The sequence below is a fragment of the Zavarzinia sp. genome (assembly GCF_049306435.1).
Classification (GTDB): domain Bacteria; phylum Pseudomonadota; class Alphaproteobacteria; order Zavarziniales; family Zavarziniaceae; genus Zavarzinia.
The window spans coordinates 1-46640 of the sequence record NZ_JBAQRT010000295.1 but is presented as its reverse complement, the minus strand read 5'-3'; the positions used below and the strand labels follow the sequence as shown (position 1 = coordinate 46640).

Genomic DNA, 46640 nt, shown 5'->3' with positions numbered 1-46640 from the left:
TGCGGGAAACAACCAACGGCCAATCGTGATCGTCGACGCTGATGTCCATTCAAAGCTTGAATCACAATCAGCCAGAAAGGGGAATCCATTATCTTAGCGCCTATGGGCGAAGGCCGGGATCTCGATCAGGACAGGGCGCCGGTCAGATCAGGCTTTTGGTCGCGGGCGGCAGGGCTTCGAATTCGGGCTTCCGCTTCTGCATCCGGGCGGCCAGGGCTTCCGGCATGTCGTTGCCCATGAGCATCCCGGCGTTCCAGGTCGCGATATAGTTCAGCCCATCGGCGACCGAATGGTCGCGGGTGAAATTCAGCATCTCCTTGGTGCCGGCGACGGCGAGCGGACTGTGCCCGGCGATTTCGCCCGCGATCTTGAACACGCCGGCCAGCAGCGCCTCGTGATCCTCGAACACCTCGTTCACAAGGCCGAGGGCCAGCGCCCGCTCCGCACCCAAGCGGCGCCCGGTATAGGCCAGTTCGCGCACCACGCCTTCCGGGATCAGACGCGGCAGGCGCTGCAGGGTGCCGACGTCGGCAGTCATGCCGATGTTAATTTCGGCGATCTGGATGAAGCCGTCCCGGGTCATGTAGCGCGCATCGCAAGCGGTAACGAGATCGACGCCGCCGCCGATGCAGCCGCCCTGGATCGCCACCAGCACCGGAAAGCGCATCCGCTCGATGATCGAGAAGCAATCCTGCAGCTTCAGGATCTTGCGGCGCAGCTCCTCGCGCTTGCGGGCTTCGTCGGCGATCGTGGGGGCGAGGCTGGCGAAGACCGACAGGTCCATGCCGGCGGTGAAATGCTTGCCGGTCGAGGACAGCACGGCGACGCGCACCGCCGGATCCTGCTCCAGCGTCTCGAAGATCGACTTGATCTCGCTCCAGAAGGCCGGGGTCATCGTGTTCAATTCGCCCGGGCGGTTCAGTTGCAGGTGGGCGATATGGTCTTTTACCGACAGGTCGAAGGTCTGATAGGCCATGGTTTTTCTCTCCTCGTTTTGTTTCTGGCCTAGCACGGCGGCGCGCCGATCAGAAGCCCCCCGCGAAGGGGCCTGCCGGACGCGACGTCGCCGCCACCCGGCTTGACAGCGCCAAGCGAGCGTTGCACGAAAGCGGACCGGATGAAGGAGCAAGGCGTCGTGAAGCAGCAGCGGCAGACAGAAACGATCGCGCTTCTATCGTCGAGCCCGGGCACCCGCCGGACCCTGACCGTGCACCGCTGGGGCACCCCCGGCCGCGGCCCCAAGGCCTATATCCAGACCGGGCTTCATGCCGATGAGCTGCCCGGCCTTCTCGTCGTCCAACATCTGCTGCCCCTCATCGACGCGGCGGGCGAATCCGGCGCGATTCTGGGCGAGATTCAGGTGGTGCCGACGGCCAATCCCATCGGCCTGTCGCAATATCTGTTCGGCAAGCACGCCGGCCGCTTCGAATTCGACAGTCTCGGCAATTTCAACCGCCATTACCCGGACCTCGCGACAAGCGTCGGCGATGCGGTCGCCGAGCGTCTGTCGGACGATGCCGCCGGCAATATCGACCTGATCCGCGCCGAATGCCGCCGCCAGCTCGAAGCCCGGGTGCCGAAGACCGAGGTCGAGCAGTTGCGCCTCGAATTGATGAGGCGCGCGGTCGACGCGGATATCGCCCTCGACCTGCACTGCGACGATGTCGCGGTGATGCATGTCTATCTCGGCACGCCGCTGTGGCCTTCGGCCGCCGACCTCGCCTTCGAGCTGGACGCCAGGGCCGCCCTCACCGCCGAGGTATCGGGCGGCGAGCCCTTCGACGAGGCGGTGGGCGGCATCTGGTGGCAACTCGCCCAGCGTTTCCCCGATTGCCCGATCCCGCCCGCCTGTCTGTCGGCGACGGTGGAGTTGCGCGGCGACCGCGATGTGTCCGACAGCCTCGCCACGCAAGATGCCGCCGCCCTGTTCCGCCTGTTGCAGCGGCGGGGCGTGATCGCGGGCGATCCCGGCCCCCTGCCCGCCGCCAGTTGCGACGGCACGCCCCTGTCGGGCACCGATATCCTGGAATGCCCGGTGGGCGGCGTCCTCGTTTTCCACCATGAGGCGGGCGACAGGGTCGAGGCCGGCGAGCTGATCGCCGAGATCGTCGATCCCGTCACGGGCACGCGCACGCCGCTCATCACCCGGGCGTCGGGCGTGCTCTTCGCCCGCACCGGCCATCCGCTGGCGCGGCCCGGCCTGCCGGCGGCCAAGATCGCGGGGCCGGTGCCCCTCGCCCATCGCACCGGCGCCCTGCTGACCCAATAAATCACCATAAAAACCCGAGGAGAGAGACTGTGGCGATCGACTACGACAAGATCATGAAGCTGACCTCCGGCCCCTGGACCGTCAGTTATACCGACCGCGAAACCATGCTTTATGCCCTGGGCCTCGGCATGGGGATCGACCCCTTGAATGCCAACGAGCTGCCCTTCGTCTACGAGAACGGCCTGAAGGTCCTGCCGACGCAGGCGACCGTCGTCGCCTGGGACAATACGCTGCTGGGCGATGCCGGCATCAACTTCATCATGGTCGTCCATGGCGAGGAACGCCTGAAGGTTCATGCCCCGCTGCCGGCCGAAGGCATCATCGAATGCACCGGCAAGGTCATCGGTTGCTATGACAAGGGCGCGGGCAAGGGCGCGATCGTCCTCGCGGAGAACGAGATCCGCGACAAGGCGACCGGCAAGCTGCTGATCACCCTCGGCATGACCATTTTCGCGCGCGGCGATGGCGGCTTCGGCGGCCCGGCCGGCGGTGGGCCGGAGCCCCACAAGCTGCCCGAGCGCGCCTTCGAGAAGGCGGTGGCCTACAAGACGCTGGAGTCCCAGGCCCTGATCTACCGCCTGTCGGGCGACCGCAACCCGCTGCACGCCGATCCGAATTTCGCGGCCATGGCGGGCTTCCCCCGGCCGATCCTTCACGGCCTGTGCTCTTACGGCAATGCCTGCCGGGCCGTCGTCGAAGCCTATTGCGATTTCGACCCGACCCGCGTCATCGAGTTCAACGCCCGCTTCTCCGCCCCCGTGTTCCCGGGCGAGACGCTGGAAACCCAGATGTGGCAGGACGGCGACGTCATCTCGTTCCGCACACGCATCGTCGAACGCGACGTTATCGCCATCAACAACGGCAAAGCCGTCATCAAGGCCTGATCACCATGACGCAAGCCCGCCTGCTGCCCGCCGCCACGGTCCTTCTGCTGCGCGACGGCGTGGGCGGGCTTGAAGTCTTCATGGTCCAGCGCCACCACCAGATCGATTTCGCCGGGGGCGCCCTGGTCTTCCCCGGCGGCAAGCTGGACGCGAGGGATCACGCGCCGGAGCTTCTGCCCCGCCTCGCCCCCAACCCCCTGATCGGGGCCGACCTCACGCCCTTCGCCATCGCCGCCATTCGCGAATCCTTCGAGGAATGCGGCGTGTTGCTGGCGCGGCCCGTGGGCAGCGATGCCCTCGTGGACGCAACGCGCCTGGCCGCGCTGGAAACGCGCTGGCGGGCGCCCATGGCGAAAGGCGAGATCGGCATTCTGGACATGATCGAGGCGGAGGACCTGCACCTCGCCCTCGACCGGCTGACCCGTTTTTCCCATTGGGTCACGCCCGATTTCATGCCGAAACGCTTCGATACCCATTTCTTCCTGGCGACGGCGCCGGCCGATCAGCTCGCCCTGCACGACGGCGGCGAAACCGTGGACAGCATCTGGATCAACCCGCTGGCGGCCATCGAGGACGCGGTGGCCGGCAAGCGTTCGGTGATCTTTCCGACCCGGATGAACTTGTCGGTGCTCGCCCGCGACATCACCACGGCCGGCGCCATCGCACGGGCCGCGACGAGTTCCATCGTCACGGTCAAACCCTGGCTGGAGGAGCGGCCGTCCGGTCAGGTTCTCGTGGTGCCCGCCGAAGCCGGCTACGACCGGACCGAAGCGCCGATTTCCGAATTGCGCTGAACCAACAACAACAAAGATAACGAGGGGAGTTGCTTATGTCCGAGGAATTGACGCCTGTCCTGATCGGTGTCGGCCAGATCACCCAGAAGGATGTCGAGCCGCGCGAGGCCAAGGGCCCGATCGAGATGATGGCCGCCGCCGCCCGTCTCGCCGCCGACGACGCGGGGCTCACGCCGGAACAGCTCGCCGCCATCGACCGGCTGGCGGTCGTCCGCTTCATGTCGGGCAATTACGCCGACCCGGTCGGCAATCTGGCCGACCTTCTGGGCGCCCATCCCGCCGACCGCCAGCACACGGCGGTGGGCGGCAACTCGCCCCAGATGCTGGTGAACGAGACCGCCGAGAAGATCGCCAAGGGCACCTGCAAGCTCGCCCTGCTGTCGGGCGTCGAGGTGCTGTCAACCATCACCAGGGCGCAGCGGATGGGCATCGACCTGCCCTATGGCCAGATCACCCTGACCGAGGAAGACCGCAACGGCTCCCTCCCCACCGAGCTGGCCCATGGCATGTTCCCGCCGGTCAACGTCTATCCGATGTTCGAGAATGCGCTGCGCGCCAAGCGCGGCCGCAGCCTGAAGGCCCATCTCCTGAAGATCGGCGAATTATTCGCGCCCTTCACCAAGGTCGCGGCGCAGAACCCCCTCGCCTGGTTCCCGATCGAGCGCAGCGCCGAGGAACTGGCGACGCCGACCGCCAAGAACCGCTTCGTCGGCTATCCCTACACCAAGCTGGTCAATGCGATCATGGAGGTCGACCAGTCGGCCGCCGTCATCATGACCTCGGTCGCGGAGGCGAAGCGCCTGGGCGTGCCCAAGGACAAATGGGTCTATCTGCACGGCTGCGCCGACGCCAAGGACCATTGGTTCGTGCTGGAGCGGGTGAATTACCACTCCAGCCCGGCGATTTCCCGTGTCGGCCGCGAAGCCTTCGCCATGGCCGGCAAGACCGTCGCGGACATGCGCCACTTCGACATCTATTCCTGCTTCCCCTCGGCGGTGCAGATCGCCAAGCAGGAACTGGCCCTGCCGGAAGTCGACGACATTCCCCTGACGGTGACCGGCGGCCTGCCCTATTTCGGCGGGCCGGGGAACAACTACGTCATGCATTCCATCGCCGAGATGGCCCAGCGCCTGCGGGCGCACCCGGGCGACTACGGCCTCGTCACCGCCAATGGCTGGTATGTGACCAAACATTCCGCCGGCATCTATTCGACGGAAGCGCCCTCGAAGCCCTTCGCCCGCAAGGATCCCGCCCTCTATCAGGCCGAGATCGACACCGAGCCGAAGCCCGCCATCGCGCTGGAGCCGCAAGGCAGTGCGAAGATCGAGACCTATACCGTCGTCCATGGCCGCGACGGCGCGCCCTATATGGCGATCGTCATCGGCCGGCTGGACGACGGCAGCCGCTTCGTCGCCAACACGCCGTCGGATGCCGACGTCTTCGACCTGCTGCTCGACGGCGAAGCCATCGGCCGCAAGGGCAAGGTCACCACGTCGGGCGGGCAGAACAGCTTCGATCCGCGATAGGCCGGGCCGTCACGAGACCCCGGCCTTCGCCGGGGTGACGAAATTTCAGCGGCGTCGTCCCGGCGAAGGCCGGGACCTCGAAACGGAAGAGGCTCTACTGCGCGACCATGCCCGGCATCCCGCCCATGCCCTGCAGCATCATCTGCATCGGCATGACCTGGGTGCCCGGCGGCACGCGGAACCGGGACGGGTCCTGCGGACCGAGGGCGACATGGGTCGCGGTCAGGATGTAGGTCTTGCCCTGATCAACCGCCTCGGAATAGAGGAGGACATTGTCCGGGGTCAGGCAGACCTTGGATTCCGCCCGGTCCTTGCCCAGGGTGCCGACCGCGTCGTAATAGGTGCAATTGTGCCCCGCGATGGTCTTGCTGCCGATCGGGGTCAGGGTGACGTCGCCTTCGGTCATCATCTGCTGCGGGCTCATACCGGCGGCGGGGCCAGCCATGCCGGGCAGCGGGTCGTTCATGTCCATCTCGAACGCCATCTTCATCGGCGCCGTCATCAGGACCGTCGTCTTGTTGGTATGCAGGTTCATCAGGCCGATCATGGCCTGGCCCTGTTCATTCATCTCGACCCGCATGATGCCGGCGTGATGGGCCATGTTCATGACCTGGCCGCCCGGCTGCACCTGATAAGTGACGGCGTAATCGACCTTGGGCAGGGGCAGCGGATCGGCAAACGCGGGCGCGGCACCAAGGGCGGCAAGCGCGGCGGCGATAAGAATAGGGCGTCGCATGGTATCTCCTCCATCCGGGCCGCCAGGCTTGGGCGCCCTTATGTAGATCAAAGCCGCCAGCGCCCGCTTGTTCCCGGTCACTGGCCCGGGATCGCCCCCATGCCGCCCATCATCCGCGACATGTCCATGACCTGCGTGCCCGGCGGCGCGGCGAACAGCGCCGGATCCTGCGGCCCGATCTCGACCGCGGTCGCCGTCAGGGTGATCGTGCGTCCCTGATCCTTCGAGACGGATTCCAGCATGACATTGTCCGGCGTCAGGCACACCAGCGAATGCACTGGCTCGCCGGTGCCGGCGCCGCAGATGGCGTCATAGACAGTGCAGGTCAGGCCGGCGATCACCTTGGTGCCGAGGGCTTGCGGCTTCACGCTGATATCGGTGGCGAGGCTGGCGCCGCTGTCCTTGAAGGACATGCCGGGCATCCGCTCGCGCATGTCCATCCGCATGGCCATGCCCTGGGTCAGCATCAGCATGGCCTGCGCGGCGGGATCGATGATGATCGTCGCCGCCTCGCCCTCGCTCGACGTATCGATGCGGATCCTCGAGGCGTGATGCGCCATGCGCATGGTCTCGCCATCCGGCTGCAGGATATAGGTCGCGACGTAATCGACCCGGGGGGCGAGAAGATCCCGCGCCGCCGCCCCCGCGACGGGCGGGAACAGGGCAAGGGCGGCAAGAAGAAGGGAGGCGGAGCGACGCATGAATCACCTGCGCGAATCGGACCCAGTCAGCCTGTCACATCGCCCCCGCCCGGTCGGTGACGGCCGTCACGTCCACGGCCGCGACGTCATTGCCTTGTCCTTGCGCGGGCCTTACGCGCGGGGCAGTCTTGGCGACAAAATGACAAATCGTCGGCCCGGCCGGCGAGCGGAGGAGAGACAAGTGACCGATCAGCCCCTGTTCGATACCCTGCTGCGCGAAGTGCCCAGCCCCTATTACCGGCCGGAGCATCGCAGCTTCCGCGAGACCCTGCGCAAATGGGTCGAGGCGGAAATCGCGCCCCATGTCGATGAATGGGACGAGGCCGGCGGCTTCCCGCGCGCGCTTTACGCCAAGGCATCCGAGATCGGCCTGCTCCGCCTCGGCTTTCCCGAGGCTTACGGCGGGATCGAGGATACCGACCTGTTCCACATGATCATCGCGACCGAGGAACTGGCGAGGGCCGGCAGCGGCGGCCTGATCGCCAGCCTGATGAGCCATGGCATCGGCGCGCCGCCCATTGCCGCCCTCGGCAGCGACGAGATGAAGGCGCGGGTGCTGCCCGCCATCCTGAACGGCGAGAAGATTTCGGCCCTCGCCATCACCGAACCCTCCGGCGGCTCCGATGTCGCCAACCTGAAAACGACGGCAAGGCGCGAGGGCGACGATTACATCGTCAATGGCGAGAAGGTCTTCATCACATCCGGCATCAGGGCCGATTACATCACGACGGCGGTGCGGACCGGCGGCAAGGGCTTCGGCGGCATTTCGCTTCTCCTCATTGACACCAGCCTGCCGGGCATCACCCGCACGCCCCTGAAGAAAATGGGCTGGTGGATGTCCGATACCGCCGCCATCCATTTCGACGATGTGCGCGTGCCGGCGGAAAACCTGATCGGCCCGGAGAATGCCGGCTTCCTCGGCATCGTGCGCAATTTCAACGGCGAGCGTATCGCCCTCGCCGCCGGGGCCAATGCCTTCGCCCGCGTCGCCCTTGAAGAATCCCTGGCCTGGGCCCGGCAGCGCATGACCTTCGGCAAGCGCCTCGCCGATCATCAGGTGATCCGCCACAAGATCGTCGACATGGCCCAGCGCGTCCACGCCACCCAATGCATGCTGGAAAATCTCGCCTGGCGCATCGAACAGGGCGATGCCCCCGTCGCCGAGATCTGCATGTTGAAGAACCAGGCCACCACCACCATGGAATTCTGCGCCCGCGAGGCGATGCAGATCCTGGGCGGCGCCGGTTACATGCGCGGCGTGAAGACCGAACGCATCTACCGCGAGGTGCGGGTGAATGCCATCGGCGGCGGCTCGGAAGAAATCATGCGCGACCTCGCCGCGCGGCAGCTGGGGCTGTAGACTGGTTCAACTCTCGTCGTCCCGGCGCAGGCCGGGACCTTTGGACGAGAAGGCGCCCTTACTTGCGCCAGATCCCGGCCTGCGCCGGGATGACGACTATTGAGGTTGGTCAGGGGAATGTGGTCTTGCGTCCATCACTGGTGATTTTCGACTGCGACGGCGTCCTCGTCGATTCCGAGGGCATCGCCAACCAGGTCCTGGCCGAGGCGGTGACCCGTCTCGGGCACGACATGGACGAAGCCGGTAGCCGGCGCGAATTCGTCGGCCTGTCGATGACATCGGTGATGGCCCGGATCGAGGCGATGACCGGCGCCGCCCTCACCCCCCGATGGCTGCCCGAAGTGCAGGCGATCACCCATGCCCGTTTCCGGGAAACCCTTGCCGCCGTGCCCCATGTCGGGCCGGCGGTCGAGGCGGTGCAGGCGGCCGGCATCGCCACCTGCGTCGCCTCCTCGGGCACGCCGGACAAGATGGCGCTGACCCTCGGCCTGACCGGCCTTGCCCCCCTCTTCGCCGGCCGGCTGTTTTCCGCCGTCGAGGTGACGCGGGGCAAACCGGCGCCCGACCTGTTCCTTCACGCCGCCGCGCGCATGGGCCATGACCCGCATGCTTGCGTCGTCGTCGAGGACAGCGTGCCGGGCGTCACCGGCGCGGTCGCCGCCGGGATGCGCGCCCTCGGCTTTTCGCGCGAGACCGATGCCGCCCTGCTGCGCGCGGCCGGTGCCGAGGTTTTCGACGACATGCGGCAATTGCCCGCCCTGATCGGACTGACATCATGAGCAAGAACGAGAACATCAAGGTCACCTGGCGCGGCGGCACCGACGCCTGGGAATGCGACCAGATGGGCCATATGAACGTGCAGTTCTACGGTGCCAAATTCGACGAGGCGGAAGCGGTGCTGCTCGCCCGCCTCGGCCTTGGCGAGGGCGAGCCGCACACGCGGGCGGAACAGATCGTCTTTCGCAAGGAGTCCCGCGTCGGCGCCGCGCTCTGGATCGAAAGCGCGGTCATCGGCGTCGACCATGCGGGCGATGCCCTGCGCCTGCGCCATGTCATGTATCATTCGCCCAGCGCCGCCGTCGCCGCCACCATCGATGTCACCATCGGCCATCTGCCCCCCGCCGTCATGCGGGCGGGCGAAGCGGCCCTGGTCGCGCCGGCCGAGCTGGGCGCCCCCGACCTGCCCGAGCCCGTGGCGGCGCTCGACGGCGTCTCGCTGGAGCGCGCCCGCGCCCTCGGCCTCATCGAGACCGGGGTCAGCATAGTAAAGCCCGACGAATTGCGCGCCGGCGCCATGTTCGGACGCCGCGCCTTCATCGGCCGCCTGTCCGAGGCCGTCGGCCATCTGATCGCGTCGGAGGACACCGCGGCCGAGGCCCTGCGCGCGCGCCACATCGGCTCCGCCGCCCTCGACTATCGCATCCGCTGGTCGGGGCCGCTGGCGGCCAGTGATGTCGTCGTGCTGCGCTCCGGCGCTTCGGGCACCGTCGGGCGCACTTTACGCTTCTTCCACTGGATGCTGAACGAGCGGACCGGCGAGCCGGTCGCCACCGTCGAGATCATCGCCGTCTATTTCGACATGAAGGCGCGAAAGGCGATCCCGGTACCCGACATCATCCTGAAACTGTTCGAGGGCCGCACCGTCGCCTGGCCGGGCTGACGCGAATCTAGTCTCGTCGGCGTCGGGGATCGAGCGCGCCGGCGAATGTGTTCAGGGCGGAGGTCGCCGCCGCGGTCAGCGGATTGTCGGCGGCGTTCTGCGCCAGGGTCTGGAGCTGGGCCTCGGTCGCGGCCATGGCCTTCGCCGCCGTCGCCGCGACGGGGGCCGGCTTTCGCTCCCGAAGGCCGAGGACGATGGCCGGGGCGACGAACAACGCGCCCGTGATCGCGGCGGCGAGACCGTCGCCGATCAGCGGCCGAAGCGCCTGGAACAGGGCGAAGCCGAGAAAGCCCGCCCCGATCAGGGTCAGTCCGGCCAGCAGCATCGCCCGGGCATAGGTCCTCTCCATGGCCTCCATCCTCGTCATCCACCGCGCCATTTCGCCCGAAACCGGGCGCGGCGCCAAGGGGGATCAGGATGTCGCCGCGACCTCGCGCCGACGGCGGCGCAGCGTCACCCGCCCTTTCCGCTTGTAGCCCCAGAGGATGATGCCGGTCACCGACAGGGTGGCCACCACCAGCCCCATGACGGCGATCAGGATCCGCCCGGGGAGGCCGATGATCTGGCCCGAGTGCAGTGGGAATTGCAGTTGCAGGAAGATGTCGCCCGCCGTGCCCCGGCCGGGCAATTCGGTCAGCAGCGGGTCCCCCGTCGCATCGTCGAGATAGATCCTGGCGGCGCCGAGGCCGGGGCCATGTTCTTCCTCGCCGACGACGATCAGCCAGGCGCGGAACTGGCCGAAGTGATAGGCGCCGAGCGCCCGGCCCGGCTCGCCTTGCGCCGCCGCGACCTCCACGCCCCGGGCCATGGCTTCGTCGAAGCCGAGCGCGGGCGGCGAGACTTTCTCGGTGAAGCGCGGCATCCCGATCTCGAGGGGCGATGGCGACAGAGGTGTCACCAGCGACAGCAGGGGCCGGAACACCTCGTACTGAAGATTCATGGCGATGCCGCTGAGCGCCAGCATGGCCAGCAGCAGCCAGGACCACAGCCCGCCCGCCCGGTGCAGATCGAGATTTCGGCGATAGGAACCCGCGCCCCTCTTGAGACCGAAGGCCGGCCGCCAGTTGGCGAAGAACGGCCGCCCCTTGGGAAAGGTCAGAACAGCGCCGACGAAACAGTCGAAGAACCAGAAGATCGCGATCAGGCCCATCAGCCAGACGCCCCAGCGCTCGGGCAGCGACAGGGAATAGTGGAAAACATAGAGGAAGGGGATCAGGTTTTCCGCCGAGAAGCAGCAGGCGCCGAAATTCCGCGCGCCCAGGATCTCGCCGGTCGCGGGATCGACGAAGATCTGGTTGATCGTCTCGTCCTTGCCCTCGCGCGGCTCGGCCCACAGCGAGACCGGCGCGCCAGCATGGTCGGGCAGACTGGCACCGTCGATGAAAATGTCGGGATAGACCGTCTCGACCCGGGCGACCAGATCCCGCAAGGGCAGGGCCGGTCCTTCAGTGCTGGCGGCGTAGAAGCCAGGGTTCAGTCCTTCGTCGATTTCATGATTGAAGGCGATGACGCTGCCGGTGATGCCCGACAGCGCCAGGAAGGCCGCGATGCCGAGGCCGACATAGCGATGAAGGAGAAGAAGCGCCTTCCGCATGGCCGTCAGAACGTGTAGCCGACGGTCAGTCGCGCCTCGGTCGGCGCGCCGGGCAGGACATAGAAGTCGCTGTAGGAGCCGACATAATACTCCTCGTCGAACAGATTCATCACGTTGAGACGGGCATGGAAGGGCCCTTCCTCGTAGGACAGGGCGGCATCGACCAGCGTGTAGGCCGGCAGCTTGAAACTGTTGGACAGCGTGCCTTCCTGTTCCGTGTAATGCCGAACGCCGAGACCGAAGCCGAGGCCTTCGAGCGGCCCCTCCTGCAGCCTGTAATGCGCCCAGCCGCTGACCATATGGGGCGGCACGTTGCGCATCGCGTCGCCGACCTTGGTCGGGTCCTCGTCGTCGGTCACTTCCGTGTCGGTGTAGGAATAGGAACCGATCAGATCCAGCCCGTCGAGCGGCGACCAGCGCAGGTCGAGTTCGACGCCCCGGCTGCGCTCCTCGCCGGTGACGGCGTAGAAGCCGAGGCCGGTGTCGGAAGCGACATTCTGCCGGGTGAGCTGATAGACGGCGAAAGTGCCGCCCAACGTGCCATCTGTGCTATCGGCCTTCAGGCCGATTTCGTAGTTGGTGCCGGTCTCGGGCTCGGCATTGGGGCCACCAATCGAGCCGACCGGGGTGCTCGGTTGCGGGCGGAAGGATTCGGCGTAATTGGCATAGACGGCGAAGCCCGGCGTGAATTCCCAGGTGGCGCCGACTTTCGGGCTGAACTTGTCATCGTCGGATTTGTCGCCGCTCTCGTCGGCCTTGGCCCGGTCGAAGCGCCCGCCGAGGGTGAGCGTCACCGTGTTCCAGCGGATCTGGTCCTGCAGATAGACGCCGAGGGCATCGAGCTCGGAACTCGAGGGCGAGGTCAGCGGCTGCGCCGGCAATGTACCGTTATAGACCGGGTCATAGGCATCGATGAAGGACATCGCCGAGAAGTCGGAGCCGATCGAGTCTTCCTGATAGCGTGTATAGTCGACGCCGAGGGCGATGAAATGGCCGAGCGGTCCGGTGGCGAAACGCGCCTCGGCGGCGGTGTCCGTGTTGAAGATCGTCCATTCCGCGTCGCGGGCGTAAACGAAGCGCAGGATCGTGCGGTCATCCGGATAATACATCCAGGGATAGAGGATGTTGCGCCACCGAGACTCGAACCAGTTCATGCGCAGGGACTGGCGGACGGCGAAAGTCTCGTCGAATTCGTGACGGAATTCATAGCCGATGCGCTTCGTCTCGGTAACCACGGACTCGGGCACATCCGGCTCGCCCAGATTGCGGTCGAGCGGGATCTGGCCATAAGGACTGGGCAGCACCGTGCCGATGGCGGGCAGGGTCGGCGCCCCCTCGTCCCACGACTTGCTGTAGGTCGCGAGCAGGGTGAGCGAGGTGCGGTCGTTCGGCTTCCAGGTCAGCGATGGCGCGACCAGCACCCGTTCGGACGGATCGACATCCTCGATGAAGCTGGCGTCCGAGCCGCCAAGGAACAGAAACCGGCCATAGAGCGTGCCATCGGCGCTGAGCAGCGCGCCCGCGTCGATGCTGGCCTGATGGTCGCCCTGGCTGCCCACCGTCGTCTCGATGGTGGCGAAAGTGTCGGGCACCGGCCGCTTGCTGGTGAGATTGACCATGCCGCCGAGCGAACTCGCGCCATAAAGCGTGGACGCCGGACCGCGCACCACCTCGACCCGGTCGAACAGGAACAGGTCGAGCGCGCCACCAACGCCATAGCCGTTGGTCAGCCCGTCGATATAGATCGAGTCGTCGGCGTCGAAGCCCCGGATTCGGACATATTCCCAGCCATAGTAATAACCGCCGGGCATGACGCCGGCGGCATTGCGCAGCACATCGGTCAGGCTGCGGCTGCCCTGATCGTCCATCAGCTGGCGCGTCAGCACCAGGGTCGACTGCGGCGTCTGCAAGGTGCCGGCCGGGCTCTTGGCCGCCGTCGCGGCCAGGGGCGCGCGATAGCCCTGGCCGCCGTCCGTCGCCTCCGGCGCCACGGTCTCACCTTCGACCGTCACCGTGGGCAGGATCGCCGTCTCGCCCTGCCCCTCACCCGTGGTCTGGCCGAAAGCGGCCCCTGCCACCGCCAGCGCCGACAACGCCACCATCGGGCCGAACAGACCCACACCCCGAACCGAAGACATGCAACCCCCGACAGAAGGAATGACCCCGCGCCCCAGCGGGTCCTGGTCAGGAGATTATGCTATTGCGTCTGATTCTCATTATTGAATAATGCGATTGCCCGCGATGGCTCGTAAGGCCTCCCCCTTCCCTCTTTTCAGGGCGGGAAACACATCCAATATCAGGGGAAGTCCCCTTCTCTCCGGCCCCCGCGGCCGCCGCCGAAAGCCGATCCATGATGTCCGCCCCTGCCAGCACCGAACGGCTGACCGTCTGTCCGCATTGCGCCGCCGTCAACCGCCTGCCCAAGGACAAGCCCGCCACCGAGGGTCGCTGCGGCCAGTGCCATCAGGCCCTGTTCGACGGCCACCCGGCCGAAGCCACCACCGCCGCCTTCGAGCGCCAGATCGCCCGCAGCAGCCAGCCGGTTCTCGTCGATGTCTGGGCGCCCTGGTGCGGCCCCTGCCGCATGATGGGTCCCGCCTTCGCCGCCGCCGCCCCGCGCCTGGAGCCCGCCATCCGCCTTCTCAAGCTGAACAGCGACGCCGAGCCCGAACTCTCCACCCGCCTCGGCATCCGCAGCATCCCCACGATGCTGCTCTTCGTCGGCGGCAAGCGCGTGGCGCAGGTCTCGGGCGCCATGCGCACGGAACAGATCGTGAGCTGGGTGCGGCAGGAGATGGCGGGGGCGTGAGGGTTTCTAGAGAACGCCCTCGATATCGGTACGCGAGAAATCATCCCCAACGAAGAGCAGGCGGCAGGACTGCTCCCTTGCCAACTCATAGGCGAAACAGTCGCCAAAGTTGAGCCCGGCTGGATGCACCCCTTTGCCCCAGCGCTCATAGGCTTCGGCAACCCGCAATGCCGAGGCTTTCGTCACGCTGATGACGTCGAAGCCCAGGCCGTCGATCAGCCGAAACATCTCGTCCCCTATATGGCGCCTCCCGGCGACGATCAAAGCCTCGACGACCGTGCCGGCCGAGATCAGGAGGCGATCCTCACTTTCGAGGGCTGAGATGCAGCCCTCCGATTCCGATTCAGCCAGCAACACCGCCATGAGAGCCGACGTATCGACCACGATCATCGCGGCAAACCGTCGTCGCCATAGAGGTCGTCCTGACTACGCGCGGCACTCGCCCCGAGCAGAGCCTTGCCCGCCGCTGCATCACGCGCGGCCTCCATCAACACCCGGCGCGTAGCCCGGTCAGGCACCGCCATCACGGGCACGAGCCGAACGGCGGCGTGGCCGTGACGGGTCAGGACAATATCCTCTCCCGCCTCCGCCCTGCGGACGAGTTCGGTCAATTGCCCTTTGGCTTCAGTCACGGACACACGCATGGGCATTCTTTCCGGCTGCGTATCAACGAATACTCGCTATCCATTATGGACCAATCACTGGTCCATTTCAACAGAGAGCGCCACTTTCGACGAGGTTTCGCGCATCCTGTGCTTTCCGTTGCCCAGCAGTACCTATCAATACCCCGCGTGGTGGGCGAACCAGGCCGGCATGGGGCATACGCAGAGCTCAGCCTGGTAAAGCGCAGGGTGGAAAGCCACGGAACTCGACCTCAAGGGGCCGACGGGTGACATTCCGATATTTCGGCAGCGAAACCGCCGGCCTCGACGAGGGGCCGGAAAAAGCCAGTGGCTACCGTATGAAAGCCTGTTTGCGGAATTCCATGGAATGCCTCGTGACCAGCGAGCGATGGCGTCACTTGTTCTCGGAAAACGAACTGGTTACGGCGAGAAAGAGATTGGCGAAATTGGGCCTGCAGGTGCCCGGGTGACATCCACAACCAAGCCCCCCAAAACGAAAAAGGCCGGCGGGTCGCCCCGCCGGCCTTTCCGTTTCTACCCCCGAGGTTACTCGGCGGCGGCGGCGAGTTTCGCCGTCTGGTAGAAGGTCTCGCCCTTGGCCGCCATGTCGCGGAGGAGCTGGGGCGGGGTGTAGCGCTTGCCGTATTTGGCCGCGAAGGTGTCACACTGTTTGACGAACTCGGCAACGCCGACGCGGTCGATCAGCGACAGCGGGCCGCCGGTCCAGGGCGCGAAGCCCCAGGCCAGGATCGAGCCGACGTCGGAATCGCGGACGTCGGTGGTCACACCTTCCTCGACGCAGCGCGCCGCTTCCACCGCCTGCCGGAACAGGAGACGGGTGCGGATTTCCTTGATCAGCTCGGGCGTGCCTTCGGTGATCTTCACCGGGGCGAGCTCGGCGAGGCCGGACCACAGGTACTTCTTGCCGTCGGCCGGGTATTCGTAGAAGCCCTTGCCGTTCTTGCGGCCATAGCGGCCGAGCTTCACCACCATGGTCTCGACGATGTCGTCGGCCGGGGTGGCTTCATAGGCATCGCCCAGGTCCTTCCGGGTCTGGGTACGCACCTTGTGGCCAAGGTCGAGAGCGACGTCGTCGTTCATCTCGAGCGGGCCGCGCGGCATGCCCGTGGCGCGGCCGACATTGTCGATGATGGCGGGGGCGATGCCTTCCGCCAGCATCTCGATGCCTTCGTTGACATAGGTGCCGAAGCAGCGGCTGGTGTAGAAGCCGCGGCTGTCGTTGACGACGATCGGGGTCTTGCGGATCTTCTTGACGTAATCCATCGCGACCGCGAGGGCGCGCTGGTCCGTCTTCTTGCCCATGATGATCTCGACCAGCATCATCTTGTCGACGGGCGAGAAGAAGTGGATGCCGATGAAGCTCTCCGGCCGGACCGAGGCCTCGGCGAGGCCCGAGATCGGCAAGGTGGAGGTGTTGGAGGCATAGATCGAGGTCGCGGGGATCACGGCCTCGGTCTTCTTCGTCGCTTCCGCCTTCACGTCGCGGTTCTCGAACACCGCCTCGATCACCAGGTCGCAGCCGGCGAGGTCGGCGTGATCGGCGGTCGGCGTGATCAGGGCGAGGTGCTTTTCCTTCTTTTCCGGCGTCGACTTGCCACGGGAAATGGCCTTGTCGAGCAGGTTGGTCGAATAGGCCTTGCCCTTTTCGGCGGCTTCGATGGTCTGGTCGAGCAGCACGCATTCGATGCCGACGGCGGCCGAGACATAGGCGATGCCCGCGCCCATCATGCCGGCGCCGAGAATGCCGAGCTTTTTCACCTCGGTCGCGGGCTGGCCCTGCGGCCGGCGCACGCCCTTGTTCAGCTCCTGCATGGAGATGAACAGGGTACGGATCATGTTACCCGCGGTCGGATCGAGCAGCAGCGAGACGAAGTAACGGGTCTCGATGCGAAGGCCCGCCTCGAAAGGCACCTGCAGGCCCTCGTAGACGCAGGACAGGATCGCCTTGATCGCCGGATAATTGCCGTAGCTTTCCTTGTGCGACATGGCGATGCCGCCCATCATGGTCTGGGCGCCGCCGGGCGAATAGACCGCGCCGCCGGGGACCTTGAACTTCTTGTCGTCCCACGGCTGGGCGTTCAGCGGCGTGCCGAGGAGATATGCCTTGGCCCGGGCCAGCAGCTGATCGGCCGGCACGACCTCGTTGACGATGCCTTCCGCCAGCGCCTTTTTCGGGTCGAGTTCCTTGCCCTGCAGGAGCAGCGGCAGGGCCTTGGCGAGGCCGATGATGCGCGGCAGGCGCTGGGTGCCGCCGGCGCCCGGCAGCAGGCCGACCTTCACTTCCGGAAGGCCCAGCTTGGTCTTCGGATTGTCGGCGGCGATGCGGTAGTGGCAGGCCAGGGTGATTTCCAGACCACCGCCCAGCGCGGTGCCGTTGATCGCGGCGACGAAGGGCTTGCCGGCCGTTTCGTAACGCCGGAAGATCTTCTGCAGCGCGCCCGAATTCTCGGTCAGGGCCTTGGCGTCCTTGGGGCCGAAGGCGGTCTTCACCAGCATGTCGAGATCGGCGCCGGCCAGGAAGGCATCCTTGGCCGAGGTGATGATCACGCCCTTGACGGCGGGATCGTTGATCGCCTTCTCGGTCGCCTCGGCGAAGTCCTTGATCGAGGACTCGTTCAGCACGTTCATCGAACGGCCGGCCATGTCCCAGGTGATGGTGGCGATGCCGTCGGCGTCGACGTTGTAATTGATGTTGTTGCTCATGGCTTCAATCCCGACGATCAGACGCGCTCGATGATGGTGGCGATGCCCATGCCGGCACCGACGCAAAGGGTGATCAGGGCGGTGTTGAGATCGCGGCGCTCCAGCTCGTCGAGCACGGTGCCGAGGATCATGCCGCCGGTCGCGCCGAGGGGGTGGCCCATGGCGATGGCGCCGCCGTTCACGTTCATCTTGTCGTGCGGAACATCCAGCGCCTGCATGAAGCGCAGCACGACGGCGGCGAAGGCTTCGTTCAGCTCGTAGAGATCGATATCGGTCGGCTTCATGCCGGCGCGCTTCAGGGCACGTTCGGCGGCGGCCGAAGGACCGGTCAGCATGATCGAGGGTTCGGAGCCGATCGAGGTGAAGCTGCGGATCTTGGCGCGCGGGCGGATGCCGGCATCGGCGGCGGCTTCCCTGGTGCCGACCAGAACGGCGGAAGCGCCATCGACGATACCCGAGGAGTTACCGGCGTGATGAACGTGGTTCACCTTCTCGACTTCCGGGTAACGCAGCTGGACGACGCCGTCGAAAGCCATCTCGCCGAACATGGCGAAGGACGGCTGCAGCGAGGCGAGCGACTGCATGGTCGCGTCCGGGCGCATGTGCTCGTCATGGTCGAGGATGGTCAGGCCGTTGATGTCCTTCACCGGCACGACCGAATTCTTGAAATAGCCGTTCTTCCAGGCGTGCGCGGCGCGCTTCTGGCTTTCGATGGCATAGCCATCGACGTCATCGCGCGAGAAGCCGTATTTCGTCGCGATCAGGTCGGCCGAAATGCCCTGCGGCGCGAAATAGGACTTGAAGGCGATCTGCGGATCCATCGGCCAGGCGCCGCCCGAGGTGCCCATGGGCACGCGGCTCATGGATTCGACGCCGCCACCGATCGACATCGGGCTCTGGCCCGACATGACCTGCGCCGCCGCCATGTTGGTGGCTTCGAGGCCGGAGGCGCAGAAGCGGTTGACCTGCACGCCGGCGGTGGTTTCCGCGTAATCGGCGTTGAGGACGGCGATGCGGGCGATGTCCGCGCCCTGCTCGCCCACCGGCTCGACGCAGCCGAGCACCACGTCCTCGACCATCGAGGTATCGAGGTTGTTACGGTCGCGCACCGCCTTCAGGACGGTGGTGGCGAGGTGCAGGGCGGTCACCTCGTGCAGCGAGCCGTCCTTCTTGCCCTTGCCGCGCGGCGTGCGCACCGCGTCGAGGATATATGCGTCGGCCATTGTGTCTCTCCTCAATTGAGTTTCTGCTGTCTCTGTTGTTTGCTCGTCATCCCGGCGAAGGCCGGGATCTTCCGCGGGTGGAGGTCCCCTTGTCGAGAGGTCCCGGCCTTCGCCGGGACGACGCGGCAATGTTTGCGGCAGCCGGTCACAGCATCCGGCTGATCAGTTCCTTCATGATTTCGTTGGTGCCGCCGTAGATCTTCTGGATGCGGCCGTTCACGAACATCTGCGCGATCGGATATTCCATCATGTAACCATAGCCGCCATGCAGCTGCAGGCACTCGTCGACGATCTTGCACTGCAACTCCGAGCACCACCACTTGGCCATGGCGGCGGTCTGGACATCGAGTTTTTCCTCGACCAGCAGTTCGATGCAATGGTCGACGAAGACGCGGGCGATGCGAGCTTCGGTCGCCGCCTCGGCCAGCTTGAAGCGGGTGTTCTGGAAGCTGAACACCGGCTTGCCGAACGCCTGGCGTTCCTTGGTGTATTTGATCGTCAGCTCGATCGCCTTTTCCACCGTCTTGATCGCGGTGACAGCGATCTGCAGACGCTCGGCCGGCAGTTGCTGCATCAGCTGGATGAAGCCCTGGCCTTCCTCGCTGCCGAGAAGATTGGTCATCGGCACGCGGACTTCATCGAAGAACAGCTCCGACGTGTCCTGCGCCGCCATGCCCACCTTGTCGAGGTTGCGGCCGCGGCGGAAGCCTTCGGCCTCGTCGGTCTCGACGATGACCAGCGAGGTGCCATGGGCACCCTTGCTCGGATCGGTCTTGGCGACGACGATGATCAGATTGGCCAGCTGGCCATTGGTGATGAAGGTCTTCTGGCCGTTGACGACATAGTGGTTGCCGTCCTTCTTGGCGGTCGTCCGCACGCCCTGCAGGTCGGAGCCGGCGCCCGGCTCGGTCATGGCGATGGCGCCGATCAGCTCGCCGGTGGCGAGGCGCGGCAGCCAGCGCTGGCGCTGCTCCTCGGTGCCATAGGTGTAGATATAGGGGGCGACGATGTCGGAATGGAGCGAGAAGCCGGGGCCCGAGGTGCCCGCTTCGATCTGGGCTTCCATCAGCATGGCGGAAGCGCGGAAATTGAGGCCCGAACCGCCGTATTCCGGCGGCATGGTGGCGCAGAGGAGACCGGCTTCACCCGCCTTTTCCCATGCTTCCCTGTCGATGACGCCCTGTTCGGCCCAGCGTGCGTTGTGGGGTACGCATTCGCGCTCGAAGAACTTCAGCGCGTTGTCATACACCATCCGGTCTTCTTCACTGAGCTTCAGTGCACGTTCGAACATGACGTCTCTCTCCTCTGCCAGGTTGTTTTCATTTCGTTGAAGCCGGGCATTCCGCCCGGCTCCCCGTTCCCTTGTTCCTGTCGGGGAAGACGGCGCTGGCCACACCGCCTCCCCCTCCTCTCCTCCGCTTGAGCGGTGATCAGAAGTTGGCCGCGTCGAGGGCCATGATCGTGTCGGCGCCGGTCGACAGCTTCGCCAGCAGCGAGGCGGTGTCGGGCACGATGCGGGCGATGAAGAAACGCCCGACGATCAACTTGTTGTCGTGGAATTCGGTCGCCGTGCCGGCGGCCTTGGCCTCGATCGCCACCTTGGCCATCAGCGACCACATGTAGGCGAGGACCTGGATGCCGAAGAGATGCATGTAGTCGACCGAGCCCGCGCCGGCATTATCCGGGTTGGCGAGCGCGTTCTGCATGAACCACATGGCGCCGTCGCGCAGGTCGTTGGTGGCCGCGCGCAGACCGTCGACGAAGGGCTTCAGCTCGGCGCTGCCTTCGTTGTCGGCGAGGAACTTCTCGACTTCGCCGATATAGGCCATCAGGCCGCGGCCGCCGTTCTGGCCGAGCTTGCGGCCGACGAGGTCGAGCGCCTGCACGCCGTTGGCGCCTTCGTAGATCTGGGTGATGCGGGCGTCGCGAACGAACTGCTCCATCCCCCATTCCTTGATGTAGCCATGGCCGCCGAAGACCTGCTGGGCATTGACCGCGGACTCGAAGCCCTTGTCGGTCAGGTAACCCTTCACGACCGGCGTCACCAGGGCGACGATGTCGTCATTGGCTTCGCGCACCGAAGCATCGGGATCGCGGTGGGCGAGATCGATCTTCAGGCCGGTCCACAGGTAGAAGGCGCGGGCGCCCTCGACGAAGGCACGGATCGACAGCAGCATCCGGCGCACGTCCGGGTGGACAATGATCGGATCGGCCGGCTTCTCGGGGAACTTGGTGCCCGAGATCGAGCGCATCTGCAGGCGCTCCTTGGCATAGGCCGCCGCGTTCTGATAGGCCACTTCGGCCTGGGACAGGCCCTGCACGCCGACGCCGAGACGGGCCGCGTTCATCATGGTGAACATGGCGCGCAGACCCTTGTGGGCCTCGCCGATCAGGAAGCCGGTCGCGCCGTCGTAATTCATCACGCAGGTCGCGTTGGCGCAGATGCCCATCTTGTGTTCGATGTTGCCGGCCTTCACGCCATTGCGCGCGCCGAGCGAGCCGTCGGCATTGACCATGAACTTCGGCACGATGAAGAGCGAGATGCCCTTCACGCCTTCCGGCCCGCCGGGGATCTTGGCGAGGACGAGATGGATGATGTTGTCCGACAGATCCTGCTCGCCGGCCGAGATGAAGATCTTGGTGCCGGTGATCTTGTAGGAACCGTCACCTTGCGGCTCGGCGCGGGTGCGCAGCAGGCCGAGGTCCGTGCCGCAATGCGGCTCGGTCAGGTTCATGGTGCCGGTCCATTCGCCGGTCACCAGCTTCGGCAGATAGGTCTGGCGCTGCTCGTCGGTGCCCCAGACATGGATCGCCTCATAGGCGCCGTGGGACAGGCCCGGATACATGCCGAAAGCCATGTTGGACGAAGAGACGAACTCATTCAGCGCGAAGCCGAGGACATAGGGCATCCCCTGACCGCCATAGGCGGGGTCGGAGGTGATACCGGGCCAGCCACCGTCGACGAAGGTCTTGTAGGCTTCCTTGAAGCCCTTGGGCGTCGTGACCACGCCGCCCTCGATCTTGCAGCCTTCCTGGTCGCCGGACAGGTTCAGCGGCGCGAGGACGCGCTCGCACAGCTTGGCGCCCTCTTCCAGGATGGCGTCCACGACGTCCTTGGGGGCGTCGGCGAAGCCCGGGAGGTTGGAATATTTCTCGATGTTGAGCACGTCGTGCAGGACGAAGCGGATGTCGTCGACGGGCGCCTTATAGGTGGGCATGGGTCTCTCCTCGGACTGCCAGGGTCCGGCGACAGCGGGCGGCGGCCGAGAAGGCCTGCCGCCGACAGCGGGTCGTCGGGCTGCCATCGCCATAACGGGAAGACGATGACACTTCAAGAGGCTTTGCAGACATTTTTGTCAGTATTTTGGGCGAGGCGTCGCGGAACGCCGCCAGGTTGGCGGAATGGCCGATCGAGCGGCCACCCGAAGGCTGTCGGCGCGACGGGCGAAGCCGTCGGGCGCCAGGGTATCGCGGCCGGAAACCGGCCATGGTCAGGCCGCCCCGGCCCGGCGGCGGCGCGGCACCGGCAGCGGCAGATGGGGATCGATGCCGCGCTCGAGCAACTGGCTTTCAAGATGGGTACAGGCGGTCTTCAGCTCGGCGATGGTCTGGTCGATGTCCTGGCGCTGCCGCTCCAGGCTGACCATCTTGCCGCGCGCCGTTTCCAGCGTGCGGCGGATCTGTTCGGTCTGACCGTCGCCGAGGTCGTAAAGGTCAAGGATTTCGCGCAGCTCGGCGAGCGAGAAGCCGACCCGCTTGCCGCGCAGGATCAGCAGCAGGCGCACCCAGTCGCGCTGGGAATAGATCCGGGTCTGGCCGTCCCGGCGGGGGTGCAACAATCCCCGGTCCTCGTAGAAGCGGATGGCGCGGGGCGTGATGCTGAATTCTTCTGACAGCTGGGTGATCGAATAGGTCTTCGATCCCGCGGGTTCAGCCCCTGCCTTCATTCGATCGTCTCCTCCGAACGTGGGCGCATTCATAGGTGACGTTGACGTTAACGTCAACTGGTAATTTGTCAGCTGCGCAAGATTATGCTGCGGCGCACTGCGGAAACGAGCGGGAATTGCGGTTACCGGCAAATGCTTGAAACATGGCGGAAGTGGGCCGCACACTGTCGAATATGCCATGCAAAAAACGAAGGAGAGAGAAATGGCCAGCAACCGGCCGGCGCGGATCGAAACCTACGGTGATTTCTTTCCCTACTATCTGCAGGAACACGCAAGGCCGGCGACCCGGACGATGCACTACATCGGCACCGGCCTGACCTTCGGTTTCCTGGCCGGGGCCCTGGTCTCGGGCAATTTCTGGTGGCTGCTGGGGATGCCGCTGGCGGGCTATTTCTTCGCCTGGGTCGCGCATTTCGGCATCGAGAAGAACCGCCCGGCGACCTTCACCTATCCCGTCTGGTCGCTGATTTCGGATTACCGGATGTTCTTTCTGTGGCTGACCGGCCGCCTGCCCCGCCACCTGCGCGCGGCCGGCGTGACCGACTGAACCGGACATGAACAAGGGGCGCGCCCGGAAGCGCGCCCCTTGCCGGGATGCCCTCGATATTGGGGATCAGAAGGTCAGGCCAAGGCCCGCGGTGATCCCGGTCTGGGCGCCGTCGTCATGACCGATGCGGGTGCCAAGCTCGACATAGGTCCCGACCCCCTCGCCAAGGCCGAGCGAGGCGCCAAGGCGCGCGCGGCCATAGGATTCGTCCGCTTCGGCGAATTTCACCACGTGGGCGGCACCATCGCCGGCCGTGTGGACCACGACATCCCCTGGACGGCCATCGGCCAGTTCCTGGACATAGACGAGCGAGCCGTAAGGCGACAACGCGAGGTCACCGAAGGCGATGGTGCCACGCAGACGGACACCCGCCGTCGCCTCCGCGGAATCGAAGCTCTGCGCCTCGAAGCCGAGGGCGGTGCGCAGGCTCTGATCTTCCGAATAACCACCGACGCGGTAATGGGCATAGTCGATGCCGGCGACCGGGCCGAGGGCGAAGCCGCCGAGGTCGAAATCATGCCCGCCCTGCAGGCAGGCGCCATAAGTCACGGCATCGGTATCATAGGTGAAACGCTGATCGAGCAGGGTCGCCCCGAGGCCCGAGGTCATGTGAAAGGCCCGGGTGCCCGACAGGTCGCCATAACCCGCCGACAGAGCCGCCAGAACCCAGGGAGACACGCCCGAGCCGTAAAGCGCGCTGACGCCGCCGGTCACGGAAGTGGACGACAGGCTGCCGCCCGCCGCCACGTCGTCGCGATTGCGCGCGACCTGCAGATCGGCGGCCAGATTGAACAGCGGCCCGACCTGATAGTCGCCATGGACGAAAGCGCGGCCGGAATTGGCCTTGTCGAGGTCCAGACTGTCGTCGAAGCCACCCGACGGCATGATCGTGCCTTCGACCCCGACCGACAGGGTGAAGGCGCCGACATCGCGCGGATGATCGAGGATCGACAGGGCCAGCCGATCGACGGAAGCGTCGAAGGCATCGCCGTAGCGGACGACATGATCCGCCGTCAGATAGGCCGTCGTCCCGCCCGAAGCCGCGGAGGCGAGGAGATCGGCGCCGGTCAGCTCGACCAACAGCCGGGTCAGCAGCAGCGAATAGGCTTCCAGCCGGTCGGGAATGCGGTCCTCGCCAAAGGCGGCGGTCAGCACCTCCCAATTGTCGAGGGCGGGATTGTGCCAGGTCGCGCCGCCCGGGATCGCCGGATTGGTGGTCTGCTCGTAACCATCGAGATCACCGATGTCCCAATTGGTCGCCTCGAGCCAGAGGATCGGAATATCCAGATCCTCGAACACGCCGGCATCGGAGCAGCAGCCGGTGTCGATCGGATAGTCGGGATTGAGGCCCGGGTTGCTGCGCAGGTCGATGCCCATCTCGTCCGCGATCGCGTGGATGCGGGTCCAGTAGGATTTCAGCGCCGGATCGGCCAGGTAATTGGTGCCGGCATGGGCATACATGAAATCGCCGGTGATCAGACTGTCGAGGTTGATCATGCCCTTCAGGCTGGCCAGCTGCTCGGGCGTCAGGGAATCCCGGTAAGCCTGGGAGCCTTCGAGCCCCGTTTCCTCGGCGCCAAAGGCATTGAAGACGAGACCCGTCTCCAGCGACAGACCGGACATATGGGCGGCAAGCTCGGTCAGGACCGAAGCGCCCGAGCCATTGTCGTCCACCCCCTGAAGCGCGGGGCCGGTATAGCCCGCGCGCTGGGGCGCCGAATCGAAATGCGCCCCGACCAGGATGAAATCGCTGCTCGTGCCCGCGATGCTGGTGATCACATTCTGCGAGGTCAGGCCGCGCCGCGTGGTGAAGAGCTGGCGGCTGACGCTCAGGCCCGCCGCCTCGAAACGCCCGGCCATCCAGTCGGACGCCCCCTCGAAAGCGGCGGTTCCCGTGTGACGGCCGGCATAGGTCGTCGTCAGGGTCCGCAGCGTGGTCAGGGAAAAATCGCCGAACTCCTCGGCCTGAACAGCCGGCACGGCGATGAAGGGCAGGAGCGCGGCCGCGAGGCCGAGCTTGAGTGACTTGCGCATGGACACCCCCAGATAACCCCGGCATTCCCGACCGCGGAAACCCCTCTCCGGGCCGAGCCAAGCCGATCGTGAACAAAACCAAGGCAACAAGCTACGCCTGCCCAAGAGGCAGGCAATTCATTGGATTGCGTCTTGCGATCGATTCCAAGCGCTAATTTTCAATCCAGGGGCGGATGCCGGGCCAGTCTTGCCGATGACGCTGGTCACCGGCTCGCCACCTGCTCATAATCCGCAAGACCGAGATGCTCACACGGCCCGAGTCCAGGAATGCAGATCTACCTGCCCATCGCCGAGTTGTCGGTCGACGTCTTCTTGCTCCTCGGTCTCGGTGGCGCGGTCGGCTTCCTTTCGGGTCTGTTCGGCGTCGGCGGCGGTTTCCTGATCACGCCGCTGCTGATCTTCATCGGCGTGCCGGCACCGGTCGCCGTCGGCACCGGCGCGCAGCAGGTGGTCGCCACGTCGGTCTCGGGCGTGATCGCCCATTGGCGACGCGGCACGGTCGACGTGCCCATGGGCATCGTGCTCACCCTTGGCGGCCTTGTCGGCTCCGGCCTCGGCTCCTGGGCCTTCGCCGCCTTGCGCAAGGCCGGCACGGTCGATGTCGTCGTCGCCATCTTCTATGTGATCTTCCTCGGCACCATCGGCAGCCTGATGTTCGTCGAGAGCGCGAGCGCGCTGTGGAAGCAGCGACGCGGCACCGCGCGGCGCCGCAAGCTGCACCAGCACAGCTGGCTTCACGGGTTGCCCTTCAAGCTGCGCTTCCGCAAGTCGCGCCTTTACATCAGTGCTCTGGTCCCCCTCAGCGTCGGCTTCTTCATCGGCATCCTGTCGGCCATCATGGGCGTCGGCGGCGGCTTCATCCTGGTGCCGGCGATGATTTACATCCTCGGCATGTCGACCCAGGTCGTCATCGGCACATCGCTGTTCCAGGTGATCTTCGTGACCTCCTCGGTCACCTTCCTGCAGGCCTGGGCCAACCAGTCGGTCGACATCCTGCTGGCGATGATCCTTCTGGTCGGCTCGGTCGTCGGCGCCCAGTTCGGCACGCGGGTCTCCGTCCGCCTGAAGGGCGAGCAACTGCGCGTGCTGCTCAGTCTTCTCGTGCTCGCGGTCGGCATCCGCCTGTCCGTCGACCTGCTGGCGCGCCCGGCGGAGCTGTTTTCCCTCAGCCTGATCGGGCTGCGGCCATGACGCGGCGCGCCCTCCTCCTGCTCTGCGCCCTGGCGCTGGCTTCCGTTACGGCCCGGGCCGACAGTCTGATGACCGATCTGTCGCAGCGCCTGATCGCCATCACCTCCAGCTTCACCGGCTCCTCCATCCTGGTCTTCGGCGCCGTGGTGCCGGACGGGCCGGGCAAGCGCGATGTCGTCGTCGTGCTGCGGGGGCCGGACCAGTCGATCCGGGTCCGGAAGAAGGAGCGGGTCTTCGGCATCTGGGTGAACAACGAGGCCCAGGCGTTCGAAGGCGTGCCCGCTTTCTACGCCGTCGCCTCGACCCGGCCGCTGCCCGAGATCGGCGCGATCGGCCACCTGCAGCGCCACCAGATCGGCATCGCGGACCTGAAGCTGCGCGAACGCGGTGGCAATGGCGCCGAGGAAGATCGGCCCGAGACGCCGGATTTCCGCGAAGCGCTGCTGCGCCTGAAGCAGCGCCAGGGCCTTTATGTCGGCGGGCTGACGCCGGTCACCTTCGTCGGCCCCAACCTGTTCCGGGCGGAGTTCCAGTTCCCCTCCAATGTACCCGTCGGCAGCTACAAGGCTGAAATCTACCTGTTCAGCGACGGCGACCTCGTGGGCGCCAATTCCTCGGCCCTCTTCGTCGACAAGACCGGGCTGGAGCGCTGGATCTACAAGGCGGCGATGAACTATCCCGCCCTTTATGGTCTCGTCGCCATCGCCATCGCGGTCGGCATCGGCTGGGCCGCCGCCATCATCTTCCGCAAGGCCTGATCCCATGTTCTTCATCGCCGCCAAGATCTTCTGGCTGCTCGCCGCGCCGCTCAACCTCGCCTGTCTGCTGGCGCTCCTGGCCCTCGCCTTTCGCCTGCTGCGCTGGCGCCGGCTGGCCGGCGCGTCGCTCTGGACCGGGGCCGTCGTGCTCCTGATCGCCGCCGCGACACCGGCCGGCCCCTATGCCGCCTTCGCCCTCGAGACGCGGTTTCCGCCCCGGCCCGAGCTGCCGGCGGAGATCGGCGGCATCATCGTGCTGGGCGGCTCCCTCGATACCGACCGCTCGGTGGCCTGGAACATGCCGATCGTCAGCGACGATCCCGATCGCATCACGGCCCTCGTCAGCCTCGCCCATCGCTACCCTCGGGCGCCGATCATTTTCGCTGGTGGCTATGGCGGCCTTGGCACGGTCGAGAAGACCGAAGCCCCCTTCGTCGCCGAATTGCTGACCGGCATGGGGTTCGATACCGCCCGCATCCGTTTCGACCCCAATTCGCGCAATACCCGCGAAAACGAGATCGAGGCGCGAAAGCTGGCCGGTGCCGACCATGGACAAAAACCCTGGGTGCTGGTGACCGGGGCCATGCACATGCCGCGCGCCGTCGGCATCTTCCGCCTCGGCGGCTGGACGGTCCTGCCCTGGCCGGTCGATCCCGTCACCTACGGAACCGACAGCCCCTGGCAACCGCTGAACTTCGGCCAGACCCTGGTGCAATCCACCCGCGCCCTGCGCGAGTGGATCGGCCTCGTCACCTATTACGCCGCCGGCTATACCGCCAGCCTTCTGCCGGAATAGGCAGGGAGGGTACGACCCCTCCCTGCCCCGTTACGCGGCGAGGCCCTTGCGGATCTCGGCGCAGATGTCCCGCAGGGCCCTGTCCGCCGCCTCGACGACGCCGGGCATCGAGATGAAGCCATGGGTCAGGCTGTCGCAGGACAGCAGCGTCACCGGAACGCCCGCCGCCTTCAGCGCCTCGGCATATTCCCGGCCCTCGTCCTGCAGCGGATCGAAGCCGGCGACGATCACCGTCGCCGGTGACAGGCCGGACTTGTCCTGCCACAGGAGAGGCGAGACCCGGGGATCGGTCCGATCCACCCACTCGGGCAGGAATTTCGCCATGAACCAGTGCATGAGGTCGCGGGTCAGCAGGAGCCCTTCGCCATAGGTCTGATGCGACGGCCGCTCGCGCGAGACGTCGACCACCGGATAGATCAGCACCTGATGGCGCGGCAGCGGCAGGCCGAACCATTTGGCCTGCTGGCACACGACAGCCGACAGATGACCACCGGCACTGTCGCCGGCAACCCCGATCCGCGCCGGGTCGGCCCCGAAATCGCCGGGATTCGCCGAAATATGGCGCCAGGCCGCGACGCAATCGTCGATCGCCGCCGGATAGACATGCTCGGGCCCCAGCCGGTATTCGACCGACAGCACCTGGCAGCGCGCGACCTCGGCGATATAGCGGCAGGTCAGGTCGTAGGACGGGATGTCGCCGATGACGAAGCCGCCGCCATGAAAGAAGACCAGCATGGGCGCGGGCCCGGCCGGCAGACCTTCGGGAACATAGAGGCGCATCGGGACATCGCCGCCCGGCCCCGGTGCCCGCCGCTCCTCGACCCGCGACATCTGGCGCTTGCGGCCACCGAAACTATAGGTCATGTCGCGATACATCTGCCGCCCGGCCTCGAGCGGCAGTTTGTCGATGGTCGGCCGCTTGGCCGCGAGGGCCAGCAGGAACTGGACCTGAGGATCCAGCGTCTTGCCCTCGACCTGACGGGGTTTGCCCCCGGCCATCAGCACCAGCCAGCGGCGCGGCAGATGCACCAGCAAGGTGACCAGCCATTTCTCGATGATACGACGGATACCCACGTCCCGGCTCCCCTCTTGATGTTCTGAACGATCGCGGCGCGTCAGCCGCGTTTCACGGTCGCGGCGGCGCCGCCAACCAGAAGATCGGTGGCGAAGCGCGCCGCATGTTCGACGTCGCCGCCATTGGTCTCGATCAGGCGGGCGGCCAGATTGACCGCCATGCCATGCACGGTCAGGGTCAGGAGATCGACGTCGGTGCCGACCGGCAACAGACCACGCTCGACCGCGTCCGCGATATCCTCGCGCAATTCGTCCCGCCCTTCGGCCAGTTCGGGGCTCTCGAACACGGTCGCGATCGCCGCGACATTGCGCCGGATCAGATCGTAGGTCGGCCTGTCCTCCACCACATAGCGGAAATAGGTGGTGAAGGCGCCGTGACAGAAGCCTTCGAAACTCTGGGCGGAGCGGCGGTCGGCGCGCAGACGCAGGCGCACGCGCCGGGCGCTGTCCTCGACCACGGCGCGGAACACCGCCTCCTTGGTCGGAAAATAATTATAGAACGTGCCCGAGGCGAGCGAGGTGCGGCGGATGATGTCGCGCACCGTCGTGCCCTCGTAGCCGAGTTCGGCGAAGACTTCCCGCGCCGCCGCCAGGATCTGCGAGCGGTTCAGCGCCTTGGTCGCGGCCCGCTTGCCGGCCAGCAGCGCATCCTCGCCCTCGTCGCCCGGATCGTCCTCGGCCAGATCGAGTTCCCTCATCGCCCCCCCGGCGCCACGCCTGTTCAACACAATGCCCCCTGGCCCGTTTGCCGGGCGCCGTTGTTCGAAAAATGATACCGAAGCCATTGGCGCCCGCGTGATCGCACCAAACGGCCCGGCATCATGTTCCCGAAAATGACGCCGCCGTCAAACGGTTACGCATCCGCTTCAGTGGCCGGTGAAGCGTGGCGGCCGCTTCTCGACAAAGGACAGAACCCCTTCACGGGCATCGGCGCTGGCCGCGAGACCCTTCTGGATCACGCCAAATTCGGCGATCGCCGCATCCTGGCCCCTTGTCGCATAGGTCAGCGCGCTCGACCTTGTCGCCCGGACGGCCAGCGGTGCCTTGTCGGTGATTTCGGCGGCGATCGCCTGCGCCCGGTCCAGCACCTCGGCCGGGGCCACGATTTCCTGCACGAAGCCGATACGGCGGGCCTCCTCGGCATCGAATTCGCCGCCCGTCAGCAGCCAGCGCATGGCATTGCCCCAGCCCGCCCGCTCGACGAAGCGAAAGGTGGCGCCGCCCGTCGCCATGATGCCACGCTTCGGCTCGATCTGGGCGAAACGGCAATCGCTGCCGGCGACGACGATATCGGCCGCCAGCATCAGCTCGATCCCGGCGGTGAAGCAGATGCCCTTGACAGCGGCGATCACCGGCTTGGTGCGAGGCCGGCCGCGCAGGGCGAAGGCATCGACCTTGTCCGGGGCATGAGGCAGGTCGCTGCCCTCGGCCATGGCGGCGGCGAAGCGTGGCAGGTCGATGCCGCCGGTGAAATGGTCGCCATGGGCATGGAGAATGCCGACCAGCAACGCCCCGTCATCCTCGAGCAGCGTATAGGCGTCGTTCAGGGCGACGAACATCTCGGGGGTCAGACCGTTGCGCTTTTCGGGCCGGTCAAGACCGATCAGCAGCACGGCGCCCCGCCGCTCGACACTGATCCGTCCGCTTTGAGCCATGTTTTCGCCCATGTTTCCTCTCCCTTTTCGCCTTGTCGTTCTCGATGCTCATGCGGCTCCTCCCGATAGCGCATTCGCATGGACGGCGAAACGCGCAAAATCAGCCATCGCTTGTCGCCTCGCCATCGCCTCGCTAGTGTCGCGCCGAAGTCCCGCCGAAAGTCGTCCATGTCCCGTCCGACGTCCCGCGCCCTCCTCCTCGTCCTTGCCCTTCTGGCCGCCCTTGGCGCCCTGACGCCGCTTCGGGCCCAGGACAGCGCGGACAAGCCCATCGCCGGCGCCCCGATCCCCACCGACGGGCGCCAGGTCACCACCCAGATCGCCACCTGGACCAGCCAGCTCGACGCCATCGAGAAGCAGATCGGCGCCGGCACCCTCGCGGAAGAGGATCTGCCGGAGCTTCGCCGCGAGATCGACGCGACCTTGAGCGCGGCGCGGGCCCTTGCCGACCTCGCCAACGCCGCCCTCGCCGACAAGCGCCAGCTGCTCGACGCCCTCGGCCCGCCGCCGGCCGACGATTCGACCAAGGAAGCGCCGGAGGTGGCCCGCCAGCGGGCGAGCCTGAACAGCGATATCGCCGATCTCGACGGCAGGGCCAAGCGCGCGCAAGTGATCGCGACCAGGGCGGAATCCATGCTGGGCATCGTCGTCGAGACGTCGCGTCAGCAGCTCGCCGCCCGCATCCTCGGCCGTGAGACCTCGCCCTTCGCGATCGACCTGTGGCGGGAAGGCCTGCCGCAGACGATCGAGGCCCTGAGCGCCCTCGCCGACACGCCCCGGCAGTGGTGGGAAAGCGACGGCACGCCCGACAAGGTGGCGGCCGCCTGGCCGACCGTGTTGCTCGTCATCGCCTTCGCCACCGTCATGGGCTGGCCGATCCGGCGCTGGTTGCTGCGCAGGGGCGGACCGCGCATGGATATCCCGGCGCCGCCCTATGGCCGCAGGGTTCTGGCGGCATGTGCCGCGGGGCTTGCCTCCTGCGCCATTCCGGTGCTTGCCATCGCGTCCATCTACGGCTCGCTGGAGGCTCACGGCCTGCTGTTCGGCGGGATCGAGGAACTGGCGCGGGGCCTCGCCGTCGGCCTGTCGCTCTATTTCGTCATCGCCGGCTTTTCCCATGTCGCCCTGCAGCCGCATCTGCCGCAATGGCGTGTCGCCCGCCTGTCCGAGGACAGCGCCGACACGCTGGATGCCCGGCTGAAGTTCCTCGCGGTCATTCTGGGCCTCAACAGTTTCATCTGGATCGGCTTTCGCCTCGACGGCTCGGGCGATGCCTTCCGCACCATCGTCAATGTCTTCATGAACGCGACCCTCGCCTTTGGCCTGTGGCCCATGCTGGGCGACCGCGCCTGGCGCCGCAGCGAGGCGGCGGTCTCGCTCGAGGCGACGGGCGGCGAGGCTGTCGATCCCCGCAAATACGCGACGGCGCGGCGCCTGCTGCGTCTCTTCGTCCTGGCGATCCCGCTGACGGCGGCCGCCGGCTATTACAATTTGTCGGATTATATCGCCCGCAACATCATCCTGGCCGGCCTGCTGTTCGGCATGTTCTCTGCCCTGTCGACCATCGTAGGCGAGCTCGCGGCCGCCATGTTGAACGCCCCTGACGGCTCGCTGCGCAAGGTCCGGACCGCCCTCGGCTTTTCCGACGAAGCGGGCGGCATGGCCCATTTCTGGATCACGGGCTTCTTCAATGTCGTGTTGGCCGGCGTGCTGTTCACCCTGTTCCTGCCGAGCGCGGGCGTGCCCTGGGATGATATCGCCGCCTTCTTCGAGACCGGTATCTCGGGCGTCCACATCGGCAATTTCACCATATCCTTCACCGACATCCTGCTCGGCATCGTCATCTTCGTGGTCGCCCTGCGGCTGACCCGGATGGTCCAGCGCCTTCTGGAGCGCCGCCTGCTGCCGCAGACCCGGCTCGACACCGGGGTGCAGAATTCGATCAAGTCGGCGGCGGGCTATGTCGGCACCACCATCGGCATCGTCATCGCGATCTCGGTCGCCGGCATCGACTTCTCGAACATCGCGATCATCGCCGGCGCCCTGTCGGTCGGCATCGGTTTCGGCCTGCAGAATATCGTCAACAATTTCATCTCCGGCCTCATCGTCCTCGTCGAGCGGCCGGTGAAGGTGGGCGACTGGGTGATCATCGGCGGCAATGAAGGCATCGTGAAGCGCATCAACGTGCGCGCCACCGAAATCGAGACGTTCAAGCGCGCGACCGTGATCGTGCCCAACGGCGAACTGATCTCGCAGTCCCTGGTCAATTACACGCTGCACAACAAGATGGGCCGGGTCGATATCCCGGTCGGCGTCGCCTATGGCACCGATCCCGGCCAGGTCGAAAAGGTCCTGTTCGAGGTCGCGGCCAACCACAAGGCCGTGCTTTCCTTCCCCAAGCCCCGGGTGCTGTTCCAGAATTTCGGCGCCAGCACGCTCGATTTCGAACTGCGCTGCTTCGTCGCCAATGTCGAGGAAAGCCTTGTCGTGCGTACCGAGCTGATGTTCGCTGTCGAGCGGATTTTCCGCGAGCGCGAAATCGAGATCCCCTTCCCGCAGTCTGACATCAACATCCGGGACCGCGACATCGAGAAACTGGCCGCCCTGCTCGACCGCGTGTTCGCGCGGAATGCGGCGGAAGGCAACAGGACCGCGGCCCCGACGGGCCAGAATCAGGACAGGCGTGATGAGTGACGACGGCGAGAAGCCCAAGCTGATCGGCGAGTTGATCGGCGACAACCGGCAGATGCTGCTGGCGGCGATCCCCTTCGCCGTCGCGACCGGCATGAGCGTGTCCGACGTCGGACCGGCGCGGGCCACCCTCACCCTGCCCTGGCGGGAGGATCTGGTGGGCGATCCGCGCAGCGGCGTGCTTCACGGCGGCATGATCACGGCCCTGATCGACAATGCCTGCGGCACGGCGGTGATCTGTTCGCTGAGCAAGATGACCAGCATCGCCACCCTCGACCTGCGCATCGATTACCTGCGCCCGGCGACCCCGGGGGAGACGGTGATCGTCGACGCCGAAGTCTATCGCTCGACCCGCAGCATCGCCTTCGTCCGTGCCCTCGCCCATCACGGCGACAAGGACAAGGCGGTCGCCCACGCGGTCGCGACCTTCATGCTGGGCGCCAACAAGGCCCCGATCAACCGCACCATCGCCCGGGAGGTCGAGCAGAATGCCTGACACCGCATCCCTGCCCCTGCTCGATCCCCTGAACAACGAAACCCTGGACCGGCTGATGCGGGCGATCCCCTTCGCCCGCCTGCTCGGCGTCGGCGCGACCACGGGCGACGACGGCAAGATCATCGCCCGGATGCCCTATGCCGATCACCTGATCGGCAATCCGCGCCTGCCCGCGCTGCATGGCGGCACCATCGGCGCCTTTCTCGAAATGACCGCGATCGCCCAGTTGCTGGCCGACATGAGCGGCCCCGGCCTGCCCAAGACGATCGACATCACCATCGATTACCTGCGCTCGGGCCGGCCGCGCGATACGTTCGCCCGCGCCGTCGTCGCCAAGCACGGCAGGCGCGTCGCCAATGTCCGCGTGGAAGCCTGGCAGGACGATCCGACCCGGCCGATCGCCACCGCCCATGGCCATTTCATGCTGCCCGAGGCCCCCGAAACAGAAGAAGCCTGAACCCCGTCAGCGCCGCCGCGCCGCCACCACGGCGAGCGCGGCGATCCCGGCCGAGATCAGGGCATTCCAGACCGCCATCGACAGGCCGAGGAAGGTCCAGGCGATATCGTCGCAGCGAACGATGGGCGCCGCCTCGATCGCCTGCAGCAGGTCCTCGGCCGAGCCCGCCGAGGTGCCGCCGCCACCGCAGCTGGCCAGGCCCTGCCACCATTGCTGTTCCACCCCGGCGTGGAAGACCGCGATGCCGACCCCGGCCAGCAAGCCGGCCACGGCGAAGGCAAGCCCGAGACCGGCCAGCCGCCCGGGCGCGACCAGCGCGATCAGGGCCCCCGCCAGCGCGGCGCCATGGGCCCAGCGCTGCCAGATGCACAATTCGCAAGGGGCGAGGCCGCCGACATACTGGAATGCCAGCGCGCCGCCCAGAAGCGCGGCCGAGCCCGCCAGCACGATGAGGCCGCCAAACCGAGCCCCGGCCAAACCGGGGGCAGAAAATCCGTTCAAGACCATGCTCCAGCAACGCGAAAGCGCCCAACCCCGCCGGTCATAGCAGGCGCCCGGCGCGGGCTAAAGCCTTTCCGCGACGATACCGAGGGCGGCGAGCCCCGCGATGACACTGTCATCCCCCGCCAGATGGCCGGCGCCGACGGCGATGAAATCCGTGCCCGCGCCATCCATGATGGCCTTGATCTCCTTCACCCACTCCCTGTTGCGCCGGACGAACAGCGCCTCGTAAAGCGGGGCGGAGGCGGCCATGCCGTCATCCCTGACGATGGCGCCCAGGCGATCGACATCGCCCGCCATCCAGGCATCGACCAGATCGCCGATATCGGCGCCCTTGTCGTGCTTGCCTTCTCGCGCCGCCCACAAAACGTCGATCGCCTCGCGCAGCATGGCCATTTCTTCATCAGGCGGCAGGTCGGCGAAGATGCGCAATTGCTGCGTGATCGTCTCCAGACGGCGGATCGGCTTTTTCAGCCCCCCGGCCAATTGCTCGAACATCGCATCGGCGCCGGCGGCGGCATCGAAACCCTGCCCGGTCATGGGCAGGCTGGCCAGGGTCAGGGCCACAAGCCAGGGCCGCATATGGCGAAAGGTGGAAGGCGCCATGCCGGCGGCGGTGACGATCGCCGAAAGCCGCGCCGTGTCCTCGGGGCCGAGACGGCTCGCCAGCGCTGTCTTCCAGTCGATGCCATAGCGCAGGAGGGGCAACGCGATGCCAAAGCCGGGCGCCGTGTCGGTTTCCAGCCACAGCCTGTCCGCACCCTCGAAAGCGTCGTAAACGCGGGGCGTCAGCCAGTCGGTATCGGGGCGAAGGACATGGACCGTGCCGAACAGATAGACGGTCGAATCAGCGTCATGCAGAACCCAGAGCGCCGGCTCCGCCCGCAGCGGCGCCGCCCCCAGCGCCAGCACGAAGCCGAGCCCCGCCGCCACCGAACCGCACCAGGCCCCGGCCCTTTCCATCCATCCGATCACAGGTTCCGCACCGTCCATCAGATCGTCCGCCTTCCTGAATATCAGGCCCGCCGGGGCCCGCCAAGACGATTGACCGGGCGCGCCGGCTCGCTATGATCGCGCCTCGCTTTCGGGAGACTACCAGCCCGAAGGTCCGTCCTGTGCCCCAGTGGCGGAATGGTAGACGCGGCAGACTCAAAAAGTGGTTTGTCTACCGTGCGACAGAATATCACGGTGAGTTGAAAAGCTGTTGTAGTTCAAGGCGTTGGCGGGGTAGGAGAAAAGCGGTCGAGGGAGCCTCAAAAAGCGCTAGGTGCAGAATAGGTGCAGAGCGCGGCGGCTAGAATCGGCGGTAATGTGCGGGCGTGGCGGAATTGGTAGACGCAGCGGATTCAAAATCCGCCGTCCTTACGGATATGTCGGTTCGAGTCCGACCGCCCGCACCACGACAATCGGATCGCGGCAAAGGACGATTATCGTTCTCATTTTTGGTCGGAGACTCATTTAGCCTTCAGTTCCGCTGCCCAGACCCATGATCTGTTACTGATGGTTGCGGGGGCAGGCAACCATCTCAAATTGCGTTATTTTCCAATCGGCTACGAACTATTAAAGCAGATGGCGCCGGCGGCTCGTAGCGGCCTGTTTCGCAGCGCTGCGTAGCAGGTCATGCGGCCGGAATATTGCTGGGGATCACAGTTTGCTCTCGACATAGCCCGCTTAGAGCTCGACCAGCCGGCCCACCGCCTGCTCGCGCTCCATATTCAGCTCGGATCCGACCAACGGCGATCGACGCAGAGCATCAAGAACGCCTGCCGAAGCCGTCTCGGCCCGCACCTCTCCCGTGAATTCTCCTGCACCAGCAGCTGGTGCTCGAAGCTCCCGCGTTATTTCGCCCGATGCCACATCTGCGGATTTCTGAGATGTCCGTGTCATATCTCTCAAATTCACTGGCGCTTCCTCGACCCACCATGTCCCATCCTAACGGGATAGTGGTGACCTTGCTAAGCGCGATGGTCCCTATGAAGCAGCGCACGGATGCTCCGAGCACCGAACTGACGCTCAATCGCGACAATCCAGCTGTTAACAAGGCTCTGGTCGAGCTGGTGCGCTTGCTCGCGCGAAGGGCGGCTCGCAAGTGGTATCACCAACAGGTCGAGGCACATCTGCGAGATCGCGAGGCATCCCAAACCTTGAACGCAGAAGCAGCTCTGGTGTCAATCGGCTCGGTAATGGGACCCCGTATCGGCGTCCAATAGGGACCCCAGCGGCGGGTTATCCCGGTAGTGCACAGGAGGGACCCGCGCGCGGCGCGCAGTGCCCTCACGAGCGACGGAGCGCCGCGCGTGGGAGGTGCCTGTGAACCCACCGGGGTAACCCGCGGGGGTGGGGTCCGGGGCGGGGGATTTTCGGGTTGTCAGGCGCGGTTCTTGAAGCGCCAGCTCTCGTTGCCGGTCTCGACGATCTCGCAGTGATGGGTGAGACGGTCGAGCAAGGCGGTGGTCATCTTGGCGTCGCCGAAGACCGAGGGCCATTCGCCGAAGGCGAGATTGGTGGTGACGATGACCGAGGTCTGCTCGTAGAGCCGGCTGATCAGGTGGAACAGCAACTGGCCGCCGGTCTGGGCGAAGGGCAGATAGCCCAGCTCGTCGAGAATGATGAAGTCCTTGCGCGCGAGCATGTCGGCCATCTGGCCCTGGCGGCCGGTTCTGGCTTCCGCCTCGAGGCGGTTGACGAGATCGACGACATTGAAGAAGCGGCCGCGCGCGCCAGCGCGGATGCAGGCCTTGGCCATGGCGATCGCGAGATGGGTCTTGCCGGTGCCCGTGCCGCCGATCAGCACGACGTTGCGCTGGTGGGCGAGGAATTCGCCGCCGGCGAGGTCCCGTGCCAGGGTCTCGTTGACCGCGGCGGCGTCGAAGTCGAAGTCGTCGATATCCTTGGCCAGCGGCAGTTTGGCGATGGTGATCTGGTATTTGATCGAACGCGCCTGCTTCTCGCTGATCTCGGCGGTCAGCAGGTCGCCGACGATGCGCTGGGGCTCGTGCTGGCGCTTGACCGCAGTTGCGATGATCTCGTCATAGGCGCTCTTCATGCCGTAGAGCTTCAACTCGACCATGGCGGCCATGATGGCGGAACGGTCCATCACAGGGGGCTCCTCAGACTGTCGTAGCGGGCGCAATCGGCCAGGGGCTGGTGACGAAGCTGCAGGGCCGCCGGCGTCATGATGGTGGGGACCGGCGCCGCCTCTTTCCGGCGCGCCAGGATGTTGAGGATGACGGCGGCGGAATGGACCCCCTCGGCCAGGGCCTCGGCACAGGCGGCCTCGACCGCCGGCAACCCGTCGTCGAGCACGGCGGTCAGGATCTCCACCATCTGGCGATCGCCGTCGCCAACGGCGCGCAATTTGCGCCGGACCCGCTCCAGTGCCGCCGGCAGGACCCAATCCTTGAAGGGCGCGCCGTTCCGCAGCGCCCCGGGCTTGCGGGCCAGGACCGGCACGTAATGCCACGGATCATAGATCGTCTGGTCCCGGCCGAAGCAGCGTCCATGCTGGCCGACGATGCGCCCTTCCTGGCGGATCTCGATCCGCTCGGCGTAGGCCCGGACCTCGACCGGCCGCCCGACAGCATGGGCGGCGACCGAGTATTTGTTGTTGTCGAAGCGGACCAGGCAGGTCTTGGAGACCGAGGCCGGCACGGCGTGGAAGCCGTCGAATGGGCCGGCATAGGGCACCAGGCTCGGCCGCTCCTCCTCGAACACCGACCAGACCGTTCGCTCACGCAGCTCCGGATGGCGATGGGCGCGGGCATAGGCAATACACTGGTCGAGCAGCCAGCCGTTCAATTCGTCGTAGCACTTCACCCGGACGCGGGGCGAGAAGAAGCGTTCCCGGGCTAGGCCGACCTGGTTCTCGACCTGCCCCTTCTCCCAACCCGACGCCGGTGTGCAGGCCACGGGATCGACCAGATAGTGGCCGCACATCTGCTGGAAGCGCCGGTTATAAGCCCGCTCCTTGCCGACAAAGATCGTGTCGACCGCCGTCTTCATATTGTCGTAGATGCCCCGCGTGCAGGCGCCCTTGAAGAAGGCAAAGGCCCGGTCGTGGGCGTCGAACACCATCTCCTGGCTCTCGCGCGGATAGGCCCGTACGAACAGCATCCGGCTGTGGCAGAGCCGGACATGGGCGACCTTTACCGTGACCGTCGTGCCGCCGATCAGCACGACCTCGTGGCTCCAGTCGAACTGATAAGCCTCGCCCGGCGCGAAGCTCAGCGGCACATAGGCTTGCGCAATGCCGGTGCTGCGCTCCTTTGCAAAGCGCCGGGCATAACGCCGTACCGCGTCGTAACCGCCATCGTATCCGGCGCCGCGCAAGGTCTCGAAGATCCTGACCAGCGTCAGGCGCTCCCGTGCCGGCTTCGCCTCGTTCGCCAACAGCAGCCCGTCCAGTTCTGCACGCCACGGATCAATCTTCGGGAAAGGTTGGGTCTTCCGCTCATAGGCAAAGGCCGTCGCCTCAGATCGGATGACTTTCCTCACCACCTTCCGTGAAAGCTTCAACTCCCGGCAAATTGCCTTGATCGGCTTGCCCTGCACGAAATACGCGCGGCGAACCTTCGCTACCGTCTCCACCACCAGCATCCCGAAACAGGCTCCCCAATCCGTCCGCGGGAAGCCTAAGTGAGCCCCAGCTACCGGGGTCCCGTTTGGGCGCCGATCACCCCCGTAGCGGGGTCCTTATTCCATGCTTGTTAACAACTCTGGGAAGACGAAGAGACCGCCGAAGGCGCAACGCGCGCCTCTAAATTCACGAGATTGCCGGCGCGCCAAAGGTACGTCGCAAAGAGCTGCGCTAGGCGCCGACGCTCTGACTTAAACCTCGATATCCGACACACTGACTGGAGCAAACTCGGCTCGTCGACGTCTGTCGTCAATGTTCTTTCGGCCGAAACGCGCCAGGAGCGGAAGTTGAGCAGCGCGCCGAACGCCGACATTGAGTCACATCTCCGGAAGGACATTCCGGCTGAGGCATGCGGAGGTCCGGCGGCGACCCGTCCGGGGCATTTCAGATTTCAGCGATCCGAAGCGCTGGTCGCTACAAGACCGAGATCTGGCATGAACGAAACATTCAAGCTGGAGCTTTGAAGGCAGCAGGGCAGTGCCGGCGATTAGCCGACCACCGCGACCTTAGGCGCAGCCGCCTAAGCCTCAAAGATCGAAGCCGGATCATAGCTCGACCAGGATGTCGTAGACATTGGTCGCATGGGGCGCATCTGCTTCATGCTTTTCATGGGCTTCATCTGCTTCATGCTCTTCATGGGGAGCATGCTGCGCATCGGCTTCATGGGCCCGCCTGTTGCGCCTTCCGTGAACAGCAGCGTGCTGCCCTGGCTGTCGCGGACAACGCCCGAATCGAAGTATCCGACATGCCTGCCATTGAACCGGTACACGGCACCATCGGACAGATAGCCGATGGGGCGCCCGCCGAAGGTGAAGATGTGTTCGCCGTCGTCAGTGTATGCGTAGGGACGGCCGTTGCAGTCGTAAAATGCTAAAGACACGTCTGAACCCCTTCCGCTCTGAAAAACATTGTACCCAGGTTAACCGAACGAAACGGCAACATAGCGCGACTGCGTTCGACTTCGGCGCCCGACCCAAGACTGCCGTTGCGCTCGCACTCCGGTAAGCCGTCGACCGTGCGCCATGATTGGACATTGAGTCATTGCCCAAAAGCAGGTGTTCCGCACTGTCAGCGCCTTTGTCGAGCTTGCCGATGACGCCCGCAACTAGAAGAACGCACTTCGAGGGTCATGCTCGATCACCTGTGCTTGGCCTACCGTCCTTGCACCAGTCGATCCTGCCCTTCGTGATCCAGAAGTGACAGCCGCAATCGTTCTTCTGATGGACCGATGGCTTCACGGTCGGGCGCAGGAACCAGTCCAGAGCGACGGCCCACCTCGGTCGGCGCTTAGGATTGAGGGAGAGAGGGATAGTGGTCCCACACCCTCCCGGGCATTTGAAGCACGCCCATTTCTCGATTCCTGCGTCGACCACGAAGACGAGCTCGCCAGGAACCACCTGCTCCTCGCTGGGATAGGTCTCGGACTCACGCGACAACAGGTCGAATTCGATCAGCCGGAGCCAGCGGAAGGTTTTCGCGACAAGGCGCTTCATGACGGCTACCCGATCCGATGCAGGAAAGGCGTTACGTCGGCCCGCCCCCAGATCGTGTCGTTCGCGCACAGGTCGCACTCGGGCCGGGGGACACAGGTGCTCGAACGGTCCTCAACCGCATCGAAGCGCCGCCGCCGTTCCGTCTTCATGCCGCCATCCCCTCGAAACGCCGTCAGGCCCTGAAGGAGCTCGTTCACGGCCATGCAGGCGGCCTCGGTCGTGAAGGTGACCACGACAGGCGCAGGGTCGCCCCCACCCGTGACGTAGGCCTCAGCCTTGCGACGGCCGTACTCGGCCGGATCGGTACGCTTGAGCGCCTCGTCGCGGGCCCTTACCGGATTCACCAAGCCACGGCACAAGAGACAGGGCGCGCCAGGCATCATCAGCGTCACTCGGCCAGCCATCTCATAGGGGCGGTCCTTGCTGGCCGGCATGATGCGGACACCCATGTCGATGACGGCGATGCCGTAGAAGTACGCGAGCCTGTTCAGGAAGAGGCGGCCGTCATGATCATCGGTGCATCCGAACACGACGTCACAGGAGCGTAGGGCATCGCGGGCTCGCGCATCGCCAACCCATCCCTTGAAGGTAGCGACCTCGACCCCGAGATCGGCCGCGCGGATCTCCCGCGCGAGAACGTCGACCTTCGCAAGACCGGCATTGGCATCGCTTCGACGGGAACCGTGGACGCGATTGAGATTGGTCAGCTCGATTATGTCGTCGTCGATCAGCAGCAAGCGCCCAACGCCAAGGCGGGCCAGCAGCATGGCCGTGGGACTGCCTGTGCCGCCGCAACCGACCACCCCGATCCGCAGCCCGCGTACGATGGGATTGAACGACGGGCCGAATAGCCTCGCTTGCCGGTCGAGCATCTCGTCGTCCGCGTGGGCCGGGATGCCGTGAAAGACCAGGCGCCGGCCCGAGACCATGATGCGCTCGCAAGGCGCGGCCTCTGACGGACTCGTCCACAGGCGAGCGCAGACGCTTCCATCGCCGCCGAGCACGATGCTGGCGAAGCGATGGCCGGCGCCGGACCGGTTCGTGACGATCCGCAGCAGCTCGGTTTCGTTGCGATCGTCCTGGTCGGAGAAGAAGGCATGGCTGCCGGGATGCGTATGGACGATGCCGAGCGTGAGACCGCTCGCCTCGGCCTGCTTCAGCAACCTGACGAACGACCTCGTTGACCACGTCACGTGAACGCTGGAAGCCGAGATCCTGTCTTCGGCCGGCACGGGGACGACCTTGTGGGAGACAAGGCGCCGACGCGCCTTGCCGGTCCACGGATCGGCAGCGATGTCAGCCCTACCTAGGAGAACGTAGGCCGATGCCTCGGCGCCATCCGCGGTGGCCAGAAGGGCACGCAACTCCGCTTCGTGCCCTTCGAGAAGGATCATATCGAGCATGTCAGGCCGCCTCGGCGAGGGCGAGCTCGATGCGCTTCACCATCGTGTGGATACCATCGACGCCGGGACGCCAGGCGTTGTTGTGGCGCGACCAGCGCTGCCACGACTCGCCGCGGAAGGGGTGCGGCTGATCGGCGGCGCGCGGGTATCGGCCCGCGGACCGGAGCTTGAGCCACGGCATGCAGTAGAACATGTCGGGCGGGCAGTCCGGATACCCCGGCGGCAGGAGGATCAGGATGTCGACGGAAGCGGCGTCGAACTTGCCATCCGGGACCGGGATGCCCTTCAGCACCAAACCCGCCTGACCGGGCTGGCTTCCATCCTCGTAGGAGATGCCACGCCCCGCGAGATACTCGACGTCGCGAGGCGGCAGGAAGATGGAAAGGCCCTCGGTCGTCTGCGCGATCGCCGTGAAGAACTTCTCCACACCGGGCTTCGCCAGATCGACGAGATCGGCGTTGCGGATCAGCAGGTCCTCGCCACCGCGGATCTCCTGATAGACATCGTGCGTTGCCGGATCGACGCCGGCCAGGATCTTGAGCGTGCGACCGCTGACCACGTTGGTCCCGTATTCCCGCTCGCGGTCGTCGACCTTGAAGCGGTAGGAGCGGTCGGTCCTGAAGACCAGGACCTTCTCGGCCCCCTTCGCGCGCAGGTCGAAGAGCTCCTCCTCGCGCAAGGTCTCCAGCGCACCATCCTGCAGGACGGCGATGGCCAGATGCTCGTCGACGGGGCGGGCGCCGGCGGCTTCGAGGATCTGGCGGCCAGTGACGATCGGATCGGGGATCTCGATCTGACGGAAGTTGAGCTCCACGTCGCCGATCAGGATCTGAAAGCGCGGGAGGTTGGCATGGGCAGGCTGGGTCATGAAAAAGGCTCGCTATTCGAATGGCGAGGCGGCACCTGCCGCCCCTTCTACCCATTCAGCGAACCTGACCCGGCGGATTCGGTAGTCGTGTCAGGAAAAATCTTCAGACGTGCAGACGAAGTAGAATTGGCAAGTCGGACAGTCCTTGTTGGCCACGGGCGCGAACTCGCCCCGCTCGATGCCGGCAATGCTTTCGGCGTAGCCTTCCAGCCCCTTGCCAGCGGCGGTCGGGATCGGCGATCGGTCCGACCGGGCCGGGTAATACGCCTCCAGTTCGACCTGCTGGCCTGGAAACATCTGGCGACCGGCCAACTGCAACAATTCCCAGATTGGCTTAGTCAACTCGCTCTTGGTCTTGCGGCCCGTCCTCAGCCTCTGCACGAGAACACCTCCGGTGGGCGACAGGACGACGCGATCCGGTCGCAAGGTGATCCGCTTGCCGGCTACGTCCGCGAACCAGGCGCGGTCGGCATCGATCCCCAACATCCGCATGTTCGCCGCACCCTCGACCATCTTCGTCGCCTCCGCGAGATAGAGCGGCACGAACGCATGGTCGGGACCCTGTTCGGCCCATATCGCATTGAGTTGCGCCACGGCTAGCGTCGCTGTCACGGTCCGGCCTTCTCCGATCTCGTCGAAAATCCAACGGATCGTCTTCCGCACGCAGTCGTGGAACTTGAGATAGGCGCTGTCGTCGCCAGGCCCTCTCAGGCCGTCGATGACTTCGTATCGATACCGCGCAGGGCATTTGGAATAGACTTCAAGGTGCCTCTCCTCGAACTCTGCCTGCGGAGCGATCGGGATTCTAACTGCCTTCGGGGACGTGCCTGGCGACAGGCTCGCAGTGCGGGCACCCGGCAGGACGCCCCCGAGATCCTTGAGGAACTTCGAAGGATTGCATGTTGCCTTGGCGGTGTATCGCCTCGCATGGCTGATGGTCATCGCGTCCCGGGCTCGCGAAAGAGCGACGAAGAACAAGCATTCCGTTTCGGCCTCATGCTCGGCGGGGGAGAGCTCCAGTCGCTCCAGCCCTTTCGGCGCCGGGCATGTCACCGCCCGCCGACTGCCTGGCACGTACCGCGTCGCGACCTGGGGCAGGTGAACCGCGGGGAACTCCAGTCCCTTCGAGCCGTGGATTGTCATCATGCGGACGGCGGCTATGCCGGCCGCCTCCGGTGGAACGATCCGGAACTGGCGATCGTCGTCGAGTCGTTCGAGCCTCCGGATATCGTCCAGTAACCTACGCCGTCCCCCAACGCCGCGGTTCGCGTCGAGATGCTCGCGGCAGAACTTGAGGAGCTGGTAGATCGCGACGAGCGACTGCTGGGAACGAATGTCGCCGGCATCCAGCAGTGGACGCAGGTAATCACTGGATTCGAGTAGGTAGTGGCTCAGGAGGTGCCACGAACTCGTCTTCCATTCCGTTCCGCTCAGATGCTGCGACAGGACGCTGAGCCCGGCGGCGCCGGTGGCGGATATGCCGGCAATCGTGGCGGCCATGGCGCAAGCCGCGACGACGTCTCCTTTTGTCTCACGGGCGTGATCTATGACCCGTACCGCGTCCTCTCGCGTCGCGCCGTACTGCGGGAATTGTGCGACGCGCACCAAGCCGACGCCGCCCGGCTCCGCTCCCAACGAGATCAGAGCTAGAAGATCGCGAATTTCAGGGCGCTCGAACAGGTCGCCTAGATATAGGATGGGAACGCCAAGCTCCTGGAGGATCCGGCCGAAGCGTGCGAGGCAAAGGTGGGTGCCCGCTAGGATGGCTTGGTCCTCATATCCGATACCCAGGGAGCGCAGGCGCTCGATCTGCTCCCGCATCGCGACGGCTTCCGATTGCAGGTCGGGGGCCTGCACCAACTCGACGAAGCCGACCTTGCCGCGGTGAGCCTTCCAGCTCGCCGCCGGACGTGGCGCCGCCGCTATGCCTGCGCCAAAGCGTTCGAAGGCGCGCACCACCGTCTCGCAGGATCGGTAGTTCGTCTTCAGTTGCCGGCGTTGGGCCCCCGGATATCGATTCGTGAAGTCGACCGTGTTGGCCGGGGCGGCGCCACGGAACCGATAGATCGACTGGCGCGGATCAGCCACGACCCAAAGCCTCTTGCCCTGATCGGTGATCTGTTCGAGTAGCGACGTGCTAGCGAAGTTGACGTCTTGATATTCGTCGACAAGAACGTGGCGGTGCTTGGCCCTTACCTCGTCCCGGATGGTAGGGTTTTGGGATAGCAGTTCCGTCGATCGGTAGACGAGGTCGCCGAAGTCCAGGCAATGCAGGTCAAGCAGGGCCTGCTGATAGATCCGGTAAACCCTGCCCACCTCGACAGCCTTTTGGGCCCTCTCGATCTCCTCGTCGCTCACCGCGTTCCTGAGCGCTTCGGCGGCGGCCGTTTCGTACTCCTGGTAGGAGACCATCTCGTCCTTGGCGCGGGATATCGCCTTCAGGATCGGCTTCAATTCCAGGGTCGGGTCCCAGAGGTTCTGAAAATGGACGAGGGAGAGATCCGCAAGGAGCCCTTCCAGAACGGCCAGGGCCATCGCCTCATCTAGCACCTTGAAGTCTGGGGGCAGGCCCGCAGCCTGGTGATGAAGGCGAAGTAATTCCAGGCCGAACGCGTGAAACGTGCCGACCCAGATCAGAGGAGCGGAGGCCGGGCTGACCGTCTCGATCCGCTCGATCATCTCGGCCGCGGCCTTGTTCGAGTAGGTCAGCGCCAGGATGCTCGACGGCGGGATGTCCTTGTCAATCAGGTGCCTTATGCGGGCGATCAGCGTCCTTGTCTTGCCGGTTCCGGGACCTGCATCGAGGATGAGCGGGCGCTCGTCCCACTCGACCGCCTCGCGCTGCTCGAGATCCAAGGGATGGCCGGGCCCGGAGGCTTCGAGCGTGACTGGAGCGACCAGTGGCGGGAGCAACAGGGCACGTATTGCCTGCATGCGAACGAACTCGACGGGCAAGCCGGCTTCCGCGGCGACTCTCGAAGGGCGCTGACGCTGGATAACAAGCTTCTCGCGGAGCGCATCGGCCGGCAGGAGAAATTCCTGCGCGAAGATATCGGCCTGCACTGGCCTGCTGCCGGTTCCGTGGACACCATCTTAAGCTAGTTCGGCCATCCGTTCGAACTCCGCCGGACTGACGTAGCCGATCGTCGAGTGCCGGCGTTTCGGGTTGTAGAAGCGTTCGATGTAGTCG

General features: G+C 65.7%; 41 protein-coding genes, 1 tRNA gene and 1 pseudogene. 16 read left to right on the top strand and 27 right to left on the bottom strand.

The window, feature by feature from the left end:
* Positions 1–142: 142 nt before the first annotated feature.
* Positions 143–976 (bottom strand): crotonase/enoyl-CoA hydratase family protein, encoded by an 834-nt coding sequence (locus WAZ62_RS16620; protein WP_422644652.1) that lies wholly within the window; start codon positions 974–976, stop codon positions 143–145.
* A gap of 141 nt (positions 977–1117) precedes the next feature.
* On the opposite strand from WAZ62_RS16620, the gene WAZ62_RS16615 reads away from it, so the two are divergent.
* From WAZ62_RS16615 to WAZ62_RS16600, 4 genes are read left to right on the top strand one after another with little or no spacing between them, the layout of a single operon-like run.
* A complete protein-coding gene (locus tag WAZ62_RS16615; RefSeq protein ID WP_422644651.1) occupies positions 1118–2269 on the top strand; it encodes a succinylglutamate desuccinylase/aspartoacylase family protein in 1152 nt (383 codons plus the stop codon).
* Positions 2270–2298: 29 nt separating this feature from the next.
* Entirely contained in the window at positions 2299–3153 is an 855-nt protein-coding gene (locus WAZ62_RS16610; RefSeq protein WP_422644650.1) for a MaoC/PaaZ C-terminal domain-containing protein, read from the top strand.
* Between the two features lie 5 nt (positions 3154–3158).
* Positions 3159–3947, top strand: coding sequence for an NUDIX hydrolase (locus WAZ62_RS16605; protein WP_422644649.1), 789 nt, complete (start codon positions 3159–3161; stop codon positions 3945–3947).
* 35 nt (positions 3948–3982) lie between these two features.
* On the top strand, positions 3983–5473 hold the full coding sequence (locus WAZ62_RS16600) for an acetyl-CoA acetyltransferase (RefSeq protein WP_422644648.1): 1491 nt from the start codon (positions 3983–3985) through the stop codon (positions 5471–5473).
* A gap of 94 nt (positions 5474–5567) precedes the next feature.
* Here WAZ62_RS16600 and WAZ62_RS16595 read toward each other — a convergent pair whose 3' ends face one another.
* The gene (locus tag WAZ62_RS16595; RefSeq protein WP_422644647.1) at positions 5568–6209 is read right to left on the bottom strand and encodes a hypothetical protein; all 642 of its coding nucleotides are present in this window, start codon (positions 6207–6209) and stop codon (positions 5568–5570) included.
* A 77-nt stretch (positions 6210–6286) separates the two neighbouring features.
* Entirely contained in the window at positions 6287–6910 is a 624-nt protein-coding gene (locus WAZ62_RS16590) for a hypothetical protein (protein WP_422644646.1), read from the bottom strand.
* 181 nt (positions 6911–7091) lie between these two features.
* Between WAZ62_RS16590 and WAZ62_RS16585 the strand changes: the two genes are divergently transcribed.
* The 3 genes from WAZ62_RS16585 (at position 7092) to WAZ62_RS16575 (ending at position 9930) form a co-directional block, all read left to right on the top strand.
* Positions 7092–8270, top strand: coding sequence for an acyl-CoA dehydrogenase family protein (locus WAZ62_RS16585; protein WP_422644645.1), 1179 nt, complete (start codon positions 7092–7094; stop codon positions 8268–8270).
* 125 nt (positions 8271–8395) lie between these two features.
* Entirely contained in the window at positions 8396–9049 is a 654-nt protein-coding gene (locus tag WAZ62_RS16580; RefSeq protein WP_422644644.1) for an HAD family hydrolase, read from the top strand.
* Positions 9046–9930: a thioesterase family protein gene (locus tag WAZ62_RS16575; RefSeq protein WP_422644643.1), complete on the top strand. Its 885-nt coding sequence runs from the start codon at positions 9046–9048 to the stop codon at positions 9928–9930. The genes WAZ62_RS16580 and WAZ62_RS16575 overlap by 4 nt, the downstream gene beginning before the upstream one ends.
* Before the next feature lie 7 nt (positions 9931–9937).
* Here the strand turns inward: WAZ62_RS16575 and WAZ62_RS16570 are convergent, their stop codons facing one another.
* From WAZ62_RS16570 to WAZ62_RS16560, 3 genes are all read right to left on the bottom strand, one after another.
* Positions 9938–10279 (bottom strand): hypothetical protein, encoded by a 342-nt coding sequence (locus WAZ62_RS16570; protein WP_422644642.1) that lies wholly within the window; start codon positions 10277–10279, stop codon positions 9938–9940.
* 63 nt (positions 10280–10342) lie between these two features.
* Positions 10343–11524 carry a PepSY-associated TM helix domain-containing protein gene (locus tag WAZ62_RS16565; protein ID WP_422644641.1) on the bottom strand — a complete coding sequence of 394 codons (1182 nt, stop codon included), beginning with the start codon at positions 11522–11524 and terminating at the stop codon, positions 10343–10345.
* Between the two features lie 5 nt (positions 11525–11529).
* Entirely contained in the window at positions 11530–13662 is a 2133-nt protein-coding gene (locus WAZ62_RS16560) for a TonB-dependent siderophore receptor (protein WP_422644640.1), read from the bottom strand.
* Positions 13663–13874: 212 nt separating this feature from the next.
* On the opposite strand from WAZ62_RS16560, the gene trxC reads away from it, so the two are divergent.
* The gene (trxC, locus tag WAZ62_RS16555; RefSeq protein ID WP_422644639.1) at positions 13875–14333 is read left to right on the top strand and encodes a thioredoxin TrxC; all 459 of its coding nucleotides are present in this window, start codon (positions 13875–13877) and stop codon (positions 14331–14333) included.
* 6 nt (positions 14334–14339) lie between these two features.
* On the opposite strand, the gene WAZ62_RS16550 is transcribed toward trxC, so the two are convergent.
* From WAZ62_RS16550 to WAZ62_RS16520, 7 genes are all read right to left on the bottom strand, one after another.
* Complete coding sequence (locus WAZ62_RS16550; protein WP_422644638.1) at positions 14340–14723, bottom strand: type II toxin-antitoxin system VapC family toxin; 384 nt, start codon at positions 14721–14723, stop codon at positions 14340–14342.
* The gene (locus WAZ62_RS16545; protein ID WP_422644637.1) at positions 14720–14977 is read right to left on the bottom strand and encodes a type II toxin-antitoxin system Phd/YefM family antitoxin; all 258 of its coding nucleotides are present in this window, start codon (positions 14975–14977) and stop codon (positions 14720–14722) included. Before WAZ62_RS16545 ends, WAZ62_RS16550 begins: the two co-directional genes overlap by 4 nt.
* Before the next feature lie 525 nt (positions 14978–15502).
* Entirely contained in the window at positions 15503–17680 is a 2178-nt protein-coding gene (locus tag WAZ62_RS16540) for a 3-hydroxyacyl-CoA dehydrogenase NAD-binding domain-containing protein (protein WP_422644636.1), read from the bottom strand.
* A gap of 17 nt (positions 17681–17697) precedes the next feature.
* The gene (locus WAZ62_RS16535) at positions 17698–18903 is read right to left on the bottom strand and encodes an acetyl-CoA C-acetyltransferase (protein WP_422644635.1); all 1206 of its coding nucleotides are present in this window, start codon (positions 18901–18903) and stop codon (positions 17698–17700) included.
* Positions 18904–19048: 145 nt separating this feature from the next.
* The gene (locus WAZ62_RS16530; protein WP_422644634.1) at positions 19049–20194 is read right to left on the bottom strand and encodes an acyl-CoA dehydrogenase family protein; all 1146 of its coding nucleotides are present in this window, start codon (positions 20192–20194) and stop codon (positions 19049–19051) included.
* Positions 20195–20333: 139 nt separating this feature from the next.
* Complete coding sequence (locus tag WAZ62_RS16525) at positions 20334–22121, bottom strand: acyl-CoA dehydrogenase C-terminal domain-containing protein (RefSeq protein ID WP_422644633.1); 1788 nt, start codon at positions 22119–22121, stop codon at positions 20334–20336.
* Between the two features lie 273 nt (positions 22122–22394).
* Positions 22395–22850 carry a MerR family transcriptional regulator gene (locus WAZ62_RS16520; RefSeq protein WP_422644632.1) on the bottom strand — a complete coding sequence of 152 codons (456 nt, stop codon included), beginning with the start codon at positions 22848–22850 and terminating at the stop codon, positions 22395–22397.
* Positions 22851–23052: 202 nt separating this feature from the next.
* Here WAZ62_RS16520 and WAZ62_RS16515 point away from each other — a divergent pair, with 202 nt between their 5' ends.
* Positions 23053–23397 carry an Mpo1-like protein gene (locus WAZ62_RS16515; RefSeq protein WP_422644631.1) on the top strand — a complete coding sequence of 115 codons (345 nt, stop codon included), beginning with the start codon at positions 23053–23055 and terminating at the stop codon, positions 23395–23397.
* A 66-nt stretch (positions 23398–23463) separates the two neighbouring features.
* Here the strand turns inward: WAZ62_RS16515 and WAZ62_RS16510 are convergent, their stop codons facing one another.
* Positions 23464–25431, bottom strand: coding sequence for an autotransporter domain-containing protein (locus WAZ62_RS16510; RefSeq protein ID WP_422644630.1), 1968 nt, complete (start codon positions 25429–25431; stop codon positions 23464–23466).
* A 267-nt stretch (positions 25432–25698) separates the two neighbouring features.
* Between WAZ62_RS16510 and WAZ62_RS16505 the strand changes: the two genes are divergently transcribed.
* From WAZ62_RS16505 to WAZ62_RS16495, 3 genes are read left to right on the top strand one after another with little or no spacing between them, the layout of a single operon-like run.
* On the top strand, positions 25699–26622 hold the full coding sequence (locus WAZ62_RS16505) for a sulfite exporter TauE/SafE family protein (RefSeq protein WP_422644629.1): 924 nt from the start codon (positions 25699–25701) through the stop codon (positions 26620–26622).
* On the top strand, positions 26619–27380 hold the full coding sequence (locus WAZ62_RS16500; RefSeq protein WP_422644628.1) for a TIGR02186 family protein: 762 nt from the start codon (positions 26619–26621) through the stop codon (positions 27378–27380). Before WAZ62_RS16505 ends, WAZ62_RS16500 begins: the two co-directional genes overlap by 4 nt.
* 4 nt (positions 27381–27384) lie before the next feature.
* Complete coding sequence (locus WAZ62_RS16495) at positions 27385–28176, top strand: YdcF family protein (RefSeq protein WP_422644627.1); 792 nt, start codon at positions 27385–27387, stop codon at positions 28174–28176.
* 30 nt (positions 28177–28206) lie between these two features.
* Here the strand turns inward: WAZ62_RS16495 and WAZ62_RS16490 are convergent, their stop codons facing one another.
* The 3 genes from WAZ62_RS16490 to WAZ62_RS16480 all read right to left on the bottom strand — a co-directional run bounded on the left by WAZ62_RS16490 (position 28207) and on the right by WAZ62_RS16480 (position 30917).
* Entirely contained in the window at positions 28207–29250 is a 1044-nt protein-coding gene (locus WAZ62_RS16490; RefSeq protein WP_422644626.1) for an alpha/beta hydrolase, read from the bottom strand.
* Positions 29251–29291: 41 nt separating this feature from the next.
* On the bottom strand, positions 29292–29948 hold the full coding sequence (locus tag WAZ62_RS16485; protein WP_422644625.1) for a TetR/AcrR family transcriptional regulator: 657 nt from the start codon (positions 29946–29948) through the stop codon (positions 29292–29294).
* Between the two features lie 168 nt (positions 29949–30116).
* The gene (locus WAZ62_RS16480) at positions 30117–30917 is read right to left on the bottom strand and encodes a crotonase/enoyl-CoA hydratase family protein (RefSeq protein ID WP_422644624.1); all 801 of its coding nucleotides are present in this window, start codon (positions 30915–30917) and stop codon (positions 30117–30119) included.
* Positions 30918–31073: 156 nt separating this feature from the next.
* On the opposite strand from WAZ62_RS16480, the gene WAZ62_RS16475 reads away from it, so the two are divergent.
* Genes WAZ62_RS16475 through WAZ62_RS16465 form a run of 3 tightly spaced genes read left to right on the top strand, consistent with a single transcriptional unit; the run spans position 31074 to position 34549 of the window.
* Positions 31074–33599 carry a mechanosensitive ion channel family protein gene (locus WAZ62_RS16475; protein WP_422644623.1) on the top strand — a complete coding sequence of 842 codons (2526 nt, stop codon included), beginning with the start codon at positions 31074–31076 and terminating at the stop codon, positions 33597–33599.
* Positions 33592–34092, top strand: coding sequence for a PaaI family thioesterase (locus WAZ62_RS16470; protein WP_422644622.1), 501 nt, complete (start codon positions 33592–33594; stop codon positions 34090–34092). Before WAZ62_RS16475 ends, WAZ62_RS16470 begins: the two co-directional genes overlap by 8 nt.
* Positions 34085–34549 carry a PaaI family thioesterase gene (locus tag WAZ62_RS16465; protein ID WP_422644621.1) on the top strand — a complete coding sequence of 155 codons (465 nt, stop codon included), beginning with the start codon at positions 34085–34087 and terminating at the stop codon, positions 34547–34549. The genes WAZ62_RS16470 and WAZ62_RS16465 overlap by 8 nt, the downstream gene beginning before the upstream one ends.
* A 6-nt stretch (positions 34550–34555) precedes the next feature.
* Here WAZ62_RS16465 and WAZ62_RS16460 read toward each other — a convergent pair whose 3' ends face one another.
* Both WAZ62_RS16460 and WAZ62_RS16455 read right to left on the bottom strand, forming a co-directional pair.
* Positions 34556–35050, bottom strand: a complete 495-nt coding sequence (locus WAZ62_RS16460; protein WP_422644620.1) for a disulfide bond formation protein B — start codon at positions 35048–35050, stop codon at positions 34556–34558.
* Positions 35051–35113: 63 nt separating this feature from the next.
* Entirely contained in the window at positions 35114–36043 is a 930-nt protein-coding gene (locus WAZ62_RS16455; RefSeq protein ID WP_422644619.1) for a TraB/GumN family protein, read from the bottom strand.
* A 320-nt stretch (positions 36044–36363) separates the two neighbouring features.
* Here WAZ62_RS16455 and WAZ62_RS16450 point away from each other — a divergent pair.
* A tRNA-Leu gene (locus tag WAZ62_RS16450) sits at positions 36364–36450 on the top strand.
* Positions 36451–37418: 968 nt separating this feature from the next.
* Here the strand turns inward: WAZ62_RS16450 and istB are convergent.
* From istB to WAZ62_RS16410, 8 genes and pseudogenes are all read right to left on the bottom strand, one after another.
* The gene (gene istB / locus WAZ62_RS16445; protein ID WP_422644618.1) at positions 37419–38147 is read right to left on the bottom strand and encodes an IS21-like element helper ATPase IstB; all 729 of its coding nucleotides are present in this window, start codon (positions 38145–38147) and stop codon (positions 37419–37421) included.
* A pseudogene (gene istA / locus WAZ62_RS16440) lies at positions 38080–39646 on the bottom strand (IS21 family transposase). Before istA ends, istB begins: the two are co-directional and overlap by 68 nt.
* A 560-nt stretch (positions 39647–40206) precedes the next feature.
* Positions 40207–40566, bottom strand: coding sequence for a 4-fold beta flower protein (locus WAZ62_RS16435; protein ID WP_422644617.1), 360 nt, complete (start codon positions 40564–40566; stop codon positions 40207–40209).
* Between the two features lie 247 nt (positions 40567–40813).
* Positions 40814–41179 (bottom strand): DUF6527 family protein, encoded by a 366-nt coding sequence (locus WAZ62_RS16430; protein ID WP_422644616.1) that lies wholly within the window; start codon positions 41177–41179, stop codon positions 40814–40816.
* Between the two features lie 5 nt (positions 41180–41184).
* Positions 41185–42582 (bottom strand): ThiF family adenylyltransferase, encoded by a 1398-nt coding sequence (locus WAZ62_RS16425; RefSeq protein ID WP_422644615.1) that lies wholly within the window; start codon positions 42580–42582, stop codon positions 41185–41187.
* Position 42583: 1 nt separating this feature from the next.
* Positions 42584–43450, bottom strand: coding sequence for a multiubiquitin domain-containing protein (locus WAZ62_RS16420; RefSeq protein WP_422644614.1), 867 nt, complete (start codon positions 43448–43450; stop codon positions 42584–42586).
* Positions 43451–43540: 90 nt separating this feature from the next.
* Positions 43541–46513, bottom strand: coding sequence for an ATP-dependent DNA helicase (locus WAZ62_RS16415; RefSeq protein WP_422644613.1), 2973 nt, complete (start codon positions 46511–46513; stop codon positions 43541–43543).
* A gap of 30 nt (positions 46514–46543) precedes the next feature.
* A partial coding sequence (locus WAZ62_RS16410; protein WP_422644409.1) for an IS3 family transposase occupies positions 46544–46640 on the bottom strand: 97 nt, incomplete at its 5' end.

Bases quoted from the DNA above. Each gene is read 5' to 3' on its own strand.
- WAZ62_RS16425 (WP_422644615.1), bottom strand. From the start codon at position 42,582: ATGCTCGATATGATCCTTCTCGAAGGGCACGAAGCGGAGTTGCGTGCC.
- WAZ62_RS16495 (WP_422644627.1), top strand. From the start codon at position 27,385: ATGTTCTTCATCGCCGCCAAGATCTTCTGGCTGCTCGCCGCGCCGCTC.
- WAZ62_RS16595 (WP_422644647.1), bottom strand. From the start codon at position 6,209: ATGCGACGCCCTATTCTTATCGCCGCCGCGCTTGCCGCCCTTGGTGCC.
- WAZ62_RS16560 (WP_422644640.1), bottom strand. From the start codon at position 13,662: ATGTCTTCGGTTCGGGGTGTGGGTCTGTTCGGCCCGATGGTGGCGTTG.
- WAZ62_RS16470 (WP_422644622.1), top strand. From the start codon at position 33,592: ATGAGTGACGACGGCGAGAAGCCCAAGCTGATCGGCGAGTTGATCGGC.
- WAZ62_RS16535 (WP_422644635.1), bottom strand. From the start codon at position 18,903: ATGGCCGACGCATATATCCTCGACGCGGTGCGCACGCCGCGCGGCAAG.
- WAZ62_RS16550 (WP_422644638.1), bottom strand. From the start codon at position 14,723: ATGATCGTGGTCGATACGTCGGCTCTCATGGCGGTGTTGCTGGCTGAA.
- trxC (WP_422644639.1), top strand. From the start codon at position 13,875: ATGATGTCCGCCCCTGCCAGCACCGAACGGCTGACCGTCTGTCCGCAT.
- WAZ62_RS16540 (WP_422644636.1), bottom strand. From the start codon at position 17,680: ATGAGCAACAACATCAATTACAACGTCGACGCCGACGGCATCGCCACC.
- WAZ62_RS16480 (WP_422644624.1), bottom strand. From the start codon at position 30,917: ATGGGCGAAAACATGGCTCAAAGCGGACGGATCAGTGTCGAGCGGCGG.
- WAZ62_RS16615 (WP_422644651.1), top strand. From the start codon at position 1,118: ATGAAGGAGCAAGGCGTCGTGAAGCAGCAGCGGCAGACAGAAACGATC.
- WAZ62_RS16590 (WP_422644646.1), bottom strand. From the start codon at position 6,910: ATGCGTCGCTCCGCCTCCCTTCTTCTTGCCGCCCTTGCCCTGTTCCCG.
- WAZ62_RS16465 (WP_422644621.1), top strand. From the start codon at position 34,085: ATGCCTGACACCGCATCCCTGCCCCTGCTCGATCCCCTGAACAACGAA.
- WAZ62_RS16530 (WP_422644634.1), bottom strand. From the start codon at position 20,194: ATGTTCGAACGTGCACTGAAGCTCAGTGAAGAAGACCGGATGGTGTAT.
- WAZ62_RS16575 (WP_422644643.1), top strand. From the start codon at position 9,046: ATGAGCAAGAACGAGAACATCAAGGTCACCTGGCGCGGCGGCACCGAC.
- WAZ62_RS16620 (WP_422644652.1), bottom strand. From the start codon at position 976: ATGGCCTATCAGACCTTCGACCTGTCGGTAAAAGACCATATCGCCCAC.
- WAZ62_RS16545 (WP_422644637.1), bottom strand. From the start codon at position 14,977: ATGCGTGTGTCCGTGACTGAAGCCAAAGGGCAATTGACCGAACTCGTC.
- WAZ62_RS16520 (WP_422644632.1), bottom strand. From the start codon at position 22,850: ATGAAGGCAGGGGCTGAACCCGCGGGATCGAAGACCTATTCGATCACC.
- WAZ62_RS16565 (WP_422644641.1), bottom strand. From the start codon at position 11,524: ATGCGGAAGGCGCTTCTTCTCCTTCATCGCTATGTCGGCCTCGGCATC.
- WAZ62_RS16570 (WP_422644642.1), bottom strand. From the start codon at position 10,279: ATGGAGAGGACCTATGCCCGGGCGATGCTGCTGGCCGGACTGACCCTG.
- WAZ62_RS16515 (WP_422644631.1), top strand. From the start codon at position 23,053: ATGGCCAGCAACCGGCCGGCGCGGATCGAAACCTACGGTGATTTCTTT.
- WAZ62_RS16500 (WP_422644628.1), top strand. From the start codon at position 26,619: ATGACGCGGCGCGCCCTCCTCCTGCTCTGCGCCCTGGCGCTGGCTTCC.
- WAZ62_RS16600 (WP_422644648.1), top strand. From the start codon at position 3,983: ATGTCCGAGGAATTGACGCCTGTCCTGATCGGTGTCGGCCAGATCACC.
- WAZ62_RS16525 (WP_422644633.1), bottom strand. From the start codon at position 22,121: ATGCCCACCTATAAGGCGCCCGTCGACGACATCCGCTTCGTCCTGCAC.
- WAZ62_RS16455 (WP_422644619.1), bottom strand. From the start codon at position 36,043: ATGGACGGTGCGGAACCTGTGATCGGATGGATGGAAAGGGCCGGGGCC.
- WAZ62_RS16605 (WP_422644649.1), top strand. From the start codon at position 3,159: ATGACGCAAGCCCGCCTGCTGCCCGCCGCCACGGTCCTTCTGCTGCGC.
- WAZ62_RS16505 (WP_422644629.1), top strand. From the start codon at position 25,699: ATGCAGATCTACCTGCCCATCGCCGAGTTGTCGGTCGACGTCTTCTTG.
- WAZ62_RS16430 (WP_422644616.1), bottom strand. From the start codon at position 41,179: ATGAAGCGCCTTGTCGCGAAAACCTTCCGCTGGCTCCGGCTGATCGAA.
- WAZ62_RS16420 (WP_422644614.1), bottom strand. From the start codon at position 43,450: ATGACCCAGCCTGCCCATGCCAACCTCCCGCGCTTTCAGATCCTGATC.
- WAZ62_RS16485 (WP_422644625.1), bottom strand. From the start codon at position 29,948: ATGAGGGAACTCGATCTGGCCGAGGACGATCCGGGCGACGAGGGCGAG.
- istB (WP_422644618.1), bottom strand. From the start codon at position 38,147: ATGGACCGTTCCGCCATCATGGCCGCCATGGTCGAGTTGAAGCTCTAC.
- WAZ62_RS16475 (WP_422644623.1), top strand. From the start codon at position 31,074: ATGTCCCGTCCGACGTCCCGCGCCCTCCTCCTCGTCCTTGCCCTTCTG.
- WAZ62_RS16510 (WP_422644630.1), bottom strand. From the start codon at position 25,431: ATGCGCAAGTCACTCAAGCTCGGCCTCGCGGCCGCGCTCCTGCCCTTC.